At 63.2% G+C, this 53,098-nt stretch carries 64 protein-coding genes, 2 tRNA genes and 1 pseudogene (2 of these 67 running past the window's edge); 36 read left to right on the top strand and 31 right to left on the bottom strand.

Annotation, left to right across the window (positions count from 1 at the left end; genetic code table 11):
- Nucleotides 1–833: the 5' end (the start) of a 3-hydroxyacyl-CoA dehydrogenase/enoyl-CoA hydratase family protein gene (locus GRX03_RS05070; RefSeq protein ID WP_159763061.1), read on the bottom strand. Its footprint begins 1,138 nt before the window's first position; the window shows 833 of its 1,971 coding nt (coding positions 1–833); the start codon lies at nt 831–833; its stop codon lies off the left edge, out of view.
- A 219-nt stretch (nt 834–1,052) separates the two neighbouring features.
- On the opposite strand from GRX03_RS05070, the gene GRX03_RS05075 reads away from it, so the two are divergent.
- A complete protein-coding gene (locus tag GRX03_RS05075) occupies nt 1,053–2,213 on the top strand; it encodes an acyl-CoA dehydrogenase family protein (protein ID WP_159763062.1) in 1,161 nt (386 codons plus the stop codon).
- A gap of 254 nt (nt 2,214–2,467) precedes the next feature.
- On the opposite strand, the gene GRX03_RS05080 is transcribed toward GRX03_RS05075, so the two are convergent.
- Nucleotides 2,468–2,827 (bottom strand): hypothetical protein, encoded by a 360-nt coding sequence (locus GRX03_RS05080; protein WP_159763063.1) that lies wholly within the window; start codon nt 2,825–2,827, stop codon nt 2,468–2,470.
- 83 nt (nt 2,828–2,910) lie between these two features.
- Between GRX03_RS05080 and samp2 the strand changes: the two genes are divergently transcribed.
- Both samp2 and GRX03_RS05090 read left to right on the top strand, forming a co-directional pair.
- Nucleotides 2,911–3,114, top strand: a complete 204-nt coding sequence (gene samp2 / locus GRX03_RS05085) for a ubiquitin-like small modifier protein SAMP2 (protein WP_159763064.1) — start codon at nt 2,911–2,913, stop codon at nt 3,112–3,114.
- Nucleotides 3,115–3,498, top strand: a complete 384-nt coding sequence (locus GRX03_RS05090) for a GNAT family N-acetyltransferase (protein ID WP_159763065.1) — start codon at nt 3,115–3,117, stop codon at nt 3,496–3,498.
- Here the strand turns inward: GRX03_RS05090 and GRX03_RS05095 are convergent, their stop codons facing one another.
- From GRX03_RS05095 to larB, 3 genes are all read right to left on the bottom strand, one after another.
- Nucleotides 3,499–4,896 carry a phosphoglucomutase/phosphomannomutase family protein gene (locus GRX03_RS05095; protein ID WP_159763066.1) on the bottom strand — a complete coding sequence of 466 codons (1,398 nt, stop codon included), beginning with the start codon at nt 4,894–4,896 and terminating at the stop codon, nt 3,499–3,501.
- A gap of 150 nt (nt 4,897–5,046) precedes the next feature.
- Nucleotides 5,047–5,196: a DUF7563 family protein gene (locus GRX03_RS17125; RefSeq protein WP_449271932.1), complete on the bottom strand. Its 150-nt coding sequence runs from the start codon at nt 5,194–5,196 to the stop codon at nt 5,047–5,049.
- Nucleotides 5,197–5,317: 121 nt separating this feature from the next.
- Entirely contained in the window at nt 5,318–6,079 is a 762-nt protein-coding gene (gene larB / locus GRX03_RS05100; RefSeq protein WP_159763067.1) for a nickel pincer cofactor biosynthesis protein LarB, read from the bottom strand.
- 139 nt (nt 6,080–6,218) lie between these two features.
- On the opposite strand from larB, the gene GRX03_RS05105 reads away from it, so the two are divergent.
- Nucleotides 6,219–6,386: a DUF1931 domain-containing protein gene (locus GRX03_RS05105; RefSeq protein WP_159763068.1), complete on the top strand. Its 168-nt coding sequence runs from the start codon at nt 6,219–6,221 to the stop codon at nt 6,384–6,386.
- 24 nt (nt 6,387–6,410) lie between these two features.
- On the opposite strand, the gene rpiA is transcribed toward GRX03_RS05105, so the two are convergent.
- A complete protein-coding gene (gene rpiA, locus GRX03_RS05110; RefSeq protein ID WP_159763069.1) occupies nt 6,411–7,091 on the bottom strand; it encodes a ribose-5-phosphate isomerase RpiA in 681 nt (226 codons plus the stop codon).
- A 92-nt stretch (nt 7,092–7,183) separates the two neighbouring features.
- Here rpiA and GRX03_RS05115 point away from each other — a divergent pair.
- A tRNA-His gene (locus GRX03_RS05115) sits at nt 7,184–7,254 on the top strand.
- Between the two features lie 183 nt (nt 7,255–7,437).
- Here GRX03_RS05115 and GRX03_RS05120 read toward each other — a convergent pair.
- Nucleotides 7,438–8,832: a sulfatase gene (locus GRX03_RS05120; protein WP_159763070.1), complete on the bottom strand. Its 1,395-nt coding sequence runs from the start codon at nt 8,830–8,832 to the stop codon at nt 7,438–7,440.
- Between the two features lie 277 nt (nt 8,833–9,109).
- Between GRX03_RS05120 and GRX03_RS05125 the strand changes: the two genes are divergently transcribed.
- From GRX03_RS05125 to GRX03_RS05170, 10 genes are all read left to right on the top strand, one after another.
- Complete coding sequence (locus tag GRX03_RS05125) at nt 9,110–10,573, top strand: ArnT family glycosyltransferase (RefSeq protein WP_159763071.1); 1,464 nt, start codon at nt 9,110–9,112, stop codon at nt 10,571–10,573.
- A gap of 62 nt (nt 10,574–10,635) precedes the next feature.
- Complete coding sequence (locus GRX03_RS05130) at nt 10,636–11,325, top strand: class I SAM-dependent methyltransferase (RefSeq protein WP_159763072.1); 690 nt, start codon at nt 10,636–10,638, stop codon at nt 11,323–11,325.
- Nucleotides 11,326–11,424: 99 nt separating this feature from the next.
- Complete coding sequence (locus GRX03_RS05135) at nt 11,425–11,640, top strand: CopG family transcriptional regulator (protein WP_159763073.1); 216 nt, start codon at nt 11,425–11,427, stop codon at nt 11,638–11,640.
- A gap of 8 nt (nt 11,641–11,648) precedes the next feature.
- The gene (locus GRX03_RS05140; protein ID WP_159763074.1) at nt 11,649–12,767 is read left to right on the top strand and encodes a glycosyltransferase; all 1,119 of its coding nucleotides are present in this window, start codon (nt 11,649–11,651) and stop codon (nt 12,765–12,767) included.
- 247 nt (nt 12,768–13,014) lie between these two features.
- Complete coding sequence (locus GRX03_RS05145) at nt 13,015–13,674, top strand: ribulose-phosphate 3-epimerase (protein WP_159763075.1); 660 nt, start codon at nt 13,015–13,017, stop codon at nt 13,672–13,674.
- Nucleotides 13,671–14,471 (top strand): glycerophosphodiester phosphodiesterase, encoded by an 801-nt coding sequence (locus GRX03_RS05150; protein WP_159763076.1) that lies wholly within the window; start codon nt 13,671–13,673, stop codon nt 14,469–14,471. The genes GRX03_RS05145 and GRX03_RS05150 overlap by 4 nt, the downstream gene beginning before the upstream one ends.
- Nucleotides 14,468–14,629: a hypothetical protein gene (locus GRX03_RS05155; RefSeq protein WP_159763077.1), complete on the top strand. Its 162-nt coding sequence runs from the start codon at nt 14,468–14,470 to the stop codon at nt 14,627–14,629. Before GRX03_RS05150 ends, GRX03_RS05155 begins: the two co-directional genes overlap by 4 nt.
- Nucleotides 14,630–14,647: 18 nt before the next feature.
- Nucleotides 14,648–16,018 (top strand): FGGY-family carbohydrate kinase, encoded by a 1,371-nt coding sequence (locus GRX03_RS17020; RefSeq protein WP_368278014.1) that lies wholly within the window; start codon nt 14,648–14,650, stop codon nt 16,016–16,018.
- A 61-nt stretch (nt 16,019–16,079) separates the two neighbouring features.
- Nucleotides 16,080–16,787 carry a glycosyltransferase family 2 protein gene (locus GRX03_RS05165; RefSeq protein ID WP_267902757.1) on the top strand — a complete coding sequence of 236 codons (708 nt, stop codon included), beginning with the start codon at nt 16,080–16,082 and terminating at the stop codon, nt 16,785–16,787.
- A 2-nt stretch (nt 16,788–16,789) separates the two neighbouring features.
- The gene (locus tag GRX03_RS05170; RefSeq protein WP_159763080.1) at nt 16,790–17,527 is read left to right on the top strand and encodes a glycosyltransferase family 2 protein; all 738 of its coding nucleotides are present in this window, start codon (nt 16,790–16,792) and stop codon (nt 17,525–17,527) included.
- Here the strand turns inward: GRX03_RS05170 and GRX03_RS05175 are convergent.
- On the bottom strand, nt 17,505–18,101 hold the full coding sequence (locus GRX03_RS05175; RefSeq protein ID WP_159763081.1) for a histidine phosphatase family protein: 597 nt from the start codon (nt 18,099–18,101) through the stop codon (nt 17,505–17,507). The two genes, GRX03_RS05170 and GRX03_RS05175, sit on opposite strands and share 23 nt — an antisense overlap.
- Nucleotides 18,102–18,330: 229 nt before the next feature.
- Here GRX03_RS05175 and GRX03_RS05180 point away from each other — a divergent pair, with 229 nt between their 5' ends.
- The 3 genes and pseudogenes from GRX03_RS05180 (at nt 18,331) to GRX03_RS05190 (ending at nt 19,293) form a co-directional block, all read left to right on the top strand.
- A complete protein-coding gene (locus tag GRX03_RS05180; protein ID WP_159763082.1) occupies nt 18,331–18,471 on the top strand; it encodes a hypothetical protein in 141 nt (46 codons plus the stop codon).
- Between the two features lie 23 nt (nt 18,472–18,494).
- Nucleotides 18,495–18,740, top strand: a pseudogene (locus GRX03_RS05185) (IS6 family transposase); the annotation flags it as partial.
- On the top strand, nt 18,652–19,293 hold the full coding sequence (locus GRX03_RS05190) for a hypothetical protein (protein WP_201289188.1): 642 nt from the start codon (nt 18,652–18,654) through the stop codon (nt 19,291–19,293). The pseudogene GRX03_RS05185 and the gene GRX03_RS05190, both read left to right, overlap by 89 nt.
- A 345-nt stretch (nt 19,294–19,638) precedes the next feature.
- Here GRX03_RS05190 and ftsZ read toward each other — a convergent pair whose 3' ends face one another.
- Entirely contained in the window at nt 19,639–20,796 is a 1,158-nt protein-coding gene (ftsZ, locus tag GRX03_RS05195) for a cell division protein FtsZ (RefSeq protein ID WP_159763083.1), read from the bottom strand.
- A 118-nt stretch (nt 20,797–20,914) separates the two neighbouring features.
- Between ftsZ and rnz the strand changes: the two genes are divergently transcribed.
- Complete coding sequence (gene rnz / locus GRX03_RS05200) at nt 20,915–21,874, top strand: ribonuclease Z (RefSeq protein ID WP_159763084.1); 960 nt, start codon at nt 20,915–20,917, stop codon at nt 21,872–21,874.
- A 158-nt stretch (nt 21,875–22,032) separates the two neighbouring features.
- Here the strand turns inward: rnz and GRX03_RS05205 are convergent, their stop codons facing one another.
- On the bottom strand, nt 22,033–22,383 hold the full coding sequence (locus GRX03_RS05205) for a winged helix-turn-helix transcriptional regulator (protein ID WP_159763085.1): 351 nt from the start codon (nt 22,381–22,383) through the stop codon (nt 22,033–22,035).
- Between the two features lie 119 nt (nt 22,384–22,502).
- Here GRX03_RS05205 and GRX03_RS05210 point away from each other — a divergent pair, with 119 nt between their 5' ends.
- Nucleotides 22,503–23,477: a hydroxyacid dehydrogenase gene (locus GRX03_RS05210; RefSeq protein WP_159763086.1), complete on the top strand. Its 975-nt coding sequence runs from the start codon at nt 22,503–22,505 to the stop codon at nt 23,475–23,477.
- Nucleotides 23,478–23,490: 13 nt separating this feature from the next.
- A complete protein-coding gene (locus GRX03_RS05215; RefSeq protein WP_233739840.1) occupies nt 23,491–23,958 on the top strand; it encodes a GNAT family N-acetyltransferase in 468 nt (155 codons plus the stop codon).
- A gap of 23 nt (nt 23,959–23,981) precedes the next feature.
- Here GRX03_RS05215 and GRX03_RS05220 read toward each other — a convergent pair whose 3' ends face one another.
- Both GRX03_RS05220 and GRX03_RS05225 read right to left on the bottom strand, forming a co-directional pair.
- The gene (locus tag GRX03_RS05220) at nt 23,982–24,464 is read right to left on the bottom strand and encodes an acyltransferase (protein ID WP_159763088.1); all 483 of its coding nucleotides are present in this window, start codon (nt 24,462–24,464) and stop codon (nt 23,982–23,984) included.
- On the bottom strand, nt 24,464–25,081 hold the full coding sequence (locus GRX03_RS05225; RefSeq protein ID WP_159763089.1) for a VOC family protein: 618 nt from the start codon (nt 25,079–25,081) through the stop codon (nt 24,464–24,466). The genes GRX03_RS05220 and GRX03_RS05225 overlap by 1 nt, the downstream gene beginning before the upstream one ends.
- A gap of 132 nt (nt 25,082–25,213) precedes the next feature.
- On the opposite strand from GRX03_RS05225, the gene GRX03_RS05230 reads away from it, so the two are divergent.
- Entirely contained in the window at nt 25,214–26,353 is a 1,140-nt protein-coding gene (locus GRX03_RS05230) for a thiolase family protein (RefSeq protein WP_159763090.1), read from the top strand.
- A 52-nt stretch (nt 26,354–26,405) separates the two neighbouring features.
- Here GRX03_RS05230 and GRX03_RS05235 read toward each other — a convergent pair whose 3' ends face one another.
- The gene (locus GRX03_RS05235) at nt 26,406–27,749 is read right to left on the bottom strand and encodes an RNA-guided endonuclease InsQ/TnpB family protein (protein ID WP_368278019.1); all 1,344 of its coding nucleotides are present in this window, start codon (nt 27,747–27,749) and stop codon (nt 26,406–26,408) included.
- 41 nt (nt 27,750–27,790) lie between these two features.
- Between GRX03_RS05235 and GRX03_RS05240 the strand changes: the two genes are divergently transcribed.
- Together GRX03_RS05240 and GRX03_RS05245 are read left to right on the top strand one after the other, a co-directional pair.
- Nucleotides 27,791–27,934, top strand: a complete 144-nt coding sequence (locus GRX03_RS05240; protein WP_159763091.1) for a hypothetical protein — start codon at nt 27,791–27,793, stop codon at nt 27,932–27,934.
- A 150-nt stretch (nt 27,935–28,084) separates the two neighbouring features.
- Nucleotides 28,085–28,540: a PaaI family thioesterase gene (locus GRX03_RS05245; protein WP_159763092.1), complete on the top strand. Its 456-nt coding sequence runs from the start codon at nt 28,085–28,087 to the stop codon at nt 28,538–28,540.
- 49 nt (nt 28,541–28,589) lie between these two features.
- Here the strand turns inward: GRX03_RS05245 and GRX03_RS05250 are convergent, their stop codons facing one another.
- From GRX03_RS05250 to GRX03_RS05260, 3 genes are all read right to left on the bottom strand, one after another.
- A complete protein-coding gene (locus GRX03_RS05250) occupies nt 28,590–29,591 on the bottom strand; it encodes an arsenic resistance protein (protein ID WP_159763093.1) in 1,002 nt (333 codons plus the stop codon).
- A 103-nt stretch (nt 29,592–29,694) separates the two neighbouring features.
- Nucleotides 29,695–30,594 (bottom strand): MBL fold metallo-hydrolase, encoded by a 900-nt coding sequence (locus tag GRX03_RS05255; protein WP_159763094.1) that lies wholly within the window; start codon nt 30,592–30,594, stop codon nt 29,695–29,697.
- A gap of 31 nt (nt 30,595–30,625) precedes the next feature.
- A complete protein-coding gene (locus tag GRX03_RS05260) occupies nt 30,626–32,368 on the bottom strand; it encodes an ATP-dependent DNA ligase (protein WP_159763095.1) in 1,743 nt (580 codons plus the stop codon).
- Nucleotides 32,369–32,451: 83 nt separating this feature from the next.
- Here GRX03_RS05260 and GRX03_RS05265 point away from each other — a divergent pair, with 83 nt between their 5' ends.
- The 4 genes from GRX03_RS05265 to GRX03_RS05280 all read left to right on the top strand — a co-directional run bounded on the left by GRX03_RS05265 (nt 32,452) and on the right by GRX03_RS05280 (nt 35,027).
- Nucleotides 32,452–33,138, top strand: a complete 687-nt coding sequence (locus GRX03_RS05265) for a hypothetical protein (RefSeq protein WP_159763096.1) — start codon at nt 32,452–32,454, stop codon at nt 33,136–33,138.
- A gap of 71 nt (nt 33,139–33,209) precedes the next feature.
- Complete coding sequence (locus GRX03_RS05270; RefSeq protein WP_159763097.1) at nt 33,210–33,503, top strand: hypothetical protein; 294 nt, start codon at nt 33,210–33,212, stop codon at nt 33,501–33,503.
- A 20-nt stretch (nt 33,504–33,523) separates the two neighbouring features.
- A complete protein-coding gene (gnd, locus tag GRX03_RS05275) occupies nt 33,524–34,453 on the top strand; it encodes a phosphogluconate dehydrogenase (NAD(+)-dependent, decarboxylating) (protein ID WP_368278022.1) in 930 nt (309 codons plus the stop codon).
- Nucleotides 34,454–34,505: 52 nt separating this feature from the next.
- Nucleotides 34,506–35,027, top strand: coding sequence for a gamma carbonic anhydrase family protein (locus tag GRX03_RS05280; RefSeq protein ID WP_159763099.1), 522 nt, complete (start codon nt 34,506–34,508; stop codon nt 35,025–35,027).
- A 5-nt stretch (nt 35,028–35,032) separates the two neighbouring features.
- Here the strand turns inward: GRX03_RS05280 and GRX03_RS05285 are convergent, their stop codons facing one another.
- The 5 genes from GRX03_RS05285 to GRX03_RS05305 form a co-directional block, all read right to left on the bottom strand.
- Entirely contained in the window at nt 35,033–35,296 is a 264-nt protein-coding gene (locus tag GRX03_RS05285) for a HalOD1 output domain-containing protein (protein WP_159763100.1), read from the bottom strand.
- Nucleotides 35,293–35,664 carry a hypothetical protein gene (locus tag GRX03_RS05290; RefSeq protein WP_159763101.1) on the bottom strand — a complete coding sequence of 124 codons (372 nt, stop codon included), beginning with the start codon at nt 35,662–35,664 and terminating at the stop codon, nt 35,293–35,295. The genes GRX03_RS05285 and GRX03_RS05290 overlap by 4 nt, the downstream gene beginning before the upstream one ends.
- A gap of 106 nt (nt 35,665–35,770) precedes the next feature.
- Nucleotides 35,771–36,664: a mechanosensitive ion channel family protein gene (locus tag GRX03_RS05295; RefSeq protein ID WP_368278025.1), complete on the bottom strand. Its 894-nt coding sequence runs from the start codon at nt 36,662–36,664 to the stop codon at nt 35,771–35,773.
- Nucleotides 36,661–36,903 (bottom strand): YhbY family RNA-binding protein, encoded by a 243-nt coding sequence (locus GRX03_RS05300; RefSeq protein ID WP_159763102.1) that lies wholly within the window; start codon nt 36,901–36,903, stop codon nt 36,661–36,663. Before GRX03_RS05300 ends, GRX03_RS05295 begins: the two co-directional genes overlap by 4 nt.
- 55 nt (nt 36,904–36,958) lie before the next feature.
- Nucleotides 36,959–37,240, bottom strand: coding sequence for a ribonuclease P protein component 4 (locus GRX03_RS05305; protein WP_368278028.1), 282 nt, complete (start codon nt 37,238–37,240; stop codon nt 36,959–36,961).
- A 93-nt stretch (nt 37,241–37,333) separates the two neighbouring features.
- On the opposite strand from GRX03_RS05305, the gene GRX03_RS05310 reads away from it, so the two are divergent.
- On the top strand, nt 37,334–37,531 hold the full coding sequence (locus GRX03_RS05310) for a DUF5800 family protein (RefSeq protein WP_159763103.1): 198 nt from the start codon (nt 37,334–37,336) through the stop codon (nt 37,529–37,531).
- Here GRX03_RS05310 and GRX03_RS05315 read toward each other — a convergent pair whose 3' ends face one another.
- Complete coding sequence (locus tag GRX03_RS05315) at nt 37,532–38,083, bottom strand: hypothetical protein (protein WP_159763104.1); 552 nt, start codon at nt 38,081–38,083, stop codon at nt 37,532–37,534. It lies immediately after the preceding gene.
- Nucleotides 38,084–38,358: 275 nt separating this feature from the next.
- On the opposite strand from GRX03_RS05315, the gene tbsP reads away from it, so the two are divergent.
- Together tbsP and GRX03_RS05325 are read left to right on the top strand one after the other, a co-directional pair.
- On the top strand, nt 38,359–39,183 hold the full coding sequence (gene tbsP / locus GRX03_RS05320) for a transcriptional regulator TbsP (RefSeq protein WP_159763105.1): 825 nt from the start codon (nt 38,359–38,361) through the stop codon (nt 39,181–39,183).
- Between the two features lie 48 nt (nt 39,184–39,231).
- On the top strand, nt 39,232–40,920 hold the full coding sequence (locus tag GRX03_RS05325) for a YcaO-like family protein (RefSeq protein ID WP_159763106.1): 1,689 nt from the start codon (nt 39,232–39,234) through the stop codon (nt 40,918–40,920).
- Between the two features lie 7 nt (nt 40,921–40,927).
- On the opposite strand, the gene GRX03_RS05330 is transcribed toward GRX03_RS05325, so the two are convergent.
- The 4 genes from GRX03_RS05330 to GRX03_RS05345 form a co-directional block, all read right to left on the bottom strand.
- A complete protein-coding gene (locus GRX03_RS05330; protein WP_159763107.1) occupies nt 40,928–42,082 on the bottom strand; it encodes a DUF63 family protein in 1,155 nt (384 codons plus the stop codon).
- Nucleotides 42,083–42,160: 78 nt separating this feature from the next.
- The gene (locus tag GRX03_RS05335) at nt 42,161–42,985 is read right to left on the bottom strand and encodes an inositol monophosphatase family protein (protein WP_159763108.1); all 825 of its coding nucleotides are present in this window, start codon (nt 42,983–42,985) and stop codon (nt 42,161–42,163) included.
- A 266-nt stretch (nt 42,986–43,251) separates the two neighbouring features.
- A complete protein-coding gene (locus tag GRX03_RS05340) occupies nt 43,252–43,539 on the bottom strand; it encodes a DUF7344 domain-containing protein (protein WP_159763109.1) in 288 nt (95 codons plus the stop codon).
- Between the two features lie 114 nt (nt 43,540–43,653).
- On the bottom strand, nt 43,654–44,340 hold the full coding sequence (locus GRX03_RS05345) for a helix-turn-helix domain-containing protein (RefSeq protein WP_159763110.1): 687 nt from the start codon (nt 44,338–44,340) through the stop codon (nt 43,654–43,656).
- 186 nt (nt 44,341–44,526) lie between these two features.
- Between GRX03_RS05345 and GRX03_RS05350 the strand changes: the two genes are divergently transcribed.
- Complete coding sequence (locus tag GRX03_RS05350; protein WP_159763111.1) at nt 44,527–44,727, top strand: hypothetical protein; 201 nt, start codon at nt 44,527–44,529, stop codon at nt 44,725–44,727.
- 161 nt (nt 44,728–44,888) lie between these two features.
- On the opposite strand, the gene GRX03_RS05355 is transcribed toward GRX03_RS05350, so the two are convergent.
- On the bottom strand, nt 44,889–45,050 hold the full coding sequence (locus GRX03_RS05355; protein WP_159763112.1) for a hypothetical protein: 162 nt from the start codon (nt 45,048–45,050) through the stop codon (nt 44,889–44,891).
- A gap of 246 nt (nt 45,051–45,296) precedes the next feature.
- On the opposite strand from GRX03_RS05355, the gene GRX03_RS05360 reads away from it, so the two are divergent.
- From GRX03_RS05360 to GRX03_RS05375, 4 genes are all read left to right on the top strand, one after another.
- Nucleotides 45,297–46,265 carry a metal ABC transporter substrate-binding protein gene (locus GRX03_RS05360; protein WP_159763113.1) on the top strand — a complete coding sequence of 323 codons (969 nt, stop codon included), beginning with the start codon at nt 45,297–45,299 and terminating at the stop codon, nt 46,263–46,265.
- A 91-nt stretch (nt 46,266–46,356) separates the two neighbouring features.
- Nucleotides 46,357–47,100, top strand: coding sequence for a metal ABC transporter ATP-binding protein (locus GRX03_RS05365; RefSeq protein WP_368278033.1), 744 nt, complete (start codon nt 46,357–46,359; stop codon nt 47,098–47,100).
- Nucleotides 47,097–48,179: a metal ABC transporter permease gene (locus GRX03_RS05370; protein ID WP_159763114.1), complete on the top strand. Its 1,083-nt coding sequence runs from the start codon at nt 47,097–47,099 to the stop codon at nt 48,177–48,179. Before GRX03_RS05365 ends, GRX03_RS05370 begins: the two co-directional genes overlap by 4 nt.
- A 59-nt stretch (nt 48,180–48,238) precedes the next feature.
- Complete coding sequence (locus GRX03_RS05375; protein ID WP_159763115.1) at nt 48,239–49,927, top strand: histidine kinase N-terminal 7TM domain-containing protein; 1,689 nt, start codon at nt 48,239–48,241, stop codon at nt 49,925–49,927.
- Nucleotides 49,928–50,163: 236 nt separating this feature from the next.
- Here GRX03_RS05375 and GRX03_RS05380 read toward each other — a convergent pair.
- From GRX03_RS05380 to GRX03_RS17025, 4 genes are all read right to left on the bottom strand, one after another.
- A tRNA-Leu gene (locus tag GRX03_RS05380) sits at nt 50,164–50,247 on the bottom strand.
- A gap of 77 nt (nt 50,248–50,324) precedes the next feature.
- The gene (locus GRX03_RS05385; RefSeq protein ID WP_159763116.1) at nt 50,325–51,716 is read right to left on the bottom strand and encodes a hypothetical protein; all 1,392 of its coding nucleotides are present in this window, start codon (nt 51,714–51,716) and stop codon (nt 50,325–50,327) included.
- A gap of 232 nt (nt 51,717–51,948) precedes the next feature.
- On the bottom strand, nt 51,949–52,479 hold the full coding sequence (locus tag GRX03_RS05390; protein ID WP_159763117.1) for a DUF2062 domain-containing protein: 531 nt from the start codon (nt 52,477–52,479) through the stop codon (nt 51,949–51,951).
- Nucleotides 52,480–52,582: 103 nt separating this feature from the next.
- A protein-coding gene (locus tag GRX03_RS17025) for a zinc-ribbon domain-containing protein (RefSeq protein WP_159763118.1) crosses the window boundary here: on the bottom strand, nt 52,583–53,098 show its 3' portion. It continues 471 nt past the right edge of the window; the window shows 516 of its 987 coding nt (coding positions 472–987); its start codon lies off the right edge, out of view; it ends in the stop codon at nt 52,583–52,585.

Below are 53,098 nucleotides of genomic sequence, written 5' to 3' on the forward strand. Positions count from 1 at the left end.
TTCTTGCCGAGGTGGTCGTTCTCGACGGTCTCCGCCAGCAGCGGACACGGCTCGTAGGCCGCACCGAGCACCTCGTGCATGTATTCGAGCACGTGGTAGGTCACGTCGTTGCCGACCTGATCGCCCAGCTCGAAGGCCCCCATCGGCAGCCCCATGCCGTACTTCGTCGAGGAGTCGACCTCCGCGATGGTCGCAACGTCCTCCTCGACGATCCAACAGGCCTCGTTCATCAGCGGAACGAGAATGGAATTCACGATGAAGCCGGGTTCGTCCTTGCGGACGCGGACGGGCGTCTTGCCCATGTCCGCCGCGAGATCCTCGATGAGATCCATCGTCTCGTCGCTGGTGTGTTCGCCGCGGATGACCTCGACGAGATCCATCCGAACCGGCGGGTTGAAGAAGTGCATCCCGCAGAACCGCTCGGGGCGGTCGGTCAACTCCGAGAGGTCGGTAATCGACAGCGAGGAGGTGTTCGAGGTGAACACCGTGTGTTCGGGGGCGTACTCGACGACCTCCTCGTAGACATCGGCCTTGATGTCCATGTTCTCCGGCGCCGCTTCGATGACGACATCGCTTCCCTCCATCGCCTCCTCGATGTCGACCAGCGGGGTGACGTTCTCCTTTGCGGCCTCGGCCTCCTCCTCGGTGATGCGTTCGTTCTCGGCCAGTTTGTCGAGCGACCACGTGATCTGCTCGTAGCCGTCCTCGACGAACTCCTCTTTGATGTCGCGCATCTTCACCGAATAGCCCGACAGTGCCGCTACCTCGGCGATCCCGTGACCCATCGTCCCGGCACCGAGAACCGTGATCGTGTCGACGTCTGCAAGTTCCATGGTTACACCTCGTATACTCCCGCGGACGTGGCTTCAACGTTGTCTTTCGTCGCTGTACAAACAGAAAATCCGTTCACTGCCGTTTTTCGCACCCGGGAACCCGCGTCGGCCGTACGGTGTACCACAACCCGGTGAGTGCGGCGGTACCGTACGACAACTCGCCGCCCGTTCACAACCGTGTAAAAACCGTTATACGTATCCAGTCGATCCAAAGCGTGTATGGAGTTTGGACTTACACAGGAGCAGGAGCAGATCCGCGAGGAAGTGCGCAAGTTCGCAGAGAACGAGGTGAAGCCGGTCGCATCGGAGTACGACCGCGAGGAGAAGTATCCCCACGAAGTCGTCGACAAGGCCGCCGAGATGGGGCTGCTCGGCGCTCGCATCCCGATCGAGTACGGCGGTGCCGGCTACTCGACGCTCGAATCGATGATCATCAGCGAGGAACTGTTCGCCGCCGACCCCGGTATCGCACTCTGTCTGGTCTCCACCTCCTTCGGGACGGAGAACATCACGGAGTTCGGCACCGAAGAGCAGAAAGAGCGCTTCCTCGAACCGGTCGCCCGCGGCGAGATGATCTCCGGCGCGGCGATCAGCGAACCACACGCCGGCTCTGACGTGTCCTCGATTTCGACCAGCGCCGAGAAAGACGGCGACGAGTGGGTCATCAACGGCAACAAGATGTGGATCACCAACGGGACCGTCGCAGACTACGTCGTCGCGCTGTGTGAGACCGATCCCGACGCCCAGGGCCGGTACAACGGTTTCAGCCAGATCATCATCGAGACCGACCGCGACGGATTCGAGGCCGAGAAGATCACGGGCAAACTGGGTATTCGCGCCTCTGACACGGCCGAGTTGATCTTCGACGACGTGCGCGTGCCCGAAGAGAATCTGGTCGGCACGCGGGGCGCTGGCTTCCTCCAGCAGATGCAGTTCTTCGACGCTACCCGAACGGGTGTCGCGGCACAGGGCGTCGGCATCGCCCGCGGGGCCGCCGAGCGCGCCCTGGAGTACGCCGAGGAACGCGAGCAGTTCGGCCAACCGATCGGGGAGTTCCAGGCGATCCAGCACAAACTCTCAGACATGTTCACGAAAATCGAGGCCGCACGCCTGCTGACGCTGAAATCCGCCTGGGCCGTCGAGAACGACTCCGACGCCAACCTCACGAAACTCGCCTCAATGGCCAAAGAATACGGCTCCCGCGTCGCCGTCGACGTGGCAAACGAGGCGCTGCAGATCCACGGCGGGGCCGGTTACGTCGACGACTTCGACGTCGAGCGGTTCTACCGCGACGCCAAGATCACCCAGATCTACGAGGGCACCACCGAGATCCAGAAGAACATCATCGCCCGCGAACTGCAGGGCAAAGGAATGGCCTGACGGTCGGCACCGAGCGGATCCGCTCCGTTCTTGGCAGTTCTGTTCTCTTCTCTCGACTCGTGTCCGCCGCGGGTACTTAAACTACCTCGAAGTTGCGGGAGGCAACACATCCCTCTGGACCGACAAACACCAGTTGCCGGGCGTTGACCATGCCAGATACCGTCCGGCATGCTGGGGACTCACGTCTGGCCGCCTTGCCACCAACAGTCCGGGTAACCCGTTCTCCCGGTCTTTTTCGCTTTCTCGTCTCTCCGTTAGAGCCGTCGCCTGATCGACGCGACGAGTACGGAGAGGATGCTCTCGCTCTCGTCGCCCTCGGGACGGCGCGCGTCGTCGGAGTCGTCGGAGTCGACGGACAGGCCGGTCACCAGCGGGTCGGGCGTCGGCCCGTCGTCGTTGGGGCTTTCGCGGGCCAGTTCTTCGGGCTCTCGCCCCCGCGAGTCCGTCGTGTCGTAGTTGAGAATCACGTTCGAGCAGCTCGTACACTGAAAATAGATGTTTCCGCCGACATCGCTGCCGTACCGCCGGTATGTCTCGTGGTCGCAGTCGTCGTCGCCCCCGATGCTCACCCCCTCTGTCGGAATCTCCTCGCGGTTGAACTCCTCGAAGCCCATACGACCGCGTAGGGCTGTGCCAGTTTCAAGCTTGTGTCCCGCGAGGCGATACGCTCAAACCGCTCAAGCGGCTATCCCCGGTAATGACCGTTACCGTCGAACTGGCCGGCGAAGGGAGCCACGAGGTCGACGCCGCCGGCAAGACGTACGCGGACCTGCTCGCCCCGTTCGACGTGAGCAAACACGAGGTGTCGGTGCTCGTCGACGGCCGGCCCGTTCCGGAGGACCAGGCCGTCGACAGCGACGTGGAGCGAGTCGAGGTCGTCAGACTGATCCAGGGCGGATAGATGCGCGTCCGGGAGGCGGCACCGCCGGAGTACACGGAACTGCTGAGTATTCTCGACGCCGCGGCGCTGCGAACCGACAGCGACCGGATCCGCGCGGCAATCGACCGGGGAGCGGTTCTCGTCGCCCTCCCGGACCGTCCGGACGGGACCGACGCTCCGATACTCGGGACGCTCGTCCTCGACGGGGCGACGATCAGGGCGATTGCCGTTCGCCCGGGTCGACGCGGCCAGGGAGTCGGACGGGCGCTCGTCGCCCACGCACAGCAGTCCAGTCAGCGTCTGATCGCGGAGTGTGATCCCGGTGTCCGGCCGTTCTGGGAGGCCGTCGGCTTCACGATCACCGACGAGAGCGGCGGTCGGTTGACCGGGGAGTGGACCGCCTGATCAGTCGAGGTGCGGGCGAAGTAGCGTCTCGCCGGCGTCGAGTAACTCCTCGACCCGGCGCTGGGAGTCCGCCTCGGCGTAGACGCGCAGTTTCGGCTCGGTTCCGGACGGCCGAATCAACACCCAACTGTCGTCGTCGAGTCGGATCTTGAACCCGTCGACGGTCTGTATTTCCGCGACCGCACGGTCCGCAACGCGGTCGGGGACAGTCCCTTCCAGGCTGTCGATGACGGCGGCCTTTCGCTCGTCCGGGCAGTCGAGGCTCCGGCGGTCCTGTACAATCGTCCCGTGGCGCTCCAGCAGCGCGTCGATCCGGTCGTCGATGGGCCGTTCGGCGTGGGCCGCCGAGAGGACCAGCGCCAACAGCACACCGTCCTTGTTCGGGAGGTGACTGCCGATTCCGTAGCCGCCGCTCTCCTCGCCGCCGGCGAGGGCGTCGTGTTCCACCATCGCCTCGGCGACCCACTTGAATCCGACCGCCGTCTCGTGGACGCTCTGGCCAGCCTTCCGGGCCACCCGGTCGACGAGACTACTCGTCGAAACCGTCCGGACGACGTCGCCGGCTTCCGTCTCGTGATCGAGCAGGTACTCGTACAGTACGGTCAACAACACGTTGGGGTCGACAAAGCCCCGTTCGGGCGTGATAACTCCGAGGCGATCGGCGTCGCCGTCGTTGATCAGGCCGAGCGAGACCGCTCCCTCGTCGACGAGGGTGGTCAGTTCCTCGGCGCGTTCGGCCACCGGTTCCGGCGGACCCCCGCCGAAGGTCGGGTCGCGCTCGCATCGGAACCGGGTGAGATCCGCACCGGCGCGTTCGAGCAGTTCGTCCGTCACGCCCCGACCGCTGCCGTGCATCGCGTCGTAGCCGATCCGCAGACCGTCGAGGTCGGCGTCGACGAACGACTGCGCGTGATCTGCGTACGCGTCAGTGAACGTCGCTTCGCTCGTCTCGCCGGCGGCGTCCTGCGGCGGCGCTCTCCCAGTAAGTCGCCGTTCGAGTTCGTCGGTCACGTTCGGGCGGGCGGGGGTGCCGTCACCGAGGATGTACTTCACGCCGTTGTACTCCGGGGGATTGTGCGACGCGGTGACCATCAGACCGCCGACGTACGATCCCGTCCTGACGGTCCAGGCCAGCACGGGCGTCGGACAATCGCGCTCGCTCAGCGTTACGTCTCGGCCGCTCGCCGTGACGGCGGCGGCGAGTTGTTCGGCGGCCTCGCGGGAGTTCTCTCGGCCGTCGTACCCGACCGCGACGGGACCGGACCGGTCTGCGGCGTCGAGAAACGCGGCGACTGCGACCCCGATTGCCCGCACGCGTGACATCGTGAACTCCTCGCCGGCGGCTCGCCAGCCGTCAGTGCCGAACTCGATTGCCTCGCTGGGATCGTCACTCTCCATACTCGTCTCTGCTGTGGCGTTGCACATAAAACACGGGCGAACACAGCGGCGGTCAACACGGCCGCCGACTGTGGACGTCTCGCACCGTATCGCTCCCGTCCGCAGGAAACGGATCGTACCAGCCAGGTGGGGTCCGCGGGATCGATACGCTCACACCTCTTGGGCGCGCTCTCTCGCCGCCTCGGCGATTCCAGCGTTCGCCGAACAACTCGGGCATGCCCGAATCCGTCCGTACTCGTCAGCGAACACTCGGGCAAACCGGTCTGAGACGTGCGCGCCGCAATGGTCACACTGTGGCATCGTATACATACCGGCCTACGCCGGCGTTCAACTGTTGTGGAGGTATACAAATAGAGGTGGTACCTTACTATGTTAAACTGGTCCCAGTAAGATTTATTCTTCCTCCGGTATCCCGGTTCTGTCACTCCCGCGCACCGTCGAGCTGTCGGGCGATGAGCCCCGCCTGGACGCCCGCTGTAAATCCGGCGTCGATATTGACTACTGACAGGGCAGTACAGGACTGTAACAGTCCGGATAGCGCCGCTTCACCCTCGCCGCCGTGGCCGTATCCGGTCGAGATCGGGAGTCCGATGATCGGTACGTCGACGAGTCCGGCGAGGACGGTCGGCAGGGCACCTTCCCGTCCGGCCGCGACGATGAGTACGTCCTGTTCGCGCAACCGTGGCACCTGGTCGAGCATCCGGTCGAGCGACGCGACACCGATGTCCTCGACCCGTTCGACAGTCGCGCCCATCTCTCGGAGGATAGTCGCCGCCTCTCCGGCGGGCATCGCGTCGGACGTGCCGGCGGTGACGACCCCGACCGTCGCGTCGAGATCCGGACGGTCGAACTCCGATTCGTGTACGACGACCGTCTGTGCTCGCTCGTCGACTGTGATCGTCATCTCCGGATCGCTGGCGTATTGCTCCTCCAGTGCTGCCGTCGTCGTCGCCGTCGCGCGAGTGACGATGGCCCGTCCGGTCCCGGCGAGGCTCGTTTCGACGAGCATCTGGATCTCCTCGGTGGTCTTTCCGGCCGCGAGAATCACTTCGGGGACGCCCGCCCGCTTCGCCCGCGCCGTGTCGAACCGGCCGGCGTCGCTGGTGACGTACCCGCGCAGTTCCGATTCCGCGGCCGCCGGCGACAGGTCTCCGTCGGCGACCGCTTCGAGCAGTTCGCGCATACCGGAACAAGCGGAGCCGGATACTCGTCGCTGTCGGTTGGGCCCTCGGCAGAAATCACCGGCGAAACGGCCCGCACAGGCGGCGAAACCGGAGAGAAACGGGAAAGCTTATAAACGATCCTCGAAAAAGCTCGCCTGTATGGCAGACCTAATTGTCAAAGCCGCCGTGAAAGAAGAGCTCGACGACATGAACGTAGCATCGGACTTCTACAGTGCCCTCGACGACGAGGTCGAGGAACTGCTCGAAGACGCCGCGCGACGCGCGGAAGCAAACGACCGCAAGACGGTCCAGCCGCGCGACCTGTAAGGCGATTTCCCCGTCTGGGGAACTTTATTCTGTCCGGTGAACCACGCCGTCAGCCGTTCCTATGTAGATCTCGTCGGCGAGACCGACGAACAGGCCGTGCTCGACGACGCCCGGTAGCTGTGAGAGTTGCCGTGCGAGCGCCGCAGGCTCCTCGATCTCCCCGAACGAACAGTCGACGACCAGGTTGCCGTTGTCCGTCACGACGGGGCCGTCCTTCCGCTCGGCGCTCCGGAGTGTCGGTTCCCCGCCGAGGTCTCCGAGCCGTCGGCTCACGGTCGGTCGCGCGTCGGGCAAGACCTCGACCGGAACCGGATGGTCCAACGTCTCGGTTTCCTTCGTCGGGTCGGCGACGATGAGCAGTCGGTCGGCGGCGCTATCGACGACCTTCTCGCGTGCGTGCGCTGCGCCCCCTCCTTTGATCAGCGTCGTCCCGGCGATCTGGTCCGCCCCGTCGATTGCGATATCGGGCGTCGCGTCTTCGAGGGTCACCAGCGGAATCCCCGCCTCCCGGGCGCGCTGGCGCGACTGGTAGGAGGTCGCAATTCCGGTGATCTCCAGCCCGTCGTCGACTCGCTCACCCAGTTTGTCGATTGCAAACCCGGCGGTACTGCCCGTCCCGAGGCCGACGACCATCCCCGAGGAGACGGCCGTGACGGCACGCTCGGCGGCCCGTCGTTTCTGCTGGTCGGTCCCACCGCGTTTCATACCCGCTTGTCTCCGCCCGCTGTGATAAAATCTTCCGGGACGAACGAGTTCGTAACGTATATTTGTCCCACTGAGTTACGTGCAGGTGCGTGTCCGGGCTGGGGTAATGGTATCCTTTGGGCTTGTGGTGCCCAAGACGCGGGTTCGATTCCCGCGCCCGGACCTTCTCCTGGGAAATCGAGACCGAACATCGTGAGGTCTCGAATGCGAATGGTGAAAGCGTGAGCAGCGTGAGGACTAAAAGTCCGCCGCAAGGGAAATGAACTTTAGAACTCCTGCTCTCGCACTGAAGGAAGTGAGTGAGCCAGACCGTCATGCTTGTGAAGTGACACTACTCGGTTCCGGATTACTCCAAGTACCCGAGATCGCGGAGCTGAGACCGCATGTTGTCCGTGAGTTGGCTCTCCTCTGTACTCTCGACGCGCTGGCCGTCTGTTTCGAGCCACTCGTCGACCATCTCCTGGAACTCAGCAGTCGTCTCTGGATGGTCAGCGCTCACGTCAGTTTCCTCATCTGGCGGGACGAGCAACTCGCTCCGATCCTCACTCGTCTGAAACCGGTACTCGTGAGTCCGGTAGGAGGTGAGCAATCCGGAGTGGTACCGATCCGTGTCGAAGTCCGGATTTCGTTCGAGGTACACCTCGAAATCTTCTGGACCACGTTGGCTGATGGCTCCCTCGCGAGTCTGTTGCCGGAGGTCAACACCGTGGAACGTGTCGGTATCACCGCCGGCCTGTGTGACCAGCGTGGTCATGAGATCGACATGTTGAACGATGTCGTCTGTGGCGCCCCCAATCTCGTCGAACCCGTGGACGATCAGGGGAACATGCGTAACGGGATCGGTGAGGACGACGCGATGTGCAAGCAGGCCGTGTTCACCGAATAGTTCACCGTGGTCAGCGGTAACGACGAAGATCACGTCGCGGTCCATTGACTGCACGTAGTCGAACAGCCGGCCGATACACTCGTCGGTATATCGTATCTCGGCGTCGTACATCGCGTGTAGCGCGGCGACTTCGCGTTCAGTGAGGTCGGCACAGCTGTTTGCCATGATATCGTCCGCCTCCCGGTGGACACGCATCGCTATCTCGGCGGCCTCTTTCGGCGTCGCATCTATCTCCGCTGTATACTCCTCCATGTACGGTAGCGGAGGGTAGTACGGTCGGTGCGGTTCGTTGTAGTGGAAATAGGTGAAAAACGGCTGGTCGTCGCTCGCAAACTCGTCTAGCCAGCGTTTCGCGATGTCGTTCATCAGAAACGGTGTCGCGTGTTTCGCCGGGTCGGCCGTAAATCCAGCAGAGTGTCGACGGAGGTTCACTCCCCACTTCAGAAGTGTGCGGTTCGGGATCTCGCTGAGAAAAGAAGAACTGCTGATCCACTTGAACCGGTCGAATCCACGATCCAGTCCCGTTCCCGAACTGACGTAGGAGTTCCGGGAGAGACACGCCGTCAGGTAGCCGGTCTCTCCGAGCAGTTCGGGGACCGTCGGGAGTGCGTCAGGAACGACCTCGTTGCCGCTCCCGATGCCGTGTTTGGAGGGTTGCGTGCCCGTCAGAATCGATGCAGAGGAGACGGGTGTGCCGTTTCCGGAAGCGTAACAGTTCAAGAAGTAGGACCCACCGTCGTCGTTGACGATCTGTTCGAGATTTGGGGTCGTGTCGCGCCGATATCCGCTCATCGAGACGTGGTCGGCACGGACGCTGTCGAGAGTCACCCAGACGATATCGGGTTGACTAACCATACCCGTGAACTAATGGCCACCGGAGAAATTCTTTCCGAAGGTGACATCCTCGCCCGCCGTGATCAGGGTGACGACGAAGACGCCGCGAGCAGACGGCAAGATTCTCTCGCTATTTTAAGCTGAGGATGGGACAGCTACCGAAGGCCTTAATAAAAGCGGTGTGATTCCTCGAATTAGTATGGATACTGACGGTCTCGCCGGCGGCAGTTCACCTTTCCCCGGGGGCACTTCCGCTCTGACCGGACTTACGGTTGTAGTTGTCGCGTTCGGACTGTTGTTGACAATTTTCGACATACTGAAAAAGACCGTCTTCCGTGATGCGAGTTGGAACTACACGTACCAGCACTGGAACTTCGTGTACGACCCGATTGCACTGGGCGCACTCGTCGTGGTACTGGCCGTAATCGTTCTCACTGTCCCCCGATGGATGGACCTCTCTCCCCGCCAGTTCGCCGTCGGACTGTTCCTGACGAGCGTTTTGGTGTTCGCGCTGGGACTGTTCGCCTTGCCTCTGGAGTTGACGCGTGCACTCGACCTGGACAAGCGGGGACTGTTCAACGGGGCAGTGTATCTCGTCGAACGAGGACCGGTCGACTTTCTCAGTTCATTCAATACGCTCCCACAGACAGCGCCAGAGAACGAAGACCTCTATATCTGGCCGTTCGATATCACTCAGGATGACGCTGCGGCAAACGCGTTCGCCGAGTGGATGGGCGGTTTGGAGTGGGTGCCGTTCAACGAAGTGTTCGCGGAGTACGTTGGTGAGTACACCACCCAGAAACACGGGCCGGTATCGGTGCTGTTCATCGCACCGTTTGTCCTCCTGTTCGGGAAGTCGACGGCGGCCGCCCTCGTTGGAGGCGTCGTCATCGCCTGTCTCATCCCTGTCGTCGGGTACTACACGTTCAGGCTGTACTTCGAGGAAGGGCTGAGCCGCCTCGGCGCGGTGATGGTCGCTATCGCTCCGGGCCTGTTCATCTGGACACGTCACGCCTCGCCGGTCCCCTACGACATCGTTACCGCCCTCCTCGTCGCCTGCACTCTCTACGCCTTCCTGAAGGGCATCAAGACCGGCCGTCGTCGGTATCTCGTCGCGACGGGGATATTCCTCTCGCTGGCTGCGATGACGAAACTCACCGGACTGTTGGTACTGCTCCCGATGGCGATCATCTTGATCCGAGAGGCTGGTGGACTGAAGGAGTACGTCCGTCAATCGGGGATTATCGCGGGATCGTGGTTCGCCTTCCCGTTGACGTTTCTGGCTGCGGGATACAATTTCGCCGCACAGTTACTGTACACCGCGTACAAGACCACGTTGTACAATATGCAGAGCGGCGGTGGCGGACGTCCAGAGGGGAGTCCTGCCGATGCGCTCAACAACGACCTCGTCGGACTCGTCGGAACGCTGTACAACGGTCGCTGGATGAATCCCGTGTTACTCGTCCTCGTGGCAGCGTTCGTCGGGTACCTGCTGTATTCCAGAGGCAACGTGAAGAAAGATCACCATTTCGTCAGTGCGGCGCTGTTGACCGCATTTCTTCCGTTCGGCGTCTGGGTGCTGTTCGCATCTGGGACGTTCTCGCGTCACACTATCGTTCTTGTCATTCCGCTCGCGTTTATCGCATTATCTGGACTCTCGACAGTTCTCGACAATCCCGGACGAATCCCAGACACTCGTCTGGAAATATTTTATCGACTCGCAGTAATTGTCGCTGGGTTACAGCTTCTCATTAATATCTAACCAGGGACGTATAGAACGTCCACAATCCGGAGGTTTTTGACCGTCGGTGGGTACGCCTACGTATGGTCCGTGATGAGAGGTACAGGCAAAATCATGATGGAATACTTCAGAGGCTAAACGAAACCGCGATTCCGAAATATCTCCGGAAGGTGGCCACAGCGTTGGGCGTCGAGCCCCATCTCGATGTTCTCTTCCACAGTCCTCTCCGGTCAAGAGCCTGGTTCGACTGCTACGGGGGTGCTGCAGTCGACCAGTTCGGAAACCCCCTGCCTTGGATGCCATATTCAGTGATCGATTTCCTCTCTGAGAGAGTTGGTAAGGAGCTACGAGTATTCGAATACGGGAGCGGGAACTCCACCCGGTGGTGGTCCAGCCACGTCGGGGAGGTCGTTTGCGTAGAGGACGACGAATACTGGTACGACGAAGTTTCCGCGACACTGCCTGCGAACACCGAGATACGGTACGAGACTGGTGATGCGTACGTCGATCAAATTTGCGAACACGACCCGTTCGATGTCATCTCTATCGACGGATCGAAGAGAGTGGAGTGTGCCAAGAGAGCGGTTGACAACCTCGCTGAGGACGGTGTCATCGTCTTCGACGATACTTTCAACAAGGACTACCGGGAGGGGATCGAATATCTCAAGGAGAGGGGGTTTCGAGAGATATTCTTCCAAGGGATGGGTCCGGTGACATCGAATTTACAACGGACATCAATCTTTTACCGGGATAAAAATTGCTTCGGAATATAATCCGACAACAATACGGACAGTAAGCGTCGTCCGGACGGGAGAAGACCCTCTGCCGACGGACCAGAAATCCTAAACAGGGCCGTTTCGTTCACTCAAACAATGGCTGGTGACGGAGATGACACGACGGTCACGCTTGGCTCCGACATCTATGCCCGTGTGGAAAAACGGGCTGACCAAAGTGAGTTCGACGACGTTTCCGAGTACGTGGAGTACGTCCTCGATTCGTTGCTCACCGAACTAGAGGGACAGTCCGAGTCAGCCGAAGACGACGAGGAGGTCAGAGAGCGACTGCGCGAACTCGGCTACCTGGAGTGAGGACTCAGATGTCAGAAACGGAGTCTATCACGGTGTTTCTCCCCGGCCTCCACGGCGGCGGTGCCGAGAAGATGATGCTCGACCTCTCCAGCGAGTTCGTCGACAGGGGACTGGATGTCGACCTCGTCGTCGCGAGCAGGGAGGGGAAGTTCCTCGACAAGGTCCCCGAGAAAGTTGATCTAATTGACCTCGACGCGCCAGAACCGCCCGGGTACGGACTTCTCGGAGCACTCCCCGGACTGATCTCTCACCTCAGAGATCGTTGTCCAGATGCCGTTCTCTCGGCGCTGAACCGCGCGAACATCGTCGCTGTCCTCGCCACGCGACTCTCTCAGGTCGATGCGCGGGTCGTCGTCAGCGAGCGTAACCACCTGTCGACGTACCTCGATCACGCGATGCGGCGGGAGCAACTCGCCCTTCCGCGACTGATCAGAGCAGTCTACCCATACGCGGACGACGTGGTGGCCATCTCCGAAGGCGTCGCCGACGATCTCGCCGAAACGGCAGGACTGGACCGAGAGTCGATAACCGTCGTCTACAACCCCGCGATGACACCCGAGATTCGCGGGATGTACGACGAACCCGTCGAGTATCCGTGGTTCGGAGACGACCTACCAGTGATCATCGGCGTCGGTAGTCTGACCGAACAGAAGGACTTCCCGACTCTACTCCGTGCGGTTGCCCACCTCCGCGAGGAGCGTCCCTGTCGACTCGTCATCTGCGGCGAGGGCGAGAAACGGCCAGAACTGGAAGCACTGGTCGAGGAACTCGGTCTGGACGACATCGTCGACCTGCCCGGGTTCGTCGACAATCCCTACGCGATGATGAACCAGGCTGATGTCTTCGCACTCTCCTCGAAGTGGGAGGGGTTTGGCAACGTCATCGTCGAGGCACTCGGTTGCGGGTGCCCAGTCGTCTCAACTGATTGTCCGAGCGGACCGGCAGAAATTCTCTCCGGTGGGAAACACGGGGAGTTAGTCCCTGTCGGTGATCCACGTGCGCTCGCCAGTGGTATCGCCGCCCAACTGGATGACCCACCGAATGCACGGGAGTTACAGGAACGCGCGGACGACTTCGCCGTCGATACCATCGCTCGAGAGTACCTGACTGTCCTGCTAGACCGCTAACCGCTCGTATGAGAACGTCCACGGCAACGTTGTCGATACTATTGAGTGAGCGCTGTACCGGTGTGTCTCGTCAAGGATTGTGAGTGAGACAACTGAATCAGCAGCCACTCCCCCTGTCGGGGTTGTTCGGCACGGCGAGGCCGAAATGGTCGCTCCAAGCTTTCGCCTCCGGCACAACACGACAGAGGAACCGACCGTAGCCTGAACCTACTATTTATAAGCCGCTGGTTCAAACGTAATCGCCAGTATGCCAGAAGTCTCACCGTCGATACTTGCGTCTGATCTCTCCAATCTGGCGGAAGTCCTGTCAGCGGTCGAGACTGCCGATAGACTCCACATCGACATCATGGACGGTCACTTCGTTCCGAACATCTCGATGGGCTTTCCGATCGTCGAGTCTCTCCAAGGTCACACCCCCCTTCCGATAGACCTCCACATGATGGTGGCGAACCCTCTCGAGTTGATTGATCGGGTGTCGACGCTCGATATCGATAGTGCAACCATTCACGTCGAGGCGATCGAGGACGTGAGCGCCTTCAAGCGACGCGCGGAGACAGCGGGGATCACCACCGGACTGGCGATCAATCCGGAGACGGATATCGATGGGCTTGGCCCACAACTGTCGGAGATCAACCGGATCACGGTCATGGGCGTGACGCCGGGATTCACCGGGCAGACGTTCCAACCGGAGGTCCTCGAGAAAGTGGAATTGCTCGACGAGACGTTCGACGGTCGGATCGAGGTGGACGGAGGGATAACGCTCGAAACCGCGAGACAGTGCGTCGGAGCAGGCGCCGATATTCTGGTCTCCGGGTCGACGATTTTCCAGAGCGACGACGAGGTGAAGACCATCGACGCACTGCGTACCGTTTCGGCGGAAGAGCCTCAAGCGAGACGGCGAACATGAAGGTGCTAGCACACAGAGGCGACCACAGAACCGCCCCGGAGAACACACTGGCTGCGTTCAGGAGTGCACTTCGGGACGGGTTCGGCCTGGAAACCGACCTGCGTCTGACCGATGACGACTCTCTCGTTCTCCTCCACGACAGGAACCTACGAAGGGTGAGCGATGTCGACGCGACCGTCGATCAACTCTCTCTGGACGAACTGAAAACAGTAGAGGTTGGTCCCTCGGCCAACCCCCACGTGGTACCCACACTACCCGAACTCCTCGAAATATTCGTTGCCGAGGCGACACCGTCGGCGGAACTCGCCCTGCATCTCAAGGCTGTTGACAACGAAACAGCGGCTTTGCGCGTTGTCGAGACCCTCGAACGGTGGGCCCGCCGGACCGACCGTGACCTGCTGGAACAGATAGTCGTATTCGACGTGACGGTCAACATAGCGAGAGCAATCAAGCGCGCGAATCCGTCGATTCGGGTCGGTCTCTCTATCGGCGAGTCCGATCACTTTCCGGACGAAGAACACCCAACGATCTATCCCTTCGAGGCTGTTGGAGAACTTGACTGCTGGGACGTCGCCTGGGCTGACGAGTGGACCGGGTCACTGTACACGGACGGCTTCTTTCGAGAACTTCGCGAGAAGGACAAAACGGTTATTAGTGTCTCTCCTGAACTGCATGCAAACACGGATCCGCGTCACCCGAAAGCCGACTCCCCGGCCGACATCTGGCAAACCCTGGAACGACTCGGTGTCGACGGTGTCTGTACGGACTTTCCGGAACGGATATCAGAGCGACAATGAGTGACTCCAACACCTGCTATCTGGTCGTCAATCTCGGACTTCGAAGTAATAGAGTGATAGCGTTCGACGCCGATGGAACGAAACTGGACGAGGCGTCGGAACAAATCGAGACTCGGGTCTCGGCGGCCAGAGTCGAACAGGACCCTGACGAGTGGTAGCGTTCGACTCGAACTCTCGTGAAGGCTACCGACCCCACAGTCCGGAAACGTGTCGGATACCTGACCGTGACCAGTTCGTCCTGTAATTTAGTCTGTACGGACAGCGCCGGCGAACCGGTGTGCGACTCGTTGCTGGTCAGCGACAAACGAAGCAAAAGACAGGCTGACCGCCTTGCCCAAGACGACAGCCTCGCCGAACTGTTCACGAACAGCAACTTCTCAGCGTCTGCAAGCTATATGTTCCCGAAAATCTGCTGGCTGTCGGAGCACGAGCCAACCGTCTTCGCCGAGACGGAGACGTTCGGGTCATCGAACAGTTTCCTGACCAGACGGTTCACTGGACGGTCGGTAACCGACTACCTCGACGCCGAGAAGTTCTATTACGACCGCGACGCGGGGTATCCCGACGAACTGCTCGACCGACTCGGACTCGACAGCGAACAGCTCCCCGACGTGGTGCAAGTCGGAACTGACATCGGTCCCATAGACGATTCCGTCGCCGACGAACTCGGTCTCCCATCCGATATCCGGTTCGTCGTCACCACCTACGACGCCCTGGCCGCGTTCTGGGGGTCGGGTCCGACCGAGGAGGGAGACGGTACGAACGTCTGTGGGACGTGCTCGTCACTAAGGACGGCGATGCCGGGGACAGCTAGCCTCGATCTGTCTGGGAGCACGATCAAAGCCCAGCGGTTCGCTCGCCCGGATATCCTCGCTGTCGGCGGGTCGAACAGCATCGAAGGCGGTCTACTGGAGTGGGTCAAATCCACGCTCTATCCCGACGAGAAGCAGGGCGAAGAACTGTTTGACACGATGGAGGCGGAGGCCAGGGAAAGTTCTCTCGGCGCGGGTGGCGTGGTCTTTCTGCCGTATCTGCTCGGGGAACGCGCGCCCTTCGACGACCCGGATGCCCGCGGCATGTTCTTCGGACTGGAGCGGAAACACGGCCGCGAAGACCTCGTCCGCGCCGTGTTCGAGAGCATCGGATTCTTGACTCGCCACATGGTCTCGGAGATAGAGCGTTCGAACGCCACCGTCGAGACGTTGGAAGCCGCGGGTGGGTTGACCCGGCGCAACTTCGCGTGCCAGATCAAAGCCGACGTGACAGGCAAGCCCGTGTTGCTCGTCGAAGAACTGGAGAACACGGCGCTCGGGTGCATGATCATCACGGCGAGTCAGGCGCGAGAGGAAGACATGCAGTCTATCGCGAACGAGGTTGTCGACTACAGCCGCCGGTTCGAACCCGACCCCGACCGTCACGAGAAGTACAGCGAACTGTACGACCTCTTCCGGGAACTGTACGAGTCCAACAAGGAGAATTTCAAGCGACGAGCGGACCTCATCGAACGACTGGACGAGGACGAGACCGGAAGCGACAGACAACTGTAGTCTCGGCCCCGCGTGGCGACCCCGACAAACCTTTTTGTCGAGTTGAGCGATATGCGCACACATGGATGTCATAGTGCCGATTGCAGCGATCGATCCCGCGTTCAACTCGGGTGGGTACGAACGGCCCAAGCCGTTCGTCGAGGTGCGGGGCAAGCCGATGATCGAGTGGGCAACTGCGCCCGTCGAGTGGGTTGATCCCGAATCGTTCATTTTTGTCGTGTTGCAGCAGCACGTCGACGAGTTCGCTATCGACGTGAAACCCCGAGATCGCTACGGAGATGCGATCACGGTGGTGAGACTCGACGGGATGACTGACGGCGCGGCAGAGACTGTTCTGGCGGCGAGAGCCCATCTCTCTGCGGAGCCACTGATCGTACTGTTCGGAGACCAGTACATCCAAGCGCCGGTCCGTCGTGTCCTTGAACAGACCGATGCTGATGGGACTATCGCGACGTTCAACTCGACGGATCCGGGGTACAGTTACGCGCGGACCGACAACGGGAGAGTGACAGAGGTGGCGGAGAAGGAAGTCATCTCCTCGAATGCGACGGCCGGCCTCTACTACTTCGAGAGAGGGACGGATTTCGTCGAAGGAGCCGAACGAATGATCGAGAAGAATATCCGCACGAACGGCCTTTTTTATGTTTGTCCGGTATACAACCAGTTGATTGAGATGGGAAAACGCATAGAGGTGTTCGAGGTAGACGAGATGTGGAGTCTCGGTGATCCAACTGCAGTCGAACGGTTCGAGCAAGCGGAGGTCCGGTAACGATGCGGGCGATAATGCCGGTTGCGGGGCTCGGATCCCGGTTCGCGACGGTGGGTATCTCGAAACCGAAACCACTCATCGAGGTCGGAGACAAACCGATGGTCAGGTGGGCCGCCGACTCGATACCCTTCGTCGACGATGAGGAGTTCGTGTTCGTCGCCAGACAGGCCCACGTGGACGAGTACGACATCGATGATCGGCTCAGGGAGATATTCACGCCGGCTATCGATGTCGTCGCTATCGACTACCTGACCGAGGGACCGGCGTGTACAGCGGCACTAGCGAGGGAACACGTCGACGACGAGGAGTCGGTCATCGTGACCGATTCGGATCACTACTTCGAGAGCGAGCAATACCGAAAGTTACTCACGAGCGACCGCGAAGGCGTCCGCGGCGCTATCCCGGTGTTCAAGGCCGACGATGACGGACTGAGTTACTCAGCAGTCGACGAGGAGATGCACATTCAACGAGTGGCCGAGAAAGATCCCATCTCCCGGTACGCAAACATCGGCGCGTACTACTTCGACGAGTTCGGGGAGTTCCGGTCGGCACTCGAAATAGTACAGAAGCGGGAAGAGACGGTGAACAACGAGTACTACGTCGCGCCACTCTACAACGAATTCGTCGATGGTGACGGGGACATCGTTGCGTGTGAGTGCGAGACAGTCTGGAGTTTAGGGACACCCGACGCAGTCGAGCGGTTCGAATCGGAGTATCTCAATTCACGTCGAGAAGCGTAGCGTCTCCATCCTCCTCAGTCGAGATACGGTAAATCTGGTCGGCAGAAGGGGTGAATGAGGCGGCGGTTTCGTCGGAGACACCCTCGAAGTGTTTTTTCATGTTTCGGAGCACTCCGAGATGGGTCACGACCCCGACGGTATCGTAGTCAGATTCGCGGAGACCGGTATAGAAGTCAACAACACGGTCGTATATGTCTGCATAGCTCTGTCCGCTGACGCCCTCGTGCTCTCCGGGGTGTTCGAAGTTGTACTTGTCTGCGGTTCGGCGCTCCCAGACCGCGGTATCGGCGAATTCGGATTTGTACCGCCCCTCCCAGTCACCGTAGCAGATCTCTTTGAGGTCCGGGTCGACTCTAATGTCGACTCTGAGTTCCTGCGCGACGAGTTTTGCCGTGTCGAGTGCACGTTTTAACGGGCTGGAAATGAGGACATCGACATCTGTTCTGCTGAGTGTCTCGGCCACGTTGTTGGCGTGGCGTTTCCCCGTATCCGTGAGCGGTGTGTCGATGTGTCCTTGGAGTTGACCTGCAGCGTTGGCCTCAGTCTGACCGTGTCGGATAACGTAAATTTTCATCGGTCTACGTACAGTAACAAGCCGGATGCAGTTGGATAAATCATTCTGTCCGAGGGCTGTGCAATGTCGCAGTACGGCCCTCTGTCGAGGATGTCACAGCTGTGTGGGTTCGTGGCGTTGTTTGTGAACGAGGACAGCCCCGAACCGCTGAAGGTGGGCGTTTCGAGTTGTGGAACAGTGACGGACCAGTGAGATACATTTATCCACACATCCGTCCAACTTCCCCTGTATGAAAGCGGTCTCAATTTCGCTCTACGACAAGTTCGTCGATCTCTCGATACTGGTAGACGTGATACGGCACAACTGGGAGGGCGACTATTACATTTCTGTCTGTTCGAACCGCGGTGTTCAGATAAGGATTGAAGAGTGAGGCGAGGCGTTTTTTGAGTGCTTATGCCAGAAAACGCCCGCCTCAGCGGTAGTATCGGCCAGTTCGACTTAGATTTTGTGGAGCGAGAAGCAACCCCACGACTGTTGATGAAGCTCAGTATTCAACTCCATCTTGCTGGATTATCATTATCTAATACTGTTTCAATTCTCGAAATATTTGGTGTTGAACGCGCACGATCCACCGTCCATAACTGGGTTCATAAGGCTGATTTACAGCCCACAGATGGACACGATCCGAATCACGTTGCAGGTTTCGTTCTCGGAAAACGGAACCTACTCGCACGCAGCCCATCCGATCCCTCTCGATTCCGATGTGGGGTGTTTTGGCGACGATGACTGGAGCCGAGCCTGTATTCTCGAGCGAGCTATCCACGCCAACGGAGGGATCACATACGACGGACCCACAAATCCGTTTTTAGAGAGTGAATACAGTTATATCCACATCTGGGAGGAGGGATTCTTCCGACCGATTACTGAGGAACGGGAAGACGGGACTGTCCGGTACGGACTTGCGCCCGTCTCGACAGAGGAGGCCCTCGAAGACGTTGCAACGCCGTTGGAACGGACCGAACGTGGCGTCCGAACCGCTATCGAGACCGGGACTTACGAGACGTCCGACGAACTCTCGGGCGCTAACGAACTCGTGCAGGCCGATAATACCTACTATGTCGTCTACGCAACGGCAGTTCACGAGAGGCAAGGAACAGAGCGGAGGCGAGCAGTTGTCGTACTGCAGTGGGTGCTCGGAATCGCTGGTGCACTGCTGATTCTCCGCGGACAACGGCACCGCGTCGAACGATAATCACTCAGAAGGGCCGACCAGTTGGACCGCACCCCCAGTACCCGGTGGGTGCCGTGAGCTGACTCCCCATGGAGGCATAGGCTGCTACCGACGGGGTGGGAGTTGTATCGCGTTCCGGCAGACAATCTCTGGGTCCTGTGCGGCGATTCTGAGAACGCTCCACTGGATAGGACAGTACGACACGCATTGCACCGCCTACGTTGAGCAGTCACCCACGGATACTGGCCGTTCCGCGAGAGTGCTCGCATTAGTGACACAGTCGCGTCGTTCCGCATTCGGCGCGGCGACCGAAAGGTATCGATAGCGCAGAAGACGGTCAGAGAAAGCCGGATTCAGACGACCGAGCTACTCGACGTAGTCGATGTCGTCGCCCATCTGCTTGGCGGCCTGTTCGCGTTCGGCTTCGCTTTTGCCGTAGATCTGTGGGCTCTCGACGCCCGTGACGACGATCATCGTCTCCATCTTGCCCTCGAACTCCTGGTTGACCGACGCACCCCAGATGATCCGTGCGTCGGGGTCGATCCGGTCGTAAATCTCCTCGACGACGCCCTCGGCTTCCTCGATGGACATGTCCGGGCCACCGACGACGTTGACCAGCGCGGAGTTCGCGCCGTCGAACTCCACGTCCAGAAGCGGCGACCGGAGCGCGGAGCGGATCGAGTCCTGGGCCTTGTTCTCGGAGTCGGACTCGCCGAGACCGATCATGGCGACGCCGCCGTTTTCCATGATCGTCCGCACGTCCGCGAAGTCGACGTTGACGAGGCCGGGTTTGGTGATCAGTTCGGTCATCCCCTTGACCGAGCGCATCAGCACGCGGTCACAGATCTTGAAGGCGTCCTGCAGCGGCATCGACGGTGCGTAATCGAGCAGGCGGTCGTTCGGAACGACGATGACGGTATCGGAGACGGAGCGGAGGCGTTCGAGACCGGCGTCGGCGTTCGCGCGGCGGCGCTCACCCTCGGCGGTGAACGGAATCGTGACGATGGAGATGGTCAGCGCGCCGGCGTCCTGTGCGGCCTGAGCGACCACGGGCGCGGCACCGGTGCCGGTCCCGCCGCCGAGGCCGGCCGTGACGAAGACCATATCGGAGCCGTCGATGGACTGCTGGATGTCCTCGATGTTCTCCTGTGCGGCTTCCTCACCGATTTTCGGGACCGAACCTGCGCCGCGGCCGCCGGTCCGCTTGCGGCCGATCAGAATCTTCGTGTCCGCCTGCACCTCGTCCGCGAGGTGCTGTGCGTCGGTGTTTGCCGCGACCAGTTTCGCCCCGTGGATTCCCTCTTCCATCATCCGCGTGACGGTGTTCCCCCCGGCACCGCCGCAGCCGACGACCGTGATCTTCGTTTCGAGATCTTTGACGACCGATGCCAGTTCGTCGTCGGTCATCTGCCCCGACGTCGAGGGCTGTTCGTCGGTCGTTCCCGAGTCCTGTTCTGGGGGGTCGTCGGCCTCCGCAGATTCTTCTTCCGCCTCGTCGATCGCATCGTCGATGATGGAATCCATAGTTTGAACGCGCATAACAGGGGAGTTCTTATATGTTTTCCCCATTGTCTGACGGTTGTCAGACGGGAGGGCGCCCGAGTCGATACGCGTTTATCTGTCGGCACCCCAGGATGGCACCATGCGAGTGACCTTCCTCGGGACGAGCGGAGCGGTACCCACGACAGAACGCAATCCGACGGCGCTGCTCGTCGAGCGCGAGGGAGATCGACTGCTGTTCGACTGCGGCGAGGGAACCCAGCGGCAGATGATGCGCTTCGAGACCGGGTTCGACGTCGGCCACATCTTCGTTAGCCACCTGCACGGCGATCACGTCCTCGGGCTTGCGGGACTGCTCCAGACGTGGGATTTCAACGAGCGCGATAGACCGCTCGCCGTGCACGCGCCGGCGGGCACCCGCTCGCGCGTCGAGCAACTGATCGCACCGACCGGCGAACAGCCCTCCTATCCGGTCCGGATTCACCAGGTCGAGGCCGGCGAGACCGTCCTCGACCGCGAGGAGTACGAGGTCCGCGCGGTCGACGTCGAGCACCGGACCACCGCCGTCGGTTACGCGCTGATCGAGGACGACCGCAAGGGTCGGTTCGACCGGGAGAAAGCCGAGACCGAACTCGGTCTCGAACCCGGCCCGAAGTACTCGAAACTCCACCGCGGCGAACCCGTCGAACACGAGGGCCGAACGATCCACCCAGAGGAGGTCGTCGGCCCGCCCCGGCCCGGCCGGACGGTCGTCTACACCGGGGACACCCGGCCGACGGAGTCGGTGATCGACGCCGCCGACGGGGCCGATCTGTTGATCCACGACGGCACCTTCGGCGACGAACACCACGACCGTGCCGAGAAGACCGCCCACTCGACGGCCCGCGAGGCCGCGACGGTCGCTCGCGAGGCCGGTGCGAAACGCCTCGCGCTGACGCATCTCTCGACGCGGTACACCGGGCGAGGGTGGCAACTCGAAGAGCAGGCCGAGGAAGTCTTCGACGGCCGGGTGTTCATGGCCGACGACGGGATGCGCGTCGAGGTGCCGTACCCCGACAGCGACCGGGAGTTCACCGTCGAGATGCTCGATCGGGCGGGCTGACTCCTACCGCTGATCTCGGTCTGTGCGGATCGAGACGAGTGATCACACTCCGTGTCCGACCCGCCACCCGCTCGATACGAACGCGGCAGACCGGCGGTCGCGTCGAAAAGCGTGGTACTCGCGTTCGAGAGTCGACTCGGTCAGAAGAGCCGCGCTGCTCAGTTCGTCGGTTCGACCCACTCCCCGGCCCAGTCTTCGAGGGTATCCATGACCGGACAGAGCGCGTCGCCTTTCTCTGTGAGGCTGTAGTAGGTCGCGATCGGCTGTTCCTCGACGCGACGGTCGACCAGTCCGACGTCTTCGAGATCGTCGAGCACCCGCGAGAGCGTCCGGGAACTGGCTCCGGTCGACCGCTTCAGTTCGTTGAACCGCTTTTCGCCCTCCTGGAGGTCGTGCAGAATAACGAGTCGCCACTGCGAACCGATCTGTTCGACCGCCTGTACGACCGGACACGCACCCTCGTTTTTCTCTTCGATAGTCTCCTCACGGGATGTAGCCTGCTGTGACATAGTAACGTTGTGATACCTACTTGTTCACCGCAGAATAAATGGGTTCCGAAACGAACCAGGTGTCGGAACGGCACTGCGAGACGGTCAGCCTCTTGTGTCGGCGGCCGGACGGGGAGAGTATGACCACGGACTGGGAGGTGCTCGTCCCGATGGAGATCGATCCCGTCGGACCGGAGTCGATCGCGGATTTCGCGACCTGTACCGGGATGGCGGAGTACGGAAGCCACGAGGCCGCGCTCGAGGATATCGACCGCTACGACGCCGCCGTCGTTCGGGTCGCGCAGTTCGACGAGTCGGTCATCGAGCGGGCGGACAACCTGAAAGTGATCTCGAAACACGGCAGCGGGCTGGACAACGTCGACATCGATGCCGCCTCCAATCGAGGAATTGTCGTCTGTAACACGCCGGGTGCGAACGCCCGGGCGGTCGCGGAACACGCCGTCGCGCTGACCTTCGGGCTGGCGCGGAACCTCCGGACCGGGGACCGACACGTCCGGTCGGGCGGCTGGGACCGGTCGGCGTTCACCGGGATGGAGCTCCGAGGGAAGACGCTGGGAATCTACGGCTTCGGCAGCATCGGCCGCGAGGTGCGGGAGATAGCCGAGGGGATCGGACTCTCGGTGAGCGTCTACGATCCGCACAAGGCCGAGGGTGCGCTGCCCGACAGCGTGACGCGAGCCGAGACGCTACCGGGGCTGTTCGAGCGCTCGGACGTGGTGAGTGTCCACGCGCCGCTGACCGAGGAGACGAGCGGGTCGGTATCCGCCGAAGAACTGCGGGCGCTGGGTCCCGACGGGCTCGTTATCAACACCGCACGGGGAGCGATCATCGACGAGGAGGCCCTCGTCGACGCGCTCGACGCGGGGAGAATCGGCGGGGCTGGGCTGGACACGTTCGCCGACGAGCCGCCAGCGAGCGACCACCCGCTGTTCGACCGGGACGACGTGCTCGTGAGTCCCCACGTCGGGGCCAACAGCCACGCCGCGCTCCGGGAGATGAGTCTCCGCTCGACGGGGAACGTGCGGACCGTCTACGAGGGCGGGCTTCCGGAATCGACGGTGAACGCCGACAGACTCACACGGACGGGCGAGTAACCGTGACGTGAAGATGTGCGCGGCGCTGACGATCCGACGGTACGAGCCGGCGGACGCGGAGGCGGTGTGGGAGCTACACGAGCGCGCGCTGCGGAACTCGCCGCTGACGTTCGTCGAGAACGCGCCGGCGGACGAGGATCTCACCGCGATCAGCGAGCGGTACCTCGACGCAGGCGGGGAATTTCTCGTCGGTCTCGTAGATTCGAGTATCGTCGCATCCGGTGGCTTTCAGCCCCGAGCGGGGGAGACCGCAGAACTCAGGCGGATGCGCGTCGACCCGGCTCACCAGGGCAACGGCTACGGGGGGGAGATGCTCGACGCGCTCGAAGACCGTGCCCGCGAGGCGGGGATCAGACGGCTGGTACTGTCGACGAACGAACAACTAAAAGCGGCACGGAGCCTGTACGAGTCACACGGTTACACCGAACTCGATAGCGCGGCGACCGAGGCGGAGATGGTCGGCTACGAGAAGCGGCTCTGAACGCACCGGGGACCACAGTCCGATCACTCACCGAGCCACGTAGCGAGGTCGACAGTGCGCTGGTCGGGGGGCGACCCCAGGACGATCCGTCCCGCCCCGACGTCGTCGGTGACGGTCGCGCCCGCGGCGACGACCGACCCCGAGCCGATTTCGACGCCGGGGCCGACAACTGCTCCGGCACCGAGAAAGACCCCCTCGTGGAGGACGACCCGTTCGAAGACATCGTCGCGGAAGGTCATCCCGGTGTCGTCGAGGTCGTGGGTCACGCCGACGACGCTGCAGTTCGGTCCGATCTGTGTCTCGGGGCCGATGTCGGCGTTTTCGACGTAACTGCCGGCGTTGATGTCGATCCGGTCGGCGAGACGGCTCTTTTTCAGCGAAGTTCGTTCGTAGAGCCGGCAGTCGTCACCGACCGTGGAGTCGTGGACGGTGACGAACTCCCGGAGTTGCGCGTCCCCGAGCGTCGAGTCGACGACTCGCGCGGTCTCGTCGATATCGGGGGTCATCAGAGGCCGGCGGTGCCGCTGTCGGCGTCCGGCAGGTCGTACTCCTCGGCGTCGATGCCGAGTTCGTCCAGCGCCCGGCGCATGTGTTCGGTCTGTGCGTACTCCGCGCCGGCCTCCTCGCGGATGCGCTGGGTGGTGGCGAGGACTTCGCCCTTGCGTTCGTCGGGGAAGTCGAACTTGTCCGCGGTGAGTTCGATGATCAGCCCGTCGTGATCGCGAGTGTACAGCGAGTAGAAGATGCCGCGGTCGAAGACGTTGTACTTGTACCCCTTGGCTTCGAGCGAATCCGCGACCTCCTCGAAGCGCTCGGGGTCGATGTTGAAACAGAGGTGGTGCACCCCGCCCACGTCGGTCCGCTGTGGCTGACGGCTCGACGGCCGGTCGTCGCTGACGAAGAAGGTGAGAATCGTCCCGTCGCCGGTGTCGAAAAAGAGGTGTGTCTGGGACGGGTCGTCGAGGTTGGGCTGGCGGAGCACCAGCGACATGCCAAGCGTGTCGCGGTAGTACTCGATGGTGTCCTCGGCGTTCGATCCCCAGATGGTGATGTGGTCGGTTCCGGTCGTCCGGAACGGGCTCTCCGGCGGGTCCGCTGAAACGGGAATGTCTTCGTTTGCCATACCGTCATTACGGGGCGGGTGCTGAAAAAGCGGACGGCTGGACCCCGGGGAAAGAAACTCTACGTGCGTCGTTTCGCGTTTTAGCAGTGTAAAACGGGCAGGTTTAACACGATACGCTGTAACGATGCTGGTATGGCAGAACAAACACCGGTTGTCGTCGAAGCGGTTCGATCACCACAGGGGAAAGAGGACGGGGTCTACGAGAACGTCCGCAGCGAGGACTTCTCGATCCCGCTGATCAACGAGATGCTCGACCGGACGGGGCTCTCGGGCGAGGAGGTCGAGGATCTGCTGTGGGGCTGTGCCCAGCAGCGCGGCGAACAGGGCAACAACGTCGCTCGCGTGATCGCCCTGCTCAGCGACCTCGGCGAGTCCGTTCCGGCGACGACAGTCAACCGCTGGTGTGCCTCCTCCGCGGAGACGATCATGCGCGGGGCCGACGCCATCGCCGCCGGCCAGCGCGAGTGTGTCATCGCGGGCGGGATGGAGTCGATGAGTCGGGTGCCCATGGGGGAGAACACCTCCAACGTTCACCCACGGCTCAACGAGCACTACAACATCGCAGAACTCCAGATGGGAATGACCGCCGAGAAGGTCGCCGAGGAGTACGACATCAGCCGCGAGGAACAGGACGAGTACGCCGCCCGTAGCCAGCAGCGCGCCGCCGAGGCGACCGACTCCGGCCGCTTCGACGACGAAATCGTTCCGATCGAGACCGAAGACGGTCTCGTCGAGGAGGACGAAGGAATCCGTCGGGGCACGACCCCCGAGAAACTGGCCGAACTGCCGACGGTCTTCAAATCCGACGGCACCGTGACGCCCGGCAACGCCTCCCAGATCTCCGACGGCGCCGCCGGCGTGATGCTCACCAGCGAGGAGTTCGCCGAGGAACACGATCTGGACATCCTCGCGGAGGTCGGCAACCACAACGTCGCCGGCGTCGATCCGACCGTGATGGGGATCGGTCCGGTCCCCGCGGTGAAGGGGCTGTTCGAGAAGTACGACCGCGAGGCCGACGACTACGATCTGGTCGAACTCAACGAGGCCTTCGCGAGCCAGTGTCTGTACTGTCAGGAGGAACTCGGCTTCGACGACGACATCTACAACGTCAACGGCGGCGCAATCGCCGTCGGTCACCCGCTCGGGGCTTCGGGCGCTCGCCTGCCCGTGACGCTCATCCACGAGATGCAGAAACGCGACGCCGAACTCGGTCTCGCGACCGAGTGTGTCGGCTTCGGCCAGGGTGCGGCCATCGAGTTCCACCTGCGATGACATCCTCCCCGGCGTGAACGCCGGGGTTTCCTCCGTGGGAGTCTCAAGCGGTCTAAGACTCGCCGGAAGCAACATTCCCGTTGTGGTGGACGGTACTCGGGTCTGTGCGCTGTTCGTTGGGACTTTCGTGAGAGCATGGTGGCTCCGACCAAGTGTGGTCGTCCCACTTGAACCGCACGGGCCGTGCCATCGGCCTGACTGCCTGCTCTGTGTGCCGCTTCAGGAACGTTTCTGACGCCGTAAGGTCGGCGTGCCCCTCGAAGCCACACGGGCAGGTGAGCGTGCCCTGATGCCGGTTCGTTCGATCAGTGCCGCCACACTGCGGGCACTCTTGGCTGGTCCACGCTTCCGACCGAACCTCAACCGAGATACCGTATTCTTCGGCGGTAAACGCCAGTCGCTCGGTGAACTTCTTGAACGCCCAAAAGTTGTGGCTCTTGGCGTTGGTTTTGACCGACCAATAGGTTTCTAACACGTCAGTTAACCCACCGATGTACACCGTGTCTACGCCCTCAGCGTACAGCCGTTCCAACAGATCACGACACAGTGCTTCTTGTGCGTGGTCGCGGCGACGGGTTCGCTCACGGTACAGCCGCCGGATACGCTCGCTACTGTATCGACCGTTTTCGAGTTTCGACTGTAACCGGGCGATTTCCCGCGTGGTGTCACGAAATCGGTCGAACAGATCCCGACCTTCGTACAGGTATTGCTCGCCGGTTGTCGTAGTACAGGCGACGAGATTATTTGCACCAATGTCCAGAGCGGCCTTTTCGTCGGCCAGTGGAGTTGCCCGTGCATCGTCAGAAACAGTCACGGGTTGCGAAGCTCTGAAAGTCCTCTCAGTCTCGTCGTACCACAATTCCAACCGGCTTTGGTCCTCGTAGTCGGGCCAGTTCGGGTCGCCAACGACCTCCAGCCGGAGACGGGTTTTCGGGCTGTTGTGTCTGTCACGGAGTTCTTTCCCGACGACAATCTCAAGTCGGGACCGGTCGCCCCACTCGACAGTGTATGCGTCTTTACGGACGACGCCTTTGAGAACACGTCCGTCATCCTCGTTACCACGGAATCCCGGCGGTTCGGGGTGTTCCGTGACCGACGTGTTCGACTCGTCGTGGTATGCGTTCCTGTTCTCGAAGAACGATCGCCACGCTTCACTGTTTGCTCGCCGGACCGTTTGGGCGGTAGACGCACCGATCACGTCTTTGTATTTGCCTTCGAGTTTTCCGGTGTCGGCGTTCCACACGTCGCCCTCGAAGCCGTCCTCGTCATTGTAGCGCATAAGGCGCTGGTAATTGATCTCGTTCCAGAGAGCGGCGGAAGCGTCCAACAAATCCCGTAGCACCTGCTCATCGTTGTCGGAGAGTGGGCGTACGGTGAAGGTGTTGGTCCGCTTCACGACAACAGATTATTATACCTTTAGTCTTAAAGTCTTTTCGTATGCGCCCAAATATCGATATTTCACACACGCTCGGTGGCAGAGTCAAAGATTACGCAGAAGCGAACGGTCTAGACCTCTCAGAAGCCTATACAGAGGTGTTAGAAGCCGGGCTTGAAGCGTTAGAGACTCAGGACCAGCAGTGATGTAGCGGATGTTCAAAGGAGCTTACGCGATTCACGCCCGCCGTGAACGACGGGATTCTCTCGCTGTCTCAAGATAGCGTTCCGCGACGACTGACGGGAGTCGCGGGCTCGTTTCGTCTACTTTTTCAGCGTTCAGGCGAACGGGGAACCATGTCCTCCGCCATCACAGATCTATTCAACCAGATGCCGTACGCGAAGTTGCTCGGCATCGAGGTCACAGAGGCCGGCGACGGCTACGCCGAAGGCGTGTTGCCGTTCGACGACGACCTGCGCTCGAATCCGTACGGCGAAGTCGCCCACGGCGGGGCGACCTACGCGCTGGCGGACACCATCGGCGGTGCCGCGGTCATCTCGCTGACCGAGGACGTCTCGCCGACAATCGACATGCGGATCGACTATCTCGCGCCGGTCAAACGCGATATCTACGCGAGCGCCGAGGTGATCCGCCACGGTTCAGACGTCTCGCTGGCCCGGGTCGAAATCGAGGACAGCGACGGGACCCAGGTCGCGACCGCGCAGGGAACCTACAAGACCGGCGGCCAGGGTAACGAGACCGACTGGGACGGCGAGCGCGGATCGGAGCGGTTCGCTCCGGAGTCGGAGTAAGTGGCGAGCCGACAGTCGCCGGTCCAGTTTTTCCCGCGAGATCGCTCGGTTACTCGGAGGTCGCGGGCTCGGGGCGGTGTCCGCCCCCGGAGTCCGGGACCAACCGCGTCGGAACCACGCGCGTCAGAACCACCATCCCCGAGAGTTCGACCAGCGTCTGCGTGACGACGACCGCCGGCGCGAGCGCGAACTCGGCGGGCAACGCGAGCGCCAGCGGCAGTACGACGAGGGAGTTCCGGGTCACCGAGGTAAAGACGAGCGCGCGGCTCTCCCCGACACCCAACCCGAGCAGCCCGGCGGCCGCCCGAGCCAGAAGCGGCATGACGAACAGAAAGGCGATATACACAGGGACGACGGCCACAATCTGGTCGAGTGATTCCCGGACGCGAGGTAGTTGCGAGGCGATCACCGCGAACAGCGTCACGCCCATCATCGGCACCGGGAGCCAGCCCATCGTCGCCCGAACGCGGCGGCCGCGGGTCGAGCCGTCGGCCCAGTGCTGTGTCGCCCAGGCGAGCCCCAGCGGTAGGGCGATGATGACCACGAACGCCTCAACGAACGGCCCTGGCTCGACGAACTCGGCCACGCGCGGGCCGACGAACAGCCAGAGATACAGCGGGAGCGCCAGCAGTTGGACGAGCATCAACGCGGGCGTCGCGGCGGTGATCTGCTCGGCGTCGCCGCCGGCCAGTTCGGTGAAGGTGATGACGTAGTCGATACACGGCGTCAACAACACCATGAGGGCGCCGACCAGGATAGCTGGCTCCTGCGGGAGGACGCGTGTCAGCCCGAAGACGACGACCGGAACGACCAGGAAGTTCATCGAAAGCGCCGCGAGCAGAAACCGGGCGTTGCGGAACGCCGCCCGGACGCGGACGAACGGAATCTCCAGGAAGGTGACGTACAGCAGAACGGCCAGAATCGGGTTGATGAGCGGTTCGAGGAGTGACTGCGCTCCGGGAGCGACGAGCGCAGTGGCGACTGCGGCCGCGACGGCGCCGGCGTAGATGGCCACCTGATTGTGCTGGACCCACCGTTTCGAGAGAGTCATGGACGACTCATCGGCACACTCCCGAGTACGCACATGTCGTATCGGTTCGGTCCCAAGACGGAAAAACCGGGCTTTCGGTCGCGAGACCGACGGGCGGCGACGCTCACTCTCGGTTGTCCAGATAGTGCAACACGCCGCGGGTGTTCATGCGTTCTTCGCCGCGGGCGTGCTGGGCCGACCACGGGCTGTCCGTCTCCACCTGCTCGGCGAAGTACTCGACGACCGCCTCGTCGTCATCGAGTTCGTTTCGCTTGGCCTCGACGCGGTCGACCCACTCCTGGATGACCGTCGCGTACTCCGCGAGTAGGCCGTCGGTCTCGCTCCCCCCGAAGTGGCCGTAGTACAGCGCGCCCGGATCGAGGTCGTCGAGCATCTCGACGTCGGCGAGACAGCCCTCCAGATCGAAGCCCGGCGGCGGCGAGGTCTGGCGAACGCCGGGGCGGTTGGGGACGTTGATGCCCGCCGCGTCGGCGGTGAAGACGCCGTCGTTCGCGGGATCGTAGAACACCGCCTGGTGGAAGGCGTGTCCAGGCGCGTGGTGGACGTCCAGGGCGTGATCCCCGAGGTCGACCGTATCGCCGTCGTCGAGTTCGACGATCCGGTCCTCGTCGACCGGTCGGGGTTCGGCGTAGTACTCGATGCGGTCGCCGACGACCTCTTTGGTCCCCGCCCAGATCTGCGTCGGGTCGACCAGAAACTGCGCGCCGCTCTCGTAGACGTACACGTCGGCGTTCGGGCAGGCCTCGGCGAGATAGCCGACACCGCCGGCGTGGTCGAGATGGACGTGTGTCGGTGCGATTACCTCGAGTTCCTCGGGCGCGATGTCGAGTTCGGCCAGCGCCTCCAGGATCCACTCGTAGTTGCGACCGGTCCCCGAGTCGACGACCGCCGGGCGCTCCGCATCGAGGATGTAGACGGCGCCGTACTGCGGGCTCCCGTACAGTTCGACGTCGAGACAGTACAGATCCTCCGAGCCAGCGCTGGTCACCTTCGAGAGTTCCATACAGGCGCTACGTCGGCCCGGGTTGAGAAATCTACTGCTCGTCGTAGAGTCGTTCGACCCGCGCCAGCGAGTCGGCGTCGGTCGGATCGAGCGTCTCCCGGCGGCGGAGAAACCGAGGGAACCGCAGCGCGTAGCCGGAGTCGTACTCCTCCGAGCGCTGGATCTCCTCGTACTCGACTTCGAGGACGACCTCCGGCCGGAGCTCGACCGCTCGGCCGTCCCGAGAGACGATCAACTCCTCCAGTCGGTCGGTCAACTCCTCCAGTTCCTCGTCGGTGTAGCCCGTCGAGAGCCGACCGACCTCCCGGAACTCCTCGGCGTCGTCGTCGTAACAGGCGAGATAGAGACGGCCGAGCCAGTCGCTCCGGCGGCCTTCGCTGTAGATTGCCCGGGAGACGACAAGATCCAGCGGCTCCATCGTCGGTTTGACCTTCAGCATCCGACCGACCCTGGTGCCGGGCTGGTAGGTCGCCGTCGGGTTCTTGATCATCAGTCCCTCGTGGCCAGCGTCGAGCGCCTCGCGGTAGAGGTCGGTCACCGCCTCCGGTGGGTCGGCCTCGTCGTCCGCTTGCGGGTCGACTTCCGCCCGGACAGTCCGGGAGTGTTCCAGTCCCGCCCGTGGCTCGTCCGGACGGACAGAGACGTCCTCGAAACTCGCTTCGAGGCGCTCGATTCGCGTCTCGAAGGGACGTTCGATCAGCGTCTCGCCGTCGTAGAGACAGTCGAACAGGTGGGCGACGACCGGCACCTCCCGCGCCATCGACTCGACGCCGTCTTCGCGTTTGATCCGCTGTGAGAACCGCTGGAAGGGAACCGGGTCGCGGTCGTCGCCCTCGACCGTCTCGGGCGTGTAGCCGACGAGTTCGCCGTCGAGGATGGCCGACTCCGCCGTGACACCCTCGCGGACGGCGGCGACGACATCGGGGAACTGCTCGGTGATGTCTTCGAGTCGGCGGGTGAACAGACGGATCTCGTCGCCGTGCTTGTGGATCTGGACGCGGGCGCCGTCGTATTTGACCTCGGCGACGGCCGTCCCGTCCGGAGCGGCGTCGGCGAGCGCCTCGCCGAGGGACTCGCCCTTCTCCGCGAGCATCACCTGGACCGGGCGGAACAGTTCGACATCCAGTTGTTCGAGGCCGTCTCGCCCCTCCTCGCGGGCGGTCTCGGCGACGACGCGGTAGTCGTTGGTCACCTGATAGGCGCGCTCGACCGCGTCGACGGCCGCGTCGCTGCCGTCGAGAAATGCGACCGCAATCGCGTCACGGATCGTCCCCTCGCCGATGCCGACGCGCATATGTCCCAGCGCCGTCCGGACGATATACCGGGCCTCCTCGGGATCGGCGTCGGCGAGGAGGCCGGCGATCTCGTCGACGCGGCGCTGCTGGCTGCCGTCACCCTCGAAGGAGGCGATCTCACGGATCGAGTCGTGGACGCGTTCGACCGTCAGCGACTCCGAAAACAGCGTCTGCTGGGTCTGGTTGTCGACGGCCCAGGCGGCCACGTCGCCGAGATCGCCCGTCTCGCGCCACTGCTCGCGGAGGGCGGACTCGGAGACGCCGGTGGATTTGCTGATCGCGTCGAGCGTGAGCGAGGAGGAGACGCCGAGTTCCTCGCGCTGGTGGGCGGCGAACAGCCGTCCCCGAACGAGTTTGACGACGAGCGGGAGGAGATCACCCGCCTCCGCGAACGTCTCAGCGAGGATGTCCCGCTTCTCGTTGTTCGAGTCGGTGTCGGCCAGTCGCTCGTAGACCCCGACGAGTTCGGCGTACTCCATCTGGCGGGAGTAAGTGAAGCCAGGACAAAAAGCCCTGCACTGCGGCGCAGTGCTTTTGTGATCGCCGTTTGATACGTCGAGTAGTGAGTCGGAACCGCGAGCGACGCCGGGACACGCAGGCACTGAGCGGATTCAGCCGCGAGGAGGTGAGAGAGCTCACCCGACCGCTCCTTCGGGAGTGGCAGTCGAGTACCGAACTGTTCGACGTCCGTCGACGGCTGCGGTCGGTTTTTGCCGCGGGGCTCGTCGTCGTCCTGGGTCGGTTCGTGCTCTCCCCGGACGGGATCACCGGGCTGTTGCTGACGCTGTGGACGCTGCTTTCCGTTCCAGTTATGATCCTCGTCGGCTGTCTGCTCGTCCTGTTGCGGACCCCGAGCGAGGCGGCCGACGTCTGGTGGGAACACTCCGTGCCGGCGACGATCGGGCTGCTCACGCTGGCTGGTCTGGTTCGTGCCGGCGAATCGAGCCCCGGCGGCCGGGCGGCCTGGGAACTGCTGATCGACGACGAACACCCGGCGGAGACGGAGCAGTTCGGGGAGAGCGAGATCGATCGGGCGGCCGTCGGGCGGATCCGGCGGTACGTCTACTACGCCATCGTCGGGTCTGTGACGGTGACGGGTCTCGATCAGGCCACCCGAACGGGACTGCTGTCGGAGGGGTCGTCTCTCGGCGGGGTCGCGGCCAGCGGGCCGGCGCTCGTGGCACTCCTCCTCGGAGCCGTAGTCGTCGGGGCCGGCGTTGGATTCGTCATCGCGACGGTCCAGGGATAGCGGGCACATCCGGTATCGGGAAGCGGGAGAAGCAGGCAACTGATATCCGCCTGCCGTCCGAACTGCCGCCGATGATGGACGTCGACCTTCCCGACGAGATTCGGGGCCACGTCGAGAACGAGTTGGATCACCTCATCAGACACATCGACCACTTTCGGGAGGAGTGGCTCGCACAGGCCGATATCAACCCCAGCGACGACGAGGCCGTCGTCGCCTTCGCGCTGGGTGCCGTGATGATCGAGATGGAGCATTACCTCGAAGACGAGTTCGACGACGAGGACTCCGACGAGTACCTCCAGGAGGCCGCGAAGATCGTCAAAAGCGGCGTTCGGAGATTCTCAGCGCGATTCGCGAGGAGCAGATGAGCTGAAAGCGCAATCACTACGTGTCCGCCAGATCATCTCGACACATGGAACTCGGAATTGTCGGACTCGGACGGATGGGTCAGATCGTCGCCGACCGGTGTCTCGACGCCGGCCACGACGTGGTCGCCTACGACGTCGACAGCGACGCGGTCGAGGAGGTCACAGCGGCCGGAGCGCGGCCGGCGGAGACGCTCGACGAACTCGCCGGCGAACTCGGTGCGGAGAAACGCATCTGGCTGATGGTCCCGGCCGGAGAGCCGGTCGATATGGCGCTGGAAGACCTGAGCGAGCACCTCGACGGCGAGGATATCGTCATCGACGGCGGCAACTCCCACTTCGAGGACTCGGTGCGACGGGCGGAGTCGACCGAGGCCGGCTACCTCGACTGCGGGACCAGCGGCGGCCCGGCGGGTGCGGAACTGGGTTTTTCGCTTATGATCGGCGGGCCGGAGTGGGCCTACGAGGAGTGTACGCCGGTGTTCGACGCCGTCGCGACCGGCCCCGACGGCCACGACCGGATGGGGCCGAGCGGATCGGGCCACTACGTGAAGATGGTCCACAACGGCGTCGAGTACGCCCTGATGCAGGCCTACGGCGAGGGCTTCGAGTTGCTGCACAACGGCCGGTACGACCTCGACCTGGAGGCGGTCGCCCGCACCTGGAACAACGGGGCGGTGATCCGGTCCTGGCTGCTCGAACTCTGCGAAGAGGCCTTTCGGGAGGAAGGCGGCGACCTCGGGGACGTGGCGGACCACGTCGCCGGCGGCTCGACCGGGACGTGGACCGTTCAGGAGAGCCTCGAACAGGAGGTGCCGCTGCCGCTGATCTACCAGGCGCTTGCCGAGCGGTTCGCCAGCCGGTCGACCGGGGACGGGCCGGGACGGTTCTCGCGACGGCTCGCCAACCGCCTGCGGTACGGCTTCGGCCGACACGAAATCGAGCGGATGTGAGCCGCCCGGTCGCGTCGGTGCTGTTTTGACCCTCGGGAGCGAGTACCGAACCATGATCCGAGGGTACAACGACGAGGAACCGGACATCGCAGACTCCGCGTACGTCGACCCGCAGGCGACGATCATCGGTGACGTGACGATCGGACCGGACGCGACGATCCTCCCCGGAGCCGTGTTGCGCGGCGACGGCGGGGAGATCGTCCTCGAAGCGAAGGCGAACGTCCAGGACAACGTGACGATCCACGCCGACGAGCCGACCTATCAGGTCGTTCTCGAAGAGAACGCCGCGGTCGGGCACAACGCAATCGTGCACAACGCGACGATTGGGGAGCACTCGCTGGTCGGAATGCACGCGACGGTACTCGACGATGCCGTTCTCGAACCGTACAGCGCCGTCGCCGCGAAGACGCTGGTCATGGAAGACCAGACGATTCCATCGTACACGATGGCTGGCGGCCGACCCGCCGAGACCATCAAGGAGGACCTACCAGAGGACAGCATGCTCTTCCAGGCGGCGGAGTTCTACGTCGAGCGCGCGAAGGGACTCGAAGCGGGCCGGATTATCGAGGAGTAGACTGTTCAGGAGAGTTGTCGTGACTGTGCGTCGAGGCGCTCGCGGAGCACGTCGTCGACGAGGACGGCGCCGTCGCCCCGGACGGTGACGGTGTGATCGGGCACCTCGAAGGTGAGTTCCCACTCGGTGTGTTCGGAAGCCGCGAGCGTCGCCAGCGCTCCGGTCTCGACGTACTCGGCGAGCGAGTACGAGAGCGCCTGCGGTGAGCAGTCCTCCGCCTCCGCAATCGCTCCGACGACGGCCGTGAGAACCTCGTGGCGTCGAGTCATGAGTTCACCGACTCGCCGTGGAAGTAACAGCCCTCGATCAGGTGGGCGGGAATCTCCTCGGACTGGTCGACCGCCAAGAGGACGCTCGCGACATCCGCGAACTGCGGTCCGCGCGCCACGGTGAACGGGTCGCGCTCCCACTCGATGAAGCCACCCTCCGCCATCAGCGGCAGGTGTTCGTGGACCAGATTCGTCGTGAGCAGTTCGGGGTCGAGGCGGTACTCCGGGGAGTTCGCCGCCTCCGGCAACGACAGAGAGGCATCGGCGTCGGCCTCCAGCAGCGACCCGATGATCTGGCGTCGGGTGCCGGACTGCAACGTCCGATAGATCTGACGCCACCGGTCGGCGAGTGATTCGACTGATTCCATTGCCATGATATATTCAACGAGAGATAAATTAGTTTCGGTGAACACCACCGCAATCCCGGCGGAGAACGGCGCTACGGTGAAGACAGCCGGAGAATCGCCGCAGAAATCAGTCCTCTGCGGGTTCGACGATGCCCTCGACCGTCTCCAGTTCGAGGCCGCCGCCGATGGTCCGGTTGGGGTAGGGGATGTTGATCCCTTCCTCGTCGAACCGCTCTTTGACCGCGGTGACGTACTCGCCGCGGACCTTCACGAAGTCGGCACGGCTCGGGTCCGAGATCCAGATCCGGGACTGCAGGCCGACCGAGGAGTCACCGAGTTCGACCAGTCGGACCGACGGGGCGGGGTCGTCGAGGATACCGTCGTGGTTCTCGGCCTCCTCGACGATGATCTCGGTGGCTTTGTCGATGTTGTCGTCGTAGCCGATGCCGAAGACGAACTTCAGTCGTAGCGTCTCCTTCGCGACGGGATTTTTGATCACGTCGCTCATCAACACGCCGTTGGGCACCGTCAGCAGTTCGTTATCGAAGGTCCGGACGCGAGTGACCCGGAGGCTGATGTCCTCGACGACACCGGCGTTGTCGCCCCACTCGATCCAGTCACCGATCCGGAACGGTTTATCGGTGTAGATGAAGATCCCGGCGACGAAGTTTTTGATCACGTCCTGGAGTGCGAACCCGATGGCCAGCGTGGCGGCCGCGGCGATGGTCGCGATAGCCTGGAGGAAGTTGCCGAACCCGGCCGTCCCGAAGGCCGTCGACAGCGCGATCAGAAAGATCAGGAATTTCTTGAGCTTCTGGAGCGGCTTCCGGGCGTGTTCGTCGAGTCCCCGGGCGCGCATCGCCCGGGTGACGAGCGGCGCGATGGTCAACTGGCCCAGGACGTAGATGATCACGAACACGGCGACGAAGACGAGAAGTTGTGCAATCGTCTGGGCGTACGGGACTCCCACCTGACCCAACTGGTCCGCCACCGGGCCGACGGAGGCAACGGTCGCCGTCACCGTTCTAGCACCGCGGTGTGACCGCGCGTCTGGACGACAGTCGCGTTCGTCCGCTCGGCCAGTTCGGTCGCCAACTCCTCGGTATCGCCCTCCGCTCGGGCCGCACGGTGGAATTTGATCTTGACGAACTCCTGGTTGTCCAGTTGCTCGTCCAGTTCGTCTACGACCGCACCGATCCCGCGCTTGCCCACCCAGAGGGTGACCTCCAAGTTATGAATCCGCTGTTTCCGCGTGCTCATGCTGTGTGAGTTTATCAGGTCACGTAGTTAAAAGTAGGCAAGTAGGTCCCGGTGGTCACTGCCCGTCGTAGGGGTATCGGTCCTGCTCGCCGCAGTCACAGGTGACGACGACGTGGCCCGTGCGCAGTCGAACGCGGGCGTTCGCGCCCGGACGGAGATAGGCGTCACACCGGTCGCAGGTGTACCGGACGAACTGGCGGGGAAGCGAGAGACGGTTGCGCTCGGCGATCCGGCGGGCGCGGCGGACGTACCGGCGGGCGCGGTCGTGGTTGCCCTCGGCCGCGGCTTCCCGGGCCAGCTCGGAGAGTCGCTCGATCCGCTCGCTCGCGATGCTCACACGAGAAGGTAACAGGGACACCGAAATGAGCGTTGCGTCCGGCGGCGGCCCCGAGCACGCAGATTTTTATTCGGCAGTGACCTACCCGCTGGTATGACGGCGCTTTCTTTCGACGAACACGGTGTCGACGTAGTCTACGAGGGGACCGAGTTCCGCCTCGAAAAGGAACTCATCGAGGAGGCCATAGAGAAGGAGTACCCCGAGGTGACCGACCACGAGGTGTTGAAGATAATCGAAGAAAACCCCGCGCTGTCGGGAGAACCGCGTCGGGTCGAAGAAATACTGGCGTAGTTACGCTTCGACGGACTCGACGGCCTGCTCGGAGGCTTCCTGGACCTGGCTCTGGATCTCTTCGGCCTGCTCCTGAATCTCCTCGACCTGCTCGGCTAGCTCGTCGACGGCGTCGACGGACTGGTCTTCGAGTTCCTCGTGAGCGTCGAGCAGGAGGTCGAGTTGCTCCTCGAGCACGTCGAGGTACTCCTCGCTCAGTTCGTCGATGTTGTCGATGCCGTCCTCGACCTCCCCCGTGAGGTTCGCGAACAGTTCTTCGTGGTTCTCCAGCAGGGCGTCGTACTGCTCGTCGATGGAGTCACGCATCTCGACGACGGTGTCCTCGGTGCCGGGGACGTTGGCCTCGACGGCGTCGAGGATGCTGTGGACGAGATCCTGGTTGAGTTCGACCGCACTGCGCTGGACCGACTCGGAGGCGTCGAGGCTGTCGACCGCCGCCTCGCCGACTCGCTGCTGGAGATCCAGCGTCTGTTCGAGCGCCTGCTGTCCCTGTTCGAGTGACTTCCGCTGCAGTTCGAATGTCGCCTTGACCGGTTGGGTGTAGTCTACCATCGTTGTTCTATCATTAACTACGACTGATAACTATATAATACTTTCCCTATTAGACCACTTGCTACCATTGAGTACCACAGGCAGTAGGAAAATGCTACGTCCGACCGTCCGACGATGCTACCCACGTGGGAGTTTTTGAACGCCGCCGCGGGCCACCAGAGTGTAAGTAACCGTATTAGTATCGTAGTAAAAACACCGATACAGGACTCGATAGGGTGAATTAACCGAACTGGCCAGCAAAATTAAGTACCGGAGTCCGAAAGAGTGTGTGTACGATGGAACAGTCAGATGTTCACGCCGAAACGCACCGCGAGGTGCTACGGGCCGGACTGGATGGGGAAACGGGGGACCTGTTGCTCGTCAATCCGACAGCGGAGACGATGCAGGCCGCCGTCGAGATGTACAGGGACGGGGAGTCACTGCCGGCGATCAAACTGTTCGCCGACGAGGAGCCACTCAAGGCGCTGACCGAGGATTTCATCATCGCGAGCGGCATCGCCGATCTCGTCGACGACGGCGTCTTCGAGGTGCGGACGCTCTCGGCCGTGCCCCGGCACTCCCTGCTCGTAACCGAGACGTTCGTGCTGTCGTTCGTGCAGGGGGCCGCCGGCGTCGCGGGGCTGCGGACGACCGACGAGTCGTTCGTGGCCGACACATACGAGGAGTACAGCCAGCGGTGGGCCGACGCGGAGGTGTTCTCGCTGCGGACGCCGCCGCTGTCACACGTCCGCGAGACCCTCGAAGAGGACATCGGCCCCGAGGCCGTCGAGGATTTCGACCGGATTCTCGACAGCCTCGACACGGCGAAAGGCGACGGCGAGGGCCTCGACGAGGTGACGATTTCGCTTCTGGTCGCGGCCAACAACGGCGAACTGCTCTACGACATCAGCCGGTGGGGCGAGGACATCCGGCTGGCCAGCAAGGCGACGTTCTCCCGGAACAAGAATCTCCTCGAAGAGGCCGGGCTGATCGACACCGAAAAGGTACCGATCGACATCGGCCGGCCGCGGTTGCGGCTGCTGCTCGGGGACAGTTCGCTGGAGGCCGCCGAAATCGAGGAGGTCGCCGCGGAAGCAGAACAGCGCCTCGACTCCGTATAGCCGGGACGGGAAGCCTGGTTTTTTGACCCCGGTTGCCGTCTTGCCGGTATGACAGTCGGGATCATCGGCTCCGGCCCCGCGGTCGTCACCGTCCAGGCCGCGCTGGTCGACGCCGATACCACACGGATCGACGTGGACGCCCTCGGAACGACGGAGCTTGCGGTCGTCATCGGGACGGCCGGCGATCCGGTCTTCGCCGAGGCCAACGAGCGAGCGCTGGAGACGGAGACGCCCTGGATCGCGGTCGAACTCGGCGGCCTGGGTGGAATCGCCGTCGCGGACGCCTCCGTGAGCTGTTTCGAGCCCGGAGCGGGCTGTTACGAGTGTCTCAGCGGCCGCGTGACGGCGAATCTCGACCGCCAGCCCGACCCGCGTACGCCCGAGACGGCGACCGGCCGGTTCGCGGGTGCAATCGCCGGCCGCGAGGCCGCGAGCGCTCTTGCCGGCGAGTCGATCGGCGGCCAGGTGATCACCCTCCCCTACGAGCAGCGACGGCTGCTCCCGCTGCCGAACTGCGTCTGCGATCCGGGCGACCGGGGCGAACTCGACCGGTCGGACGGGGCGCGGGACGTCGAGGCGGCGCTGGCCCGAGCGGAGCAGTCTCTCGACGACACGATTGGAATCGTCCAGGAGGTCGGGGAGGTCGAATCGTTCCCGGTGCCGTACTACCTCGCACAGAGCTGTGAGACCGCGGGCTTCAGCGACGCCAGCGCCAGCCGAGAGGCCGCCGGCGTCGATCCCGACTGGAACGCGGCGTTCATGAAGGCCCTCGGGGAGGGGCTCGAACGGTACTGTGCCGGGGTCTACCGGGGCGAACGCCTCGAACACGGTGCCCCCGAGTCCGTCGAGGGGGCCGTCCCGCCGAGTGCGTTCGTCTGCGAGCACGAACCGGATCCAGCCGAGCCCATCGAGTGGGTTCCCGGCGAGGAGTTGGCCGGCGGCGACCGGCGACTGCTGCCGGCAGAGTTCGTCTATCATCCGCCGCCGGAGCACCGGTATCACCCGCCAGTGACGACCGGCCTCGGACTCGGTAACTCGACCGTCGAGGCGCTTCTGTCGGGGCTGTACGAGGTGATCGAGCGGGACGCGATGATGCTCGCCTGGCACAGCAGTTTCGAGCCGCTGGGGCTGGCCGTCGAGGACGAGACCTACGAGACGATGGTCAGGCGGGCCGACTCGGAGGGGTATGCCGTCCAGACGCTGTTACTCACGCAGGATGTCGACGTGCCGGTCGTCGCGACCGCGGTGACCGGCGACGAGTGGCCCGAACTGGCCTTCGGGACGGCCGCAGATCTGGACGTGACCGCCGCGGCCGAATCCGCGCTCGCGGAGGCGTTGCAGAACTGGACGGAACTCCGGGGGATGGGGCCGGAGGAGGCCGCCGACGCGATGGGCGCAATCGGGCGATACGCGAGCGATCCCGGCCCAGCGGCGGCCTTCGTCGACCCGGAGACGACCGTGCCGGCGTCCTCGGTCGGTCCAGATTCCGTCCCCGACGGGGAAGCGGAACTGGACAACGTCCTCGACAAATTAGACGACGCCGGACTCGACGCCTACGGTGCGCGCCTGACGACCCGGGACGTCGACCAACTGGGTTTCGAGGCCGTGCGAGCGGTCGTGCCGGCGGCACAGCCGCTCACCTTCGGGGAGTCGTACTTCGGCGAGCGGGCGACGACGGTGCCCGGGCAGATGGGTTTCGAGGCCCGACTGGACGCCGAGCACCACCCGTTCCCGTGAGCGGGCGTCAGATCCCGAAGGCGACTCGGATCATGTCACGGGTGCCGGGGCCGAGACCGACCGCGACGATTGCCCCGAGCAACATCACCGCGAAACGCGGGCTCTCCTCGAAGAACTCCTCGTCGAAGACCGCGAGAATCAGGACGGGAACGAGCAGTTTGACGAAGAAAAACGGCCAGGCGGTGCCGACGTAGATCCCCCCAATCTCAGGGCCGCCTTGAATCGCGCTGGTCACGTCCATGATCGCCTGGTTGAACGGGTGTTTCGCGCCGTACTCGCCGAGACCCCAGAGCTGTGTCCAGTCGTTGGCCAGGACGTTCGCGATGCCGTCGACGGCGTGGCCCCAGACGACGACCAGCCCCATCAGCCCGGTCCCGGCGTTGGTCGCGGGATCGAAGCGGTCGACGCCCAGGTAAACCAGCGCCGCGGAGGCCGTCGCGATGCCGACGACGATCACCAGAATCGAGGGGTGAAGCGTGATCCAGTCGTTGGTCCGGGATAGATAGAGCAGGTAGCCGAAGGTGCCGACGAGCCAGCCGACACCGAGGCCAGCCAGCGGGTAGTAGAAGGTCTCGGTGATCTCGGCGTGAGCGAGATACTTGGCGACCAGAAACGAGGAGAGGGCGACGAAAAAGACCGTGAAGTAGATGAACGGACTGATCAACGCGGCGCTGGCTGGGAACTCGATGGCCGGTGTTTCGCCGGCCGCTCGTGCGGCCACGAAGGAGTCCTCGACGACCCGGAGCGCGCCGCCGAACAGCATGAACGGCACCAGCGCGTAGAAAAAGCGGTCGTACGGGGAGAGATCGAACCGGTCCAGGAGGAGATAGACGCCGCCGAGCATGAACACCAGCACGAGGATGTAGCTGATCGTCGAGACGACGGTGTAGCCGGGTTCGGCGACGAAGACCCCCTCGACGCGGGCACAGCCCTCCGCGGCGGTCGCACCGGGGACGACGTCGCCGCTGGTGCGCTGGTAGACGAGACAGTCGACCCCCTGGGAGTCGGCCTCGACCGGCCCCCAGAAGTACCGCCAGAGAAAGCCGTAGTAGACCCGCTCAGTGAAGACGACTGCCGCGGTGGCGATTGTGAGGACGCCGGCGACCAGCGTGCCGAGCCAGGCGACCTCCGGACGAATCCCGTACCGCTCGAGCAGTTCCATACCTGACAGGCGGAGGCCGACCCAATTGAGGATTCCGGTCTTCCGTGAGAGAGAAGGACACAGCCGCTGGCGGAGGCGCTACTCGGAGAGTGCCGCCCGAGCGGCCTCGAGAACGGTGTCGTGGCGGGTGTCGTTGGAGACGATCAGGCTGTCGTCGCCGTCGGTGAACCGCGCTCCCGAGAGCGTCGTCGCGCGGCCGCCGGCCCGGCGGACGAGGTGGACGCCGGCCAGCGAATCCCACGCGTTCGGCGGGTCGGGCATGATCGCCCCGTCCATCCCGCCGGCGGCGACCAGCGCGAGCAGGCCCTGAATGCTGCCGAAGCGGCGGATGTCCCCGAACCGTTCGAGCACTTCCCGGACGATTGCGGACGGCCCCTCCGGGTCGCTCGTCGACCAGCGCCCCGTGGTGCCGATGGCGAACTCGGCGGGGTCGGTCCGGTCGCTGACGCTCATCGGTTCGTCGTTGCGCGAGACGCTCTCGGGGCCGGCCGTGTAGACGTCCTCCATCGCCGGCATCGCAGTCGCGCCCGCCACCGGGTCGCCGTCGACGACGGCGGCGACGCTGCTCGCCCAGAACCGGATCTCCCGGACGAAATTCGCCGTGCCGTCGATCGGGTCGACGACCCACGCGGGACCCGCCTCGGGGACGGTCTCGGCGACCTCGATGTCGCCGACGCCGACCGGGGGAACGTCTTCCTCACAGACGACCGTCGCGCCGGGGAACTCCTGTGCGATCGTCGCAAGGACCTGTTGTTGGGCCTCGCGGTCCGCGTTCGAGACCACGTCTGTCGGACTCGATTTGCTCTCGACGGTGAGGTCGCCCCGGAACGCCTCTCTGGCGACGACGCCGCCGGCCCGTGCGGCCCGCTCGGCGACCGCCGCGCGGTGAGTCGCTTCGCTCATGTGAACGGAGACCAGCGCACAACTGATAGCCCCGTCGGTTCGACTCGCGGCTCAACAGAAGCCCAGTTCGGACGCGGTCGGCGTCACCTCGACAGCGCCCCCGCAGTTTGGACAGGAGCACAGATCCGTCGAGATGTACGTGACATTACACGGTTGACAGACGTACAGCGATACCGAGTCCTGCTCTCGTGTGTCCGAGAACCGCTCGTCACCGGCCCAGACTCGACTCACGGCGGTCTGTATCCAGTTGCGCACGCTTCGGATCATCATTGTGTGATCTCGAGAAATGTGTCGTTCGGGAGGCTGTCCTTGTTGGCTCTGAGTAACCGGATAACGGGTTCAATCTCCCCCCAGTTCGGGCCCGTCACGACCGTGTCCCGCTCTCTGTCCCAGACGACATAGCCCATGCTGTCGAGTTTCGGGAGGTGAGTGTGCATCAGTTCGATTTTCTCGTCGGCACTGCTGACGGCTATCGACGGACGCTCTGCGAGCTTGACGAGGAGATGTCTCCGCGTCCGGTGTCCGAGCGCGTCCGCTACCTGATCGAATCCCATTGTGGTCTGCACAGATGCATAGAAACGTCTCTCTCACTTGTCCACAGTGCATGGTACACGAGGCACTAATAAGGTCACCCGCGGTTGCCGTACTGTGACCGACCCCCGGCAGGGTCAGCGCTGTTCGACCTGAGTGGCCTCTTCGTCCAGTTCGTCTTCCATCGCGATGAGCGTGTTTTCGGTGAGTGTCACGATAGCGCGACGCAGTCGCTCCGTGACGGCCTGGTCCGAGACGCCGAGTTCGTCGGCCAAATCCTGCGTCGACATCCGTCGCGGAATCGAGTAGTAACCGCCTTCGACCGCGCGCATCAGCGTCTCACGCTGAGGATGGGTCACTCCGTACCACATCCCTGTCCCCGGGCGGGTGGGGTTGTAGACGCGGCCGACTTCGAGGGAGATGTCCGCGTCCGAGCAGTACTCCTGGAACTGGCTGAGCGCCTCGTGGGTCGGGAACCGAATCTCGAACTCCCAGGTGCTCGCCGTCCCGGTGGCGCTGAGAAGCTGTCCGTTCAGATCGGTGAGCCCCCGAAAGAGCGTATCTGCCCCGATGTCCCAGTCGAGTGAGTACAGTCGCTCCCGGCCGTGTCGCGTCACCTCGACGATGTTCTCGACGGCCGGGTGGTTGCTGACGCTTCTCTCGAAGGACTCTCTGACCTCGTCGCTCACGGTAAAGAAGGGAACCGCTGTCTCGCCCAGCGGCACCATCGTTTCGAGTTTGACCGTCCCGCGGGCCTCTATTTCGAGGATCTGGCCAAGCTCGAACGCGTCGGCTGGGATCCGAAAGTGCGCGATGACGGCCATTATACTGAAAGGTGGTGTTCGAGACAGGTAAATATGACCGGCTTGGTGTGCCAACCCGCGCTGCGGATGCTTGGTGTACCATGCTCTTCGGTAGACATATGCGTGTGGCGTGTATCGTATACGGTGGATCAAACACCTGTACGGACAGTGGCCGGGGCCGTACGGGTCGAGGATTACGCAGTCACTATGACACACGAGAAACTCCGCGACGAGTCAATTGCCAATGCCGACGAGTTCGAGGCCGTCCTCGCCGAGGCGGTGGAGAAAGCCATCGAGAGCGACGTGGACGTCCGCGGGGCCTGGGAGTTCCGAACGCGAGGGTCGACACACGACTGGGAAGTGGAGATTGTCGAGCTAGCGAGACGCCCCGACGACGAGGACGAATAAGGGGATACCACGTCGATACAGACGGGAAACTGGCGTCAACTATCCGTCAGCTACGAAAACCCGCCGACATGTCTCGACGCTTAGCCGGACTCTCGAAGACGCACAGAGCCAGCCCTATCGGTCATCGCTCGGGGCAGAAAACAGCAGGAACTCAGCAGTCGTTACTCGCGGAGGCGGTGGCTCAGCACTACCTCGTCGAGTTCGTCGGTTCGGCCGCCGTCGGTGGCGATATCTTCAGGCTCTTCGACCATCGGGACCAGTGGGGCTCCCGTGTTCTCGGCGTCTGTGAAGTGCTCGTACATGGTTCGATCCGGATCCTTCATGGTTCATCATGAAGGTCCTATTCCAACAATTGCGACTGTCGGTAATAAATGTAATGATCTTTTATCCAGTTTGGGAGAGGATACCACCGAGTCCGACAAACGCTCGTGCAGTTTCGGCCGTTCGGCGGGGTCGTAGCGTCTTTCTTACCGCCCCGTTACTAGATCGGCCCCAGTATCTGCCCTGAATTATTAACTTTGACTGTACAAGTAATAATGCTTTTCACCGAACGGGGCGAAGGTGAGAGTATGAGCCCAACCCGACGGGAGGTACTCGGTGCGGCCGCGGGGACGGCGGCCCTCGGAGCCGCCGGCTGTCTGGACGTGATCGGCCTCGGGGACGAGCCGGTCGAGGCCGACGGCTACGCCGCCTTCTACCCGCTGTGGGATTTCGCGGAACACGTCGGCGGCGACGCCCTCTCGTTCACCGAACCGGTCGGGACGGGACGGATCGGCCACGGCTGGAGCCCGGACGCGAACCTCGTCCCGGAAGTCGCCTCGACGGAGGTGTTCGTCTACCTCGATACGCCGGAGTTCTCCTGGGCGCAGGACATCGCGGAGACGCTCGAACGGGATCACCCCGACGTGGCGCTGATCGACCTGTTCGGGGTGGCCGAGCGTGTCACCGGCGACGGGAGTTCGGACGGACAGGATTCCCATCTCGAACACGACCCACACATCTGGCTCGATCCGCTCGTGGCGCGGGAGATGGTGACGACTCTCGGAAGCGAACTCGGCGAGGTCGCCCCGGATGACAGTTCGACGTTCGCGGACAACGCCGACTCATACGCGGCGGAGATCACGAGTGTCCACGAGCAACTACGATCTGTCGTCGAGGAGGCCGCACTCGACACCGCCGTACTCGTCGGACACAACTCATTTGCGTACCTGGCGACCCGATACGGGATCACGCTCGAAACCCCAGTCGGAATCAGCCCGAACGCGGCGGCTTCACAGGAGGACATCGGCAAGCTACTCACCGTGATCGAACAGGAGGGGATCGATACCGTCCTCTACGACCCCTTCGAGGCCGGCGCGAGCGGGGAGTATCCCCGCCTCGTCGAGACGGTCTTCGAGAACTCCGCGGCGAGCAACGCGGAGCCGCTGACGCCAATCTCCGGGACGACCGACGAGTGGGAGGACAACGGCTGGGGCTGGACCGAACAGATGACCGAGATCAACGTTCCCTCGCTAGAGACTGCCCTGAATCCGGGATGACTCACCGGGTAGCGAGGGTCTTATTAACAGATATGAATTCGATAATAACACTTTTCAGTACTCATCGACAGGTACAGATAGGTGATGGTCAGTGAGCGTCGCAGTTGAAGCTACGGACGTGACCTTCGCGTACGGCGAGACTGTCGCCGTCGAAAACGTCTCGCTGACCGTCGAAGAGGGATCATTTCTGGGGTTGATCGGGCCGAACGGGTCGGGGAAGACGACACTTCTCCACCTGTTGATCGGGTTGAAAGAGCCGGACAGCGGCTCCGTCGAGCTGTTCGGCCAGCCGATGTCGGCCTTCGAGGACGGCGAGCGGATCGGCTACGTCTCCCAGCGGGCGACCGACCGGAGCGGGACGATGCCGGTTTCCGTCCGTGAGGCCGTCCTGATGGGACGGTTCCCCCACGCCGGTCTCGGGCGTATCGGCGAGGAGGATCGAGAGATCGCCGCGCGTGCGCTCGAACGAGTCGGTATCGCGGAGTTGGCTGATCGGCCCATCGGACAGCTCTCGGGCGGGCAGCGACAGCGGGCGTTCATCGCGCGGGCGCTGGCCTCGGAGGCCGATCTACTGGCGCTCGACGAACCGACCGTCGGCGTCGACGCCGATTCCCGGACCGAGTTCTACAACATGCTCGACGAACTCAACGACGAGGGGATCACCATCATCCTGATCGAACACGACGTGGACATCCTGACCGAACACGTCGACTCCGTCGCCTGTCTCAACAGGGAGCTATACCACCACGGCGACACCGTCTCCTTCCTGGAGAGCGACGCCATCGCCGAGGCCTACGGGACGACCGGGAGAGTCATCGCACACGAACACCCATGAGCGCGGAGGCCGCAGACGAGACCGAATCGGTCGGGACACGGGCGACCGACAGCCGACACGCTGCGGAGCGGATCGCGCTCGGGTCGATTGGGCTGCTCGCTCTCGTGATGCTTGGGTTCGTGTTCGTCGACTGGCTGCGGCAACTCGGCGGACCGGCAGGCGCAGTCGGCGTCGCGGTCTTCGAGGGGTACGTCGGTGCCGGCGGGGCGCTCGACGCCCTGCTCGGCACCCGGGTGTTCGAGTTTCCCGGCACGATCCGGGCGGTCGCGACGGGCGTGCTCGTCGGCATCGTCGGCCCGCTCGTCGGGGCGTTTCTGGTCCATCGCCAGATGGCGTTGATCGGAGAGACCCTCGCGCACACCGCCTTCGCCGGCGTCGCCATCGGCGTGGTCGTGACCGGGCTAACCGGCCTCGCGGGCACGCGCGAGCAATTAATCTTCGTCGCGTTTTTCGTGAGCGCGCTCGCGGCGCTCGGTCTCCAGCGGCTGACCGAGCGGACTGACTCCTACGGCGACGTGCCGATTGCAATCGTCCTGACCGGGAGTTTCGCGCTCGGAACGCTACTCATCTCGGCGTTTCGTGACCGGATCGCCATCGGGATCGAAATCGAGGATTTCCTGTTCGGCCAGCTCGCTATCGTCACCGTCGACGGCACGCGGATGGTCGCCGTGCTCACCGTCGCCGTCGTCGCGCTGGTGGTGCTGAACTACAAGCAACTGTTCTACATCACCTTCGACGAACAGGCCGCCCGCGTCGCCCGGATCAACGTCGGAGGGTACAACTCGCTGCTGATCGTCATGACCGCACTCGTCGTCGTCGGGGCGATGCAGATTCTCGGCGTGATCCTGGTGGCCGGACTGCTCGTGATCCCCGCTGCCGCCGCCTCGCAGGTCGGCCGAAGCTTCCGGGAGACGCTGTCGCTGTCGGTGATCTTCGGACAGTGCTCGGTCCTTCTGGGAATCTTTCTCGCCCTCGTCGGCGGCTTGCCGGCCGGCGGGTCGATCATCCTCGTCGCAATCGCCGTCTACGCCCTGGCGGTGGGCCTCTCCGACCGGTCGACCAACCTTTCGGTTCACTGACGAGAGACGGGGCGAGGCCGGGGCTGTCGGGCACAATTCTTTTACTCGTATACTCACTGGTGAGGAAGCACGAAGAGATGCTGCGGGCGATCCACCTCGGCGCGTTTCTACTCGCCGTCGTCGGCTGCCTACTCGCCGCCTGGCGCGTACGGGGAGTTAGCCACGACGGGACGAGACGCGGGCTCACCGGACTGTTCGTCCTGTCGGCGGTGTGGGCGTTCGGACAGGCCGTGTTGCTGGCGAACCCGCCGCTGTCGGTCGCCCACGGCTCGTACATCGTCGCACTGATCGCCGGATTCGGGACCGTCTGGGCCTGGCTGTACTTCTGTTCGGCCTATGCCGGACAGTCGTACCACCGGGACGGGTGGCTCCGGCGGACGGCGACGGTGGTGTTTCTCGGTATCGCGGGACTGAAGTTGACGAACCCGGTCCACGAATCGTACTTCGCCGTCGAGCGGGTGACAGAGCCGTTTCCGCACGCGCAGATCGAACTGCTCGGACTGCACGAGGTGGTGACGGTGCTGGCGTACGCGCTGACGGCGGTCGGATTCTTCATGCTGTTCGAGCTGTTTCGACGCTCTGAACTGCCGAAGAGACGACTCACGGCGTTGGTCGGACTGACGACGCTGCCAGTCGGGTTGGACGTGCTCAGCGATCTGGGGGTGACGCAGTTGGTCGCGAACACGTACGTCCCGCTTGGGGTCGCCGCGTTCGGGATCGGCGCGCTCTTCGTCGCCGAGGCGGGCTTCGAGCAGGTCCACTGGGCGTCACACCGGGAGCTACTCGACCGGATCAATCAGGGCGTGATCATCGTCGACGACAGCGGGACGATCCGGGACTACAACGCCGCCGCCCGGTGGTTGTTCCCACAGTTGGAGGCCGGCGAGCCTCTCGACGAAACTGTCGACGCACTCACCGATGCAGCCTCGCTTGGGCGAGAGAGCGACGACACGGATATCGTTACCGTCGAACGCGGGACGGGGACGATCCACTGCCTGGTCGGGCGGACCAAACTGACGATCGGCCCGGAAATGTACGGCCAGGCGGTGATGATCAGCGACGTGACGACGGTCGAGCGCCAGCGCCGAGAGCTCAAGCGTCAGTCCGAACAACTCGACGATTTCGCCGCCGCGATCGCACACGAACTCCGGAACACGCTGACGATCACCGAGTCGAACCTGGTACTGCTCAGTGACGACCTAAAGACGGGAGCGACAGAGGACGGCCGGGAGCGGGTCGCGCGGCTTCAAGAGGCGACCGAGCGGATGACGACGATTGTCGACGACCTCAACACGCTCGCTCGGCTGAGCCAGACCGTCACGGAGTTAGATAGCCTCGCGTTCGGGTCGGTGGTCGAGGAGACCGTCGAGGCGACGAACCCGGAACTGGGGCTGACGCTGGACGGCGACGGAGAGATTCGGGCGGACCGGACTCGCTTCCGGGAGTTGGTGCGAAACGTCGCGATGCTGGCCGGTGAGACCGACACGACCGAACTCCGGGCGCGCGTCGAGGGAGAGACGATCGAGTTCGCGTTTCGGACCCCGGAACCGGTCGCGGTCGACGGTCTGCTCGAATACGGCGAGGCAGTCCCTCACGCAGAAGCGGGCATGCTCGGCCCGAACATCCAGACCCTCGCCCGAGCACAGGGCTGGGCCGTGCGAATCGACGAGCGAGCGGACGGGTTCTGTATCGCGCTCGCCGATACTGCCGGGGGGACGGACGGCCGAAATGAGTCCGGATGGGCGTGAGAGAGGTGACACGGACCGAGTTGTCACTACAGAATCTTGGCGGTTCCCGGCATCTCGCCGGGAGAGAATTTGCGAGGGAAGATCGCTCCGCGCACGGGTCGTGGGCTCACGGGCACTGCCCGTTCGCCTGCCGAGGCCTCGCTTCGCTCGGCCTCGCACTCCCCGTTTGCAACGAGGTCGCGACCGACCTCGCGGATCTTCCCGCACTGTTTGCGAGGGCCCGCGTGGGCCGACAGTGCGAGGGATGCGATTTGAACGCATGGACCCCTACGGGAGCGGATCTTGAGTCCGCCGCCGTTTCCAGGCTTGGCTACCCTCGCACGTCCGAGAGGTGGGATCCCGCCACCCTGTATGTTACGGATCGCTGGTCGGGTTACGCCGCGAGGACGGCGGGAGGTCAGTGCTGGTGGCGTTCTGTCTGCTCCTCGTCGGCCTCGCGTTCGGTCTGTGAGTCCGACCGATCCGACGCCGAAGCGGAGTCGTCGGCCTCGGTGACCTGGAGCTCCTCTGACTCAAGAGTGATCTCGTGGTGTGTGTCGATCTCCGCGAGTGCCTCGGCTGACGGCAGTCCTTCCTCGCCTTCAGCGACTGATTCGGGATCCGGCGCGTCGGGCTCCGGTTCGCGGTCGGGCATCGGCGGTTCGGGGTCCTCGGCCGTCGGTTCGGCGTGGCGCATGCGCATGACCGCATCGGCCATCGTCTCCAGTCGGGGGGCGATGGCGTCGACCCGCTCCGGAGCGAACTCCGTCGCGAGCTCGTGGGCGCGTTCGAGGTGTTTCTGTGCGTTCAGACAGGATTCGAGCGCCGCTTTCAGATCCCCCGCTTCCTGTCTGTCCGCGCCGCGGTTCCAGCACTCGTCTGCGAGTTGGCTGTGGAGGTCGATCAACTCCCGTGCGGCGTAGTCGAGTTCTGGTCGCACCGTCTCGGGATCCCCGGCGAAGTTGCGCTCGTCGGTCCCCCACTCCAGCGTGAGAACGTGCCCGTACCGTTTGAACGCCCGTTCCCAGTGCTCGACGGCCTCCGCGGGTTCGTCGGCCGATTCTCCCGCAATCTTGGCTTCGTGGGCCTGTCGCAGCGGCTCCGCGGCGACGGTCTCGATCTTCCAGCCTAAGCTCTCGAGATCCTCCTCCAACTCCCGCTGTGCGCCGAACTGGAAGGCGTCCCCGCGTTCGACGGCCGCGCGACACGCCGTCGCCTGCTCGTGGTCGGCCTGGGCCTGCTGGAGCACCTTCCGACCCTGTTCGTAGTCGCCGTTCTCGATCAACTGCCGGCCGAGTTCGAGTTGATCCAGTCCGCGCTCGATGTACAGCCGGGTGTGTGCGGTTTCGAGCGTCCGTCCGAGTTCGGTCAGTTCCGGCGCGAGCACGGACTCGGGCACCGGATCGGTACAGAACACGTCGTTCAACAGGTCGTCGAGACGGCGACGGGCCTCGCGGTAGGTCTCGAAACCCGCCTCCCACTCCAGGTCGTCGGCGTGTGATCTGATCTCCCCGGCCGCGAGGTCGATGTCGCTGGTGAGCGTCCGGATTCGACCGCGGATCTCGCCGATCCAGCGGAGGTGGTTGGCGACCGCGGGCGGGGCCGGCGAACTGCCGCGCCAGGTCAGTCCGATCCCCTCGGTGGTGGTCAGCGAGAGCACCGGATCGCCGACCGAGATCGAGGCGATTTCGTCGTATCTGAGCGTGACCGCTCCCGAGTCGGGACTGTCCGGTATCGTGAACAGAATCCGACGGGTCGTGACGACCGTGTGTATCGGTCGATCCACGACCGTCCGCTCTCCTTCCTTCATCCGGATCACACCGTCCGGGCTGTTGAACCCGCCGATCACTCGCTCGCTATCAGCGATGAGATCGTCGAGGTGCGCGGCGTCGGAGCCGTCGCTCGCGGCGGATAAATCGGCCCCTGTATCCGGGTTCTCGGGCGGTGTGCTAATAGCCGATCCCGTAGTGTGATTCTCACAGAAGATAATAAATCGCTCGGGACGTGACAGTGAGTCGGGTATACGCGGGGAAAATCGGGTCTCAGGAGTCCTCGGCGGAGGGGTCCGACTCCTCGATTCGGGTTTCGAGTTCCGCGACCATCCCTCCGACGGTCTCTTCGAGAACCGGCAGCGAGTTACGCTGGTAGGCGACGACGAGACGGTAGACGACGGCGTAGGCGAGAACTGTCACGACGACGGCGAGGATCGTATTGCCAACGAGGAGGCGGACGACGATCTCACTCCCGGCGCTGAACGAGGGCGTGTCACCGATTCCGAAGCCGTCGACGGGTCCCAACAGGAGAAATCCCAGCGCGAAGCTCCCGGCGTAGACGCCCCACTTCACGATGGGGTTGAACACGGCGACCGAGGAGAACAGTGCGATGCTGTTGATCCACTCGAACAGCCGAATCAGGACGACGAAAACGATCAGGCCGAAACCGAACGTCGGCAGCATCGTGATGAACGTCCCGAGGGCGAAACTCAGGGCAATTTGGCGGGGCGTGTGCTCGTGCGTGAACGAGTCATAGACCGCCGCTCGGACGCGGTGTAGGTATCCCCGGACGCGGCCCATCTGACCCTCGGTACTCGTGGGGCAGGCAAGTAGTTGTCGGGCAGAGCGCTCGTCGGAGTACAGAAGTGTCGGGAGGCCAGCCAGAGAGTGGATCGGGCGCGTATCAGCGGGGAGTCGGCTCGCTGTCGGGGTATCGGAGACGGAGATACAGTCGGGCGGCGGCAACCTGGACGGCGCCGACGACGATTGCGAGGCTGACCGCGTACGAGACCGACGCGCCGACCAGCAGGGCCGGGTAGTCGGTAAGCTCGAACTGGTCGGCCGCTTCTGTCGGGGAAACGCCCGGTTCGGCCGGGAGGTCGGCACCGGTGGCGAACAGAACGCCCGAGGTAACAATCGAGAGGACGATCACCAGCGCGAAGACGGAGAGAGAGGCGAGAACGAGCAGTCCGAGGGTTTTGAGGCTGATCTCCGACGTGAGATCCCAACTGGTCGAGAGGCTGTCGACGACGCCCTCGCCGTCGAGCACGCAGGCCGGAAAGGCCAAAAATAGCCGACTGCCGACGTAGAGTCCGGGCAGGAGAAACACCGTCAGCCCCAGGCCGAACGGGATGACGAACAGCAGCCAGATCGCGAACAGCGACGGGAAGACGCCGACGACCTGCTGTGCCCGTGCGGC

This window comes from Halovenus carboxidivorans, from assembly GCF_009831575.1.
GTDB lineage: Archaea > Halobacteriota > Halobacteria > Halobacteriales > Haloarculaceae > Halovenus > Halovenus carboxidivorans.

What these genes read in the sequence shown, in the direction of transcription:
- GRX03_RS05205 (WP_159763085.1), bottom strand. Translation starts at nt 22,383, where the DNA reads ATGTCACAGCAGGCTACATCCCGTGAGGAGACTATCGAAGAGAAAAAC.
- GRX03_RS05355 (WP_159763112.1), bottom strand. Translation starts at nt 45,050, where the DNA reads ATGAAGGATCCGGATCGAACCATGTACGAGCACTTCACAGACGCCGAG.
- GRX03_RS05335 (WP_159763108.1), bottom strand. Translation starts at nt 42,985, where the DNA reads ATGAGCGAAGCGACTCACCGCGCGGCGGTCGCCGAGCGGGCCGCACGG.
- GRX03_RS05105 (WP_159763068.1), top strand. Translation starts at nt 6,219, where the DNA reads ATGGCAGACCTAATTGTCAAAGCCGCCGTGAAAGAAGAGCTCGACGAC.
- GRX03_RS05120 (WP_159763070.1), bottom strand. Translation starts at nt 8,832, where the DNA reads ATGGTTAGTCAACCCGATATCGTCTGGGTGACTCTCGACAGCGTCCGT.
- rnz (WP_159763084.1), top strand. Translation starts at nt 20,915, where the DNA reads ATGCGAGTGACCTTCCTCGGGACGAGCGGAGCGGTACCCACGACAGAA.
- GRX03_RS05150 (WP_159763076.1), top strand. Translation starts at nt 13,671, where the DNA reads ATGAAGGTGCTAGCACACAGAGGCGACCACAGAACCGCCCCGGAGAAC.
- GRX03_RS05390 (WP_159763117.1), bottom strand. Translation starts at nt 52,479, where the DNA reads ATGGGCCGCGTCCGGGGATACCTACACCGCGTCCGAGCGGCGGTCTAT.
- GRX03_RS05325 (WP_159763106.1), top strand. Translation starts at nt 39,232, where the DNA reads ATGACAGTCGGGATCATCGGCTCCGGCCCCGCGGTCGTCACCGTCCAG.
- GRX03_RS05300 (WP_159763102.1), bottom strand. Translation starts at nt 36,903, where the DNA reads ATGAGCACGCGGAAACAGCGGATTCATAACTTGGAGGTCACCCTCTGG.
- GRX03_RS05180 (WP_159763082.1), top strand. Translation starts at nt 18,331, where the DNA reads ATGAAAGCGGTCTCAATTTCGCTCTACGACAAGTTCGTCGATCTCTCG.
- GRX03_RS05250 (WP_159763093.1), bottom strand. Translation starts at nt 29,591, where the DNA reads ATGACTCTCTCGAAACGGTGGGTCCAGCACAATCAGGTGGCCATCTAC.
- GRX03_RS05080 (WP_159763063.1), bottom strand. Translation starts at nt 2,827, where the DNA reads ATGGGCTTCGAGGAGTTCAACCGCGAGGAGATTCCGACAGAGGGGGTG.
- GRX03_RS05225 (WP_159763089.1), bottom strand. Translation starts at nt 25,081, where the DNA reads ATGGCAAACGAAGACATTCCCGTTTCAGCGGACCCGCCGGAGAGCCCG.
- GRX03_RS05245 (WP_159763092.1), top strand. Translation starts at nt 28,085, where the DNA reads ATGTCCTCCGCCATCACAGATCTATTCAACCAGATGCCGTACGCGAAG.
- rpiA (WP_159763069.1), bottom strand. Translation starts at nt 7,091, where the DNA reads ATGAAACGCGGTGGGACCGACCAGCAGAAACGACGGGCCGCCGAGCGT.
- GRX03_RS05210 (WP_159763086.1), top strand. Translation starts at nt 22,503, where the DNA reads ATGACCACGGACTGGGAGGTGCTCGTCCCGATGGAGATCGATCCCGTC.
- GRX03_RS05315 (WP_159763104.1), bottom strand. Translation starts at nt 38,083, where the DNA reads ATGGTAGACTACACCCAACCGGTCAAGGCGACATTCGAACTGCAGCGG.
- GRX03_RS05260 (WP_159763095.1), bottom strand. Translation starts at nt 32,368, where the DNA reads ATGGAGTACGCCGAACTCGTCGGGGTCTACGAGCGACTGGCCGACACC.
- GRX03_RS05345 (WP_159763110.1), bottom strand. Translation starts at nt 44,340, where the DNA reads ATGGCCGTCATCGCGCACTTTCGGATCCCAGCCGACGCGTTCGAGCTT.
- GRX03_RS05175 (WP_159763081.1), bottom strand. Translation starts at nt 18,101, where the DNA reads ATGAAAATTTACGTTATCCGACACGGTCAGACTGAGGCCAACGCTGCA.
- GRX03_RS05155 (WP_159763077.1), top strand. Translation starts at nt 14,468, where the DNA reads ATGAGTGACTCCAACACCTGCTATCTGGTCGTCAATCTCGGACTTCGA.
- larB (WP_159763067.1), bottom strand. Translation starts at nt 6,079, where the DNA reads ATGCGCGAACTGCTCGAAGCGGTCGCCGACGGAGACCTGTCGCCGGCG.
- GRX03_RS05385 (WP_159763116.1), bottom strand. Translation starts at nt 51,716, where the DNA reads ATGAAGGAAGGAGAGCGGACGGTCGTGGATCGACCGATACACACGGTC.
- GRX03_RS05135 (WP_159763073.1), top strand. Translation starts at nt 11,425, where the DNA reads ATGGCTGGTGACGGAGATGACACGACGGTCACGCTTGGCTCCGACATC.
- GRX03_RS05130 (WP_159763072.1), top strand. Translation starts at nt 10,636, where the DNA reads ATGGTCCGTGATGAGAGGTACAGGCAAAATCATGATGGAATACTTCAG.
- GRX03_RS05330 (WP_159763107.1), bottom strand. Translation starts at nt 42,082, where the DNA reads ATGGAACTGCTCGAGCGGTACGGGATTCGTCCGGAGGTCGCCTGGCTC.
- GRX03_RS05255 (WP_159763094.1), bottom strand. Translation starts at nt 30,594, where the DNA reads ATGGAACTCTCGAAGGTGACCAGCGCTGGCTCGGAGGATCTGTACTGT.
- samp2 (WP_159763064.1), top strand. Translation starts at nt 2,911, where the DNA reads ATGACCGTTACCGTCGAACTGGCCGGCGAAGGGAGCCACGAGGTCGAC.
- GRX03_RS05360 (WP_159763113.1), top strand. Translation starts at nt 45,297, where the DNA reads ATGAGCCCAACCCGACGGGAGGTACTCGGTGCGGCCGCGGGGACGGCG.
- GRX03_RS05230 (WP_159763090.1), top strand. Translation starts at nt 25,214, where the DNA reads ATGGCAGAACAAACACCGGTTGTCGTCGAAGCGGTTCGATCACCACAG.
- GRX03_RS05220 (WP_159763088.1), bottom strand. Translation starts at nt 24,464, where the DNA reads ATGACCCCCGATATCGACGAGACCGCGCGAGTCGTCGACTCGACGCTC.
- tbsP (WP_159763105.1), top strand. Translation starts at nt 38,359, where the DNA reads ATGGAACAGTCAGATGTTCACGCCGAAACGCACCGCGAGGTGCTACGG.
- GRX03_RS05285 (WP_159763100.1), bottom strand. Translation starts at nt 35,296, where the DNA reads ATGACTCGACGCCACGAGGTTCTCACGGCCGTCGTCGGAGCGATTGCG.
- GRX03_RS05140 (WP_159763074.1), top strand. Translation starts at nt 11,649, where the DNA reads ATGTCAGAAACGGAGTCTATCACGGTGTTTCTCCCCGGCCTCCACGGC.
- GRX03_RS05170 (WP_159763080.1), top strand. Translation starts at nt 16,790, where the DNA reads ATGCGGGCGATAATGCCGGTTGCGGGGCTCGGATCCCGGTTCGCGACG.
- GRX03_RS05270 (WP_159763097.1), top strand. Translation starts at nt 33,210, where the DNA reads ATGATGGACGTCGACCTTCCCGACGAGATTCGGGGCCACGTCGAGAAC.
- GRX03_RS05240 (WP_159763091.1), top strand. Translation starts at nt 27,791, where the DNA reads ATGCGCCCAAATATCGATATTTCACACACGCTCGGTGGCAGAGTCAAA.
- GRX03_RS05290 (WP_159763101.1), bottom strand. Translation starts at nt 35,664, where the DNA reads ATGGAATCAGTCGAATCACTCGCCGACCGGTGGCGTCAGATCTATCGG.
- GRX03_RS05095 (WP_159763066.1), bottom strand. Translation starts at nt 4,896, where the DNA reads ATGGAGAGTGACGATCCCAGCGAGGCAATCGAGTTCGGCACTGACGGC.
- GRX03_RS05310 (WP_159763103.1), top strand. Translation starts at nt 37,334, where the DNA reads ATGACGGCGCTTTCTTTCGACGAACACGGTGTCGACGTAGTCTACGAG.
- GRX03_RS17125 (WP_449271932.1), bottom strand. Translation starts at nt 5,196, where the DNA reads ATGCCACAGTGTGACCATTGCGGCGCGCACGTCTCAGACCGGTTTGCC.
- GRX03_RS05340 (WP_159763109.1), bottom strand. Translation starts at nt 43,539, where the DNA reads ATGGGATTCGATCAGGTAGCGGACGCGCTCGGACACCGGACGCGGAGA.
- GRX03_RS05075 (WP_159763062.1), top strand. Translation starts at nt 1,053, where the DNA reads ATGGAGTTTGGACTTACACAGGAGCAGGAGCAGATCCGCGAGGAAGTG.
- GRX03_RS05350 (WP_159763111.1), top strand. Translation starts at nt 44,527, where the DNA reads ATGACACACGAGAAACTCCGCGACGAGTCAATTGCCAATGCCGACGAG.
- GRX03_RS05165 (WP_267902757.1), top strand. Translation starts at nt 16,080, where the DNA reads ATGGATGTCATAGTGCCGATTGCAGCGATCGATCCCGCGTTCAACTCG.
- GRX03_RS05215 (WP_233739840.1), top strand. Translation starts at nt 23,491, where the DNA reads ATGTGCGCGGCGCTGACGATCCGACGGTACGAGCCGGCGGACGCGGAG.
- GRX03_RS05280 (WP_159763099.1), top strand. Translation starts at nt 34,506, where the DNA reads ATGATCCGAGGGTACAACGACGAGGAACCGGACATCGCAGACTCCGCG.
- ftsZ (WP_159763083.1), bottom strand. Translation starts at nt 20,796, where the DNA reads ATGGATTCCATCATCGACGATGCGATCGACGAGGCGGAAGAAGAATCT.
- GRX03_RS05370 (WP_159763114.1), top strand. Translation starts at nt 47,097, where the DNA reads ATGAGCGCGGAGGCCGCAGACGAGACCGAATCGGTCGGGACACGGGCG.
- GRX03_RS05090 (WP_159763065.1), top strand. Translation starts at nt 3,115, where the DNA reads ATGCGCGTCCGGGAGGCGGCACCGCCGGAGTACACGGAACTGCTGAGT.
- GRX03_RS05145 (WP_159763075.1), top strand. Translation starts at nt 13,015, where the DNA reads ATGCCAGAAGTCTCACCGTCGATACTTGCGTCTGATCTCTCCAATCTG.